This is a genomic window from Actinokineospora sp. PR83, assembly GCF_021056305.1.
In the GTDB taxonomy this organism is placed as follows: domain Bacteria; phylum Actinomycetota; class Actinomycetes; order Mycobacteriales; family Pseudonocardiaceae; genus Actinokineospora; species Actinokineospora spheciospongiae.
In genome coordinates, this window is sequence record NZ_JAJCXD010000093.1 from 57,672 (window position 1) to 115,342 (window position 57,671).

Here is a 57,671-nt window from a genome sequence, read left to right on the forward strand (position 1 = left end):
CGCGTGCTGGAGCGGTTGCGGCCGGACGGGCCCGCCTCGCCGCTGCGGGTGCTGACCGCGCCGGGCTCGGCGACCCGGCTCTGGGGGTGCAGGCGGGAGCGGGGCGAACTCGTCGAGTGGTGCGTCGGCGACGGCCCGGCGGTGCGGGTGCTCGGCGGTCCCGCCGGGGTCGGCAAGAGCCGGTTGGCGCTGGCGGTGGCGGAGGCGCTGCCGAGGGCGTGGTCCTCGGGCTGGCTGCGCCGGGTCGAGGGGTTGGCGGAGGTCGTGCGCGGCCCGACCCTGGTACTGGTGGACGACGCGGACCTGCGGTCGGACCTGCCCGCGCTGCTGGGGGCGGTGGAGCGGGGACCGGCGGCGCTGCGAGTGCTGCTGATCGCCCGGGACGCGACACGGCTGCGGGAGACGTTGCGCGCGCGGGGTTTCGCGCACCTGTTGGACGCGGACCCGTTGGTGTTGAAGCCCTTCGGCGGCACCACGGACCGGATCCGGTGGTACACCGACGCCGCGCGGGCGTACGCGGGGCTGCTGGGCCGGGCGCTGCCGCCGTTCGGCACGGCCGCGGTCGGCGCGGACGGCGACACGGTGTTCCTGGTGCACGCCAGGGCGCTGCTGGCCGTGGTGCACCGGTCCGACCCGCGCTCGGCCACCCCGCGCGACGTCGCCGCCGAACTGCTGACCCTGGAGACGGCGCGCTGGCGCGGCGCACCGGTCGGCGACCCGGACCTGCTGGCGGCGGTCGCGACCCTGGCCCTGGTGCCCGCGCCGGACCGGTACCGCGCCGTCATCGCGCTGCGGGCGCTGCCGCGGTTCGCCGTCCGCCCCACCGCAGAGCTGTACTCGCTCGTCGAGTGGGCGTGGCACCGCTACCCGCCCGGCCCGGACCACCGGTTGGACATCCGCCCCCGGCTCGTCGCGGCGTGGCTGCTGGCGAACCACCTGACCGAACCCGCGGTGACCGGCGTGCCCGCGGATTCAGCCACCCCGGTGTTCCTCGCCCTCACCCGGACCTACCAGGAGTTCCCGGAGTTCCTGCCGCTGCTGGCGCACGCGTTCACCGCGAACCAGGCCCTCCTCGGCCCCGGTCTGCGCGCGGTGTTCACCCTGCTGGCGGAGGACGCGGCGGTGGACTCCGCGCTGGCGGCCGTCGTCCAGGGGTCCGCGCACCCGGTCGACCTGACCGCCGAGGAGGCGCCGGTGGGGTTCCCCCGGGTGCGGCTCGCCCTCGCGGTGCGCCGGATCCACGGGCTGCTGGAGCGGGCGGACACCGACCGGGCGAGCGCGGCGCGGGCGTGGGACGTGGTCGGGACGCAGTGGCGGGTGCTCGGCAACGCCACCTCCGCGGTCGTGGCGCACCGCAAGGCGCTGGCGCTGTGGCGGGGCGCGCGGGAGCGGGCGGACACCGTGCTCGGCGTGGCGGGTTCGCTCAACTCCATCAGCAACTGCCTGGTCGACCTCGGCGACCCCGAGGCCGCGCTCACCGCCGCCCAGGACGCGGTCGGGGTCCTCGAACGCGGGGCGGACGTCCCCGGGTCGGCGACCCTGCTGTGGTGGGTCCGGGCGACCCTGGTCGACCGCCTGCGCTACCTCGGCCGCTACGACGAGGCGGTCGAGGTGGCCCGGCCGGAGATCACCGGCAGGCGGGCGGCGACCCCGGAGGACCGGCTGCGCCTGGCGGGCGACCTGGACAGCCTCAGCGTCAGCCTGGACTTCGCGGGCAAGCCGGACGAGGCCGTCGACACCGGCCGCGCCGCGGTGGCCCTCCTGCGCGGGCAGGACGACGCGGGCCACCTGGAAGCCCTGGCCACGGTCCTGACCGGCCTCAGCGACCGCCTGGACAAGCTGGGCCGCCCCGACGAGGCGCTGACCGCGGTCGAGGAAGCCCTCCAGCACCGCCGCCGCCTCCCCGACGGCATCCCCGACCTGGCCACCACCCTGCTCGCGGTCGCCGACCGGCTGTGCGCGGCGGGCCGCCCCGGCGAAGCGCTGCCGGTGGTCGACGAGGCACTCGGCCACTTCCGCGTCCTGGTCGCCCTGGACCGCCGGGCGCACCTGCGCGGCCTCGGCACCGCCCTCACCGTCCGCGCCGAGTGCCTCCGCCGCACCGACCGCCCCGGGGACGCGGTGGCCGCACTGCGCGCGGCGGTCGAGCACGGCCGGGAAATGGCCGAGGACAACCGATCCCGGGCACTGCCCCACCTCGGCGCGTGGCTGCACGCCCTCGCCGCCCACCTCCTGGCCACCGACGAGGACGTGGAGGCGTTCAAGGTGGTCGAGGAGTCCATCGCCGTGTACCGCGAGCTGATGGACACCAACCCCACCGCCACGATCGGCCTGCTCGCGGCGGCCCTGCGCACCTGCGCCCACTGCCTGGACCGCCTCGACCGCCCGGCCGAAGCCCTCACGGCCCTGCGCCGCTCGGTCGCCCTGTGGCGGGAAGCCGCCCAGGCCCACGGCGACGTGCACGGTGAGAACTACCAGGCCGCCCTGGCCGACCTGCGCCACCACCTCGACGCCGCCCACCGGGACCCGAAGCGGGCCTACCAGATCCGCGGGAGTTTGTGAGGCACCTGCACAGGACCGGTCCACCACCCGGGGAACCGCCGGGCGGATTCGCTCACCCGAGTGCCAAAGCAGGCATCTGACCTGGTCAAACCGAGGACGCTCCACCTTGGGCACAACCACGGTCAATCAAACCGGCAGGCTTGCCTGTTTGTGTGATCCAGGTCTACCGTCGAGCCATGGGCCACCACCACCGCCGGGCGTCGCTGGAGCGGGCGCGGGTGTCGCAGGCCGAACGGGCCGGGGCGATGCGCGCCCGGCTGCTCGACGCGACCATCGAGTGCGTCGCGGAGCTGGGCTACGGGCGGATGTCGACCAACGACATCGTGCGCAGCGCCCGGGTGTCGCGCGGGGCGCTGGCCCACCACTTCCCCACCAAGGCCGACCTGGTCAGCGCGGCGGCCCAGCGGCTGCTGGAGCGGCGGGTCGAGGACTTCCGGGACCGGTTCACCGCCATGGCCCCGGACCGCCGCACCCCGGCCGAGGCGCTGTCGGTGCTGTGGTCGTTCTACGACGACACCGGCGGCCAGGTGCTGCTGGAGCTGATGGTGGCCGCCCGGCACAACCGGGAACTGGCCGCGGTGATGGCCCCGGTGCCGGAGCGGATAGCCGAGGTCAGCGCGGACGTGTTCGCCGAGTTCTTCCCGGAGCTGGCCGGGCGGCCGTTCCTGGGTGAGGCGCTGCGCGCGGTGCACGCCCTGTTCAGCGGCCTGGCGCTGAACGCCCTGCCCGACGGCGACCGGTCGGGCCGAGGCGCGGAGGTGCGCGCCTTCCTCAAGATCATCGTCTCGGCGATGCCGCAGATCGTCGCCTTCGACCCCGCTTGACCCCCGAGGAGATCCCCATGCCCATCCTGCCCAAGCCACGCCGCATCCGGTTCGACTACGGCGACAAGACCGGCCTCAAGACCGGTGTGGACCGCCACTACGTCCAGGGCGACCTGGTCATGAGCCACATCGTGGCGGTGCTGTCGGCGATGTTCCCCGAGGGCGAGGACTTCTTCGTGCGGTCGGTGCGGCGCTTCTCCGACCAGGTCACCGACCCGGAGCTGAAGGCCCAGGTGGCCGGTTTCATCGGCCAGGAGGTCACCCACGGCCGCGAGCACCGCGCGCTCAACGACCGCCTCCAGGAGATGGGCTACCCGACGCGCCGGGTGGACCGGGTGGCGAAGCGGGCGCTGCGGCTCTACGAGAAGAGGCTCCCCGCACTGTCCTGCCTCGCCGTGACCGCCGCCCTGGAGCACTACACCGCGGCGCTCGCCGAGACGCTGCTGACCGACGAGCGCGCCCTCGCCCTGCTCGGCGAAAGCGAGGTCCGCTCGGTGCTGCTGTGGCACGCCTTCGAGGAGGCCGAGCACAAGTCGGTGGCGTTCGACGTCTACCGGGCCGCGGGTGGTTCGGAGCGGCGCCGGATCAAGACCATGCGGTTCATGACGTTCAGCTTCCTGTTCGGCGTCACCCTGCACACGGTGCTGTCCATGCTGGCCGACCGCGCCACCTACAACCCGAAGCGGCTGTTCAAGAGCATCGCCGCGCTGCGCCACTCCCCCTTCCTGAGCAAGGAGGTCGTGGACCGCATCAAGGACTACAACCGCATCGGTTTCCACCCCGAGGACAACGACAACACCGAGCTGCTGCAACGATGGTCCGCGGAGCTGTTCGGCGAGCAGGGCACGCTCGCGGCGAACATGAGGTAGTCGTCGAAGGGGACGCCATGGATCGGGTGGTACGCACGTCGGCGGGGTCGGTCCGCGGGGTCAGCGACGGCGGGGTGAGCAGGTTCCTGGGCATCCCGTACGCCGCCGCCCCGGAGGGCCCGCTGCGGTTCGCCGCACCCGCCCCGCCCGCGCCGTGGGAGGGCACCCGGGACGCGGTGGCGTTCTCCGCGTCCCCGCCGCAGCTACCGCCCGTCCCGGGGATGCCGTCGCCGTGGCTGCCGGAGCACGGGCTGGACCACCTGTCGGTCAACGTGTGGACGCCGGACGGCGGCGGCTCCGGGCTGCCGGTGCTGGTGTGGATCTACGGTGGCGCCTACCAGCAGGGTTCCTCGGCACTGCCGATCTACGACGGGTCGAAGCTGGCCGCGCACGGCGTGGTGGTCGTGACGATGAACTACCGCTTGGGCTTCGAGGGCTTCGGCGTGCTGCCCGGCGCCCCGGCCAACCGGGGCCACCTGGACCAGGTGGCGGCGCTGGAGTGGGTGCGCGCGGAGATCGCCGCGTTCGGCGGCGACCCGGACCTGGTGACGGTCTTCGGCGAGTCGGCCGGGGCCGGGTCGGTGGCCGTGCTGCTGGGATCGTCGCGGGCGAAGGGCCTGTTCCGCCGGGCGATCGCGCAGAGCATCCCGACGGGCTACCGCAGCCTGGAGCAGGCCGGGGAGATCACCGACGTGCTGGCGGCGGAGCTGGGCGTGCCCGCCACCCGCGAGGGCTTCGCGGCACTGGCCCCGGAGGCGCTGCTGGCCGTGCAGCACGTCCCGGTGCGCGGGCAGGTCGCGGGCATCACCGCCTTCGGCCCGGTCATCGACCACGAACTGATCACCGGCAGGCCGTGGAACGTGCTGGAGACCGGGGCTGGCCGCGAGGTCGACCTGGTCTGCGGCTTCACCCACGAGGAGTTCCGCCTGTTCACCGCCCTGACCGACATGTCCGGCGTGCGCCCGGAGGACGTGGCCGCCCCGCAGCGCCTGCCCGCCGAAGCCATCACCGACTACCGCGCCGCCTACCCGGACCTCCCCGACGCCACCCTGGTCGAGGTCATCCTGTCCGACGCGGTCTTCCGGATGCCGACCACGTGGAGCGCCGAGGCCCACGCCCGAGCGGGCGGGCGCACCTGGCTCTACGACTTCGCCTGGTCGGGCCCCACCCTGGGCGCCTGCCACAGCATCGACGTGCCGTTCACCTTCGGCACCAGCGACACCCCGTACAGCGCCCTGCTGCTGGGCGCCCCGGTCCCCCCGGACTTCGAGCCCCTGTCGGAGGCGCTGCGCGAGTCGTGGACCGCCTTCGCCGCCACCGGCGACCCCGGCTGGCCCGAGTTCACCCTGGACGAGCCGCACACCAGGGTCTGGAACACCCCGATCACCGACGGCCCGTACCCGATCCCGGCCTCCCGCGAGATCTGGCGCCGCGCCCGCCCCAACCCCTGACCCCCGGCGGGGCGGCTCCCGGCACCACGCCGGGAGCCGCGCCCCGTGGCGGGGTGGAGCGATGCGAGTGGACCACGCAGAGGGACTCACGGCATTCCTGGCAGCACTGGGCTCCTTCGACCGCCTGTGCGAGTCCCTGACCGACGAACGCGCCCTGGACCGCAGCCGCTGCCACGGCTGGGTGGTCGCCGACGTCCTCGCCCACGTCCACCTGGGACTCCAAGAGCTCCTCCTCGGAATGCACCACACCACCGACGCGGAACCCACGGTGCGCAAGGAAAGCCAGCCACCCGCGCAACCGCAGGCCCGGCTACGAAGATGCCCGAGCAGATCCACCCACCCGGGCACGCCCCCAAAACTCCCGGCGCTTTGAAACGCAGACACGGCCGAACAAGACACCGCCGAGGCCGCACCGCTCAACCGCGCTGAACCGGCCGCCGCCCAGTGGTCATCGCCTCAGCAGCGGTGATCACAGCAGTCACCAACGGCGAGGCGTCATCAGCCCGCCACACCAGGTGGAACCGGTGCTCAGGCCCCTGCTCCCGCAACGGCACCACCGCCACCCCCGGGTGCAACGCCTCATCCTCGTGCGGGTGCACCAAAGCAGAACCAACCCCGGCAGCCACCAGGGCCAACTGCTGGTCCTGCTCCTGCAACCGGTGGTGCCGCCACACCGGAGCCACCCCGTGCTCAGCCAGGAACCGCACCGTCGCGTCGTGCACGGCAGGCCCCACCTCCCGCTCGGTCAGCAGGAACCCCTGCCCCTCGAACTCCGCCAACCCGATCTGCTCCCGCCCCGCCAGCGGCCCGGGCGAGGCCACCGCCACCTGCCGATCCCGGTAGGCCCCCAACACCAACGACTCCACCCCCTCCTCCGGCAGCGGGTCCCGCACCACGGCGAACGAGACCTCCCCGCGCCCCAGCGACCCGAGCGCCCGCACCCCCCACATCGACTGCGGCTCCACCTCCAGCCCCACCCGGTCCCGCTCCACCCGGGCGACCAACCCCCGGACCAGGTGCGCCGACCCCGGCACGTAGGCCAGCGCCACCGACCCGGACCACCCGTGCCGCAACGACTCCACCAGGGTGGACACCCCGCGCACCGCCGCCAGCGCCGCCAGCGCGCCCGCTTCGAGCCGGGTGCCGGTCTCGGTCAGCCGCACCCGCCGCACGGTCCGCTCGAACAGCCCGAGCCCGGTTTCCCGCTCGACCTCGCGGGACCACCGGGTCATCTCCTCCAGCCCCACGCCCACCCGCTCGGCGGCGCGACCGAAGTGCTGGGTCTCCGCCACCGCCACCAAGAACTCCATGTCCCGAACGTCCACAACCGGTGACGGTAGCAACAGGCCGGGACCACGTGGCACCCGCGACGCTCACGCCGAGTAGGCGCGCGTGCCGATCCAGTCGGCCAGGCTGTCGGTGCGCATCCAGTAGGTCTCCTTGGCGGAGGCGGAGTCGGCGATCTTGACGTAGTCACCGCCGCGCGTGGCCCCGACGACGGCGATGTAGTGGCCGCCGCTGTAGGTGTGCGCGCTGTTCTTGTCGTCGGAGATGTCGTTGCCGGTGCCGACGATGTTGGCCACGATCGGGTGGTTGCGTTCGACGATGTCGTAGACGACGTCCGCGCGCAGCCGCGACTTCTCCACGTCGGTGGCCGTGCTGCCGGGGACCCACTTGGTCTCGTAGTAGCTGCTCCCCGTGACCTGGTTGAGCATCCTGGTGGTGTACTCGGCGGTGGGCGTCTGCTTGAGGTCGACGATGTCCATCATCGACGCCAGCGCGTTCTCGGTGTAGACGGTGTTGATGTCGTACCCGAGCGCGCTCAGGGCGTTGCGCACCGAGGCCGGGCCGCAGTAGTCCCCGCTGTCCTGGTCGTTGTAGTCGAACTCCAACTCCACCCTGTCCTGGTCGCACGGGGCGCCCGAGGCGTCGTGGCAGTCGAGGCCGGTCTTGTCCGTGTGGTTCACCGGGTCGTTCGCGGCGTAGGCGTAGCGGTTCAGGCCGATGGTGTCCTCGCCGTCGACGACCGGGTTGGGCGAGATGAAGCGGCCCAGCACCGGGTCGTAGTAGCGGGCGTTGAGGTACACCAGCCCGGAGGCGTCCTGGCGCTGGCCGGTGAAGCCGCGCGGCTCGGTGGCCAGCGACCCGCCGGAGGCGGTGATCTCGCCGAAGGCGGCGTACTCCTTGCGGTGCACCTCGGCGCCCGCCGCGTCGGTCTCGGCCTGGATCGAGCCCTGCTGGTCGGTGTGCACCCAGTACGTGCTCGCCCCGTCCTTGCGGGCCGCCAGGACGCCCGCGATCGAGACGTACTTGGTCGTGGTGCCCGCGGTGACGTCGACCTCGTACCCCTCGCCCAGGTGGCGGTGGGTGCTCGTGCCGTCCGCCTGCTGGATCCGGGTGCCCTCGGCGTCGTAGGTGTAGGTGGTGGTCACCCCGGACCGGGTGACCGAGGCCAGCAGGTTGTCCCCGTCCCAGGTCAGCGCGCGGCCCGCGCCCGAGGTCATCAGACCGGCCCGGTCGTAGGCGTAGGTGTTCGCGCCCGCGGTGGTCACCGCGTGCGGGTGCGCCGGGTCGTAGGAGTAGGCGCCGACGCGGGCGTTGGCGGTGATGTTGCCGATCCCGTCGTAGGCGAGGGTCTGGCCGCGCGCCGCGACGGTGTCGTTGGTGGCCGTGGTGAGCTGGTCTGCCTCGTCGTAGGCGTAGGTCCAGCGCTCGTTCGGGAACGGGCTGTCGACCCGGGTGATCTTCCCCTTGGCGTCGCGGGTGTAGGTGGTGTTCTGGATCTTCGTGTCGCCCGCGGTCGTGGAGATGCCGGTGAGCCAGCCGCGCCGCGGGTCGTGCGGCCGGGTGGTGACCGTGCCGTTGGCGTTGTCGAGCCGGATCAGCTCGCCCGCGGCGTCGTAGCGCGCCGCGGTGACGTAGCCGGGGATGACCACCAGCCGCCCGGCGGCGTCGTAGCGCAGCGGGTCGGCCGGGGTGCCCTGCGTGTCGCCGTCGGGGTAGGTGGTCCACAGCGGCCGGTCGGCGGTGTCGAAGCCGAACCGGAAGGTGTAGCCGGTGCCGTCGATCGTGCGCACGCCCTTGACCACGCGGCCGAGGGCGTCGTGGTCGGAGGTCTTGGTCCCGGCGCCGTCGGTCATGGTGGTGACCTCGCCGATGTTGGCGAAGCCCGCGCGGACCTCGTCGTGGGTCCAGGACACGGTCACGGCGCCCGGGGTGCCGGTCCTGGTGGTCTTGCCGGTCTTGCGCCCGAGGGCGTCGTAGCGCAGGGTCGTGCGCTGGCCCTTGGCGTCGGTCTGGGCGGTGAGCTGCCCGGCGGCGTCCCACTCGTAGGTGGTGGTGCCCGAATCGGGGTCGACCATCCTGGTCGTGCGGCCGAGGGAGTCGACGTCGTAGCCGATCACGTAGCCGGACGGGTCGGTCGAGCGGATCAGGTTGCCGCGCAGGTCGAAGGTGTAGTGCGCGGTCCTGGTGGCACCGCCGACCGACTGCTCACTGGCGACGCGCTTGCCGTAGGCGTCCACCCGTTCGGTGGTGGCGTGGCCGTTCTCGTCGGTGTCGGTCCTCGACCACGGGCCGTAGCCCGTGGTCTGGGTCGCACCGCCGGGCAGGGTCACCCTGGTCGGGCGGTCGAGCGCGTCGTAGTCGGTGGTCGTGGGGAAGGTGGTCGGCTGCGGCTGACCGGGGACCCAGTAGTAGGCGGCGGTCTTCGAGGCGACCTGCCCGCGCGCGTTGTAGGCGGTGTCCACGTGGATGTCGCCGGTGGCGGCGTCCGGGCCCTTCTCGACGGTGCGCCACGGCCGCTGCGCCCCGTCGACGTAGCGCCTGCTCCACTGCGGGGCGCCCGTGCCGTCCGCCGCGGGCCGCTCGACCTGCTCGTGCTGCGTCGCCGCGTTGCCGAGGTCGACCCACCGGCGGCGCTCGAACCGGCCGCCGGGCTCCAGCTTCTCGGTCGGCCTGCACAGCGCGTCGTAGGCCACCGTGGTCGCCTGGCCGTTGAGGTCGGTCACCCGCGTGGGCACGCCGCAGCCCGCGTCCCAGGTCGCGGTGACCTGCTGGGACAGCGCGTTGGTCTCCGACGTCTGGAACCGGTGGGCCGGGTCGTAGCCGAGGGTGGTGCGGGCGCCCAGCTCGGTGACCTCCGCGGTGAGGTTGCCCCGGGCGTCGTACTCCTTGCCGGTCTCGACGAACGAGTCGGAACTGGAGAGCCACCTTCCCGTCCTCGTCTCCAGCCCGGCCGACGGCGCCTGGTTCCAGGTGCCCGCGCCGTCGTAGGAGGTGCGGGTCTCGGTGAGCTTGGCCCCGCCGGTGCCGACCCCCTGGTACGTGATCACGTCGGCGGGCTTGTCGACGACGTAGGCGGCGGTGTTGGGCACGAACGCGGTCGTGGTGGTGCGCTCGTCCCCGGCCACCTCGTTGTCGCCGTGCTCGACCTGCCGGGTGACCTCGCCGTAGGCGTTGTACTGCCGGGTCGTGTACGTGCGCTTGCAGTCCGCGCCGGGGCAGGCCGCGCCCGCGTGGGCGGTCTGCCAGGTGCCGGTGGGCAGCGACGTCCTCGGGACCGCCGTCCCGTTGGTGGTGTACTCGTGCACCGTCGAGGCCAGCAGCGCGCCGCCGCCCGCGCGCCGGTCCACCCGCTCCACCGCGCCCGCCGCGCCCGGGTCCTGGCGGAAGGTCGTCTCGGTGGAGGGGCACGTCGTCTCCCCCGCGATGCAGGGTTGGGTCTCCCGTTGCAGGCGGAACCCCAGGAACTGGCGTTCGGCCCGGTCGTAGGCCCCGCCCGCGTGCGTGTAGCCGGTGGTCGCCACGCCGCCCCGGCCGTCGTCCACGGTCACCGCCGAGGCGGTCTGCACCAGGGTGGGGTTGTTGGTGTTCGGCCACGCCGACGACGGGGTGTAGGCCACCTTCGTCGTGCCGCCCCAGCCGTTGGTGCGGGAGGTGAGCAGGTCGGGCACCGCCCCGCCGATCCCCCAGACCCGGCGGCCCTTGCTCCCGCCGAAGTTGGCGTTGTACAGCTCGGTCATCTCCTCGAGACCGTCGCCGTTGACGTCCACCTCCAGGAACTCGCTGGTGCACTTGCCCTTGCTGCAACTGAACTGCCCGATCGAGGTGTCGGTCGGGCCCTCGGCGAAACCGCCGCCGGTGGACAGCCAGATGCGCCGCTTGGTGGACAGCCCGTAGGGCGCCAGCTCGACGAGGTCGTCGCGCCTGTCGCCGTTGACGTCGGCGACGAGCTGCCGGGTGGTCGCGGCCGAGGGCATGGCGCCGTCGGTGGCGGCCAGCACGAAGCTGTAGCCGGTGGAAACCCAGGTGCGGCGGGTGTACATGCCGAAGTACGGGTACAGCTCGACCATGTCGGACTTGCCGTCGGCGTTGACGTCGAGCACCAGGAACCGGCTGCCGGTGCCGTCGGCGTCGGGCGTGTTGAACTGCATGCCGGTGTCGATGGCGCCGGAGACGAAGCCCGTGCCGTTCGACAGCCAGATGTGCCTGCCGCCCGCGCCGAGGCCCGCCGGGTACAGCTCGACCAGGTCCTGCCTGCCGTCGCCGTTGACGTCGGCGGGGTGGACCACGTGGTCGGCGCCGGAGCCGATGCCGGTCTCGTTGGAGGAGGCGAGGGTGAAGCCGGTGCCGGTGGAGAGCGAGGTGGCGCGGCACAGGTGCACCGGGAAGAGCCCGCAGGTGAACAGCTCGACCACGTCGGACCTGCCGTCGCCGTTGACGTCCATGGCGAAGAAGCGGGAGTCCGCGCTGTAGCGGCCCGCGGAGTTGCCCACGCCGGGCTGCTGGACGAAGCCCGTCCCGTCGGAGAGGTACAGGCGCCTGCCCCAGCTGAACCCGTTGGGGAAGATCTCGATCAGGTCGGCCTTGCCGTCGCCGTTGACGTCACCGGTGAGGAAGCGCGTCTCGGTGCTGAGCCCGATGCCCGCGACACCGTTGGACGCCAGGGTGAACCCGGTCCCGTTCGAGAGCCAGGTGTGCCGCTCGTAGGACGACCAGGACGGGTACAGCTCCAGCATGTCGGTCCTGCCGTCACCGTTGACGTCCATCGGCAGGTACCGGGAGTCGGCCTTGTAGCCCATGCTGGTCTCGTTGCTGCCCGCGGCGAACGCGGTCGTCGCGGTGGAGTAGGCGCTCGTCACCGCGGGCAGGCTCGCGCCGCCGGTGACGGTTCCGGTGTCGTCCAGCACGGCGTCCTTGCCGAACTGCTGCACGCCGGTGAGCAGCGACCGCCCGGTGGTGCTCGCGGTGTAGCCCAACTGGTACGCCCGCAGCCGGTTGCCGTCCACGCTCACGTCGATGGTCTTGACCCGGCCGCGGAGGGTGGTCAGCGCGCCATTGCCGATGGCCGCCTGCTCGGTGTCGGGCCGGGCCTCGTAGCGGAAGGCGACGGTGGTGCCGTTGTAGGCGATCGAGTCGACGTACTCCCAGCCGCCGCCGAACAGGCTGCTGCCCCAGGTGTAGGTGACGGTGTTGCCCACGGTGTCGACGACCTGGCTCAGGCCCCAGCGGAACACCAGGTCGGTGCCCGCGGAGTAGACCGGCGCGTAGACCCGCCTGGTGCCGTCCTTCGCCGTCACGGTCCACCGGCTGGCCGCCCCGGTGCCGGTCAGGGCGAACCTGGCGTAGCTCTCGTTCTCGGTCGAGTGGGTGCCGCCCGTCGTGCAGCTCGGGCTCACGCTGCCCGCGGCACAGGGGACCAGCTCCTCACCACCGACGACGAACACGTCCGTCGCGTCGTAGCGCGGCGCCCCCCGCCCAGCCCCGGCCCGCTCGATCTCCCCGACCCCGTCCACCCGCCAGCCGACGCCCACCCAGCCGTTCCCGCCGGAGGACTCGTAGCTCAGCGACAGCTCGGGGGTGATCCCGTGGAAGGTCGGGACGGAGATCGGGATCGTGTCGCTGAACGCCCCACCGGGGGTCACCTCCCAGGTCTTGTCGGGGACCTCGGGGGTCTGGGTCTTGGCGACGTCGGCGAGCGGGGTCCGCTCCCGCGCCGCTTCCGGCTTGTCGGTGGGCGGGGGCAGGGCCACGGCCGCCGTCGCGGTCCCCGTGGCGATCACGATGGCCAACACCAAGCCGCGCACCGCGCGTCCGACACCCACCGACCTCATCGGCTGACACCTTCGTGTTCGGAGTGAGTGAACCTTCCGCCCCATGCGATGGTGCCGCCGGGATCCGACCGGAACTGATGCTACGAGGCGGGACAACCGCTCGGAAGAGGTCGACTCGGCACGGTGTGTGAACATGGTGTGACCACTCGGAGGGAGTAGTCCACCAGCGAATCCGTCACGCTGGGCGAGCCCAGGGGGCGCCGCGCACCGCCACCCCGGACCGGTGGGACCTCACTGGCGGGCTCTCATCCCCGGCACAGGTCCGCAGGCGCAGGCGTCGCGTCCAGGAACCAGCGGCCCTCGGACTCCCCGATCGGCCAGGCGGAGCACTCCGCTCCCGACGGGGTCCGAGCGGAGAGCCGGAGGTACCGGTGGTCGCGCTCCACGACCCGCGCGTCCACCCCGGGGACGCCCGCCCACCGGTCGACCAACGCCTCGGCGTAGTGCGGACCCGCTGTCCGCTCGTGGAAGAGCATCTGCACCCGCCCCGGGTCAGCCGAGGCGAGGGCGTCGACCACCGCCGCGCGCAACCGCTCCGGGGATTCCTCACCGCCCTGCGGCGCCGTCGCTATCTGGACCGTGATCACGGTCATCCACGCGAGGAAGGCCGCCGAGATCACCGCCATGCCCGTTCGGGCGTTCCTGGACATGATCTGCCCGTTGCCACGGCTCACGACCACCCCCGTTGCCGGTCTCACACCGCCGCGCGGTTCACGTACACCAGGACGACGGTCTCCTGCCCCTGGATGTCCCAGGTGCTGCCCGCCACGCGGTAGGGGACGCCGTCGACCCGGAGGTGCTGCCCGTCGGCCGGGGTGCGCGGGAGCCGGACGTCGTGGGCGATGGGCGTCTCGCTGCCCGCGCTGTCCACGTCGATGATCGTCGCTGTCACAGTCACGACCCCATTCTCGCAGGCCGCGGTCGTCGCAGCCGCGCACCGACACCGACCACCGGCCCCACCCGCGGTCGAGACCTGTTCACCGGGCAGCGGCGGGTCCCCGGAGTCCGCGCGGCGCGACACAGGGGGATCACTCGATCGACTGAGACGCACACGGGCGACCGGAGCGGAGAAGTACGTTCCCGTGATCGGGAGTGCGGCGCCATCCCTGGGTGGGCGCCGTATCAGGGTGGGGTGTCGAGAGGAAACAGCGTGTCGTTCGTGGAGCCCTCCGGGTGGGTCGCGCCACCCCGGAGCAGATCCGTTCCCCCACGAGCCCCGGCGGGCGGAACCGATCACCACGCCGGGCAACGGGCGACGGTGGCGATGGTGTGCGGGACGCGACCGGAGCTGATCAAGCTGGCGCCGCTGATCCGGCACTTCGGCGAGCGGGCGTCGGTGATCTACACCGGGCAGCACTACGACCGGTCCATGTACTCCATCATCCGCCGCGACGTCGCCGAACCGGGGAACTTCCACGAGCTGGCGCTCGGCGGGATGCGCCGGGGTGCCCAACTGGGGCAGGCGGTGGCCGCCGTCGACGGCGTGCTCGGGCGGCACCCCGGCGCGGTCGTGCTGGTGCAGGGGGACACGACCTCCGCCCTCGCCGGTGCGCTGGCCGCCAACGCGAACGACCTGCCGCTGGTGCACGTCGAGGCGGGGTTGCGCAGCTTCGACCGGGCGATGCCCGAGGAGCACAACCGGGTGCTGATCGACCACATCGCCGACCTGTGCTGCGCGCCGACCGCGCTCAACCGCGACAACCTGCTCGCCGAGCGGATCCCCCGGGGCCGGATCGCGGTGACCGGCAACACCGTCGTCGAGGCGCTCGCGGCCGCGCTGCCCGGGGCCGAGGAAGAGGGCGCCCTGCTGGCCGCGCACGGGTTGGCGGCGGACAGCTACGTCCTGGCGACGATCCACCGCCCGGAGAACGTGGACGACCCCGGGGCGCTGCGCACGATCCTGGCCGAACTGGGCACCCTGCCGCTGCCGGTGGTGCTGCCGCTGCACCCGCGCACGGCCAAGCGCGTCACGGCGTTCGGGCTGCGGGACTGCCTCGCCGCCCTGCGCACCATCGAACCGCAGTCCTACCCGGCGTTCCTGGCGCTGGCGCGCAACGCCGCGGTGGTGGTGTCGGATTCGGGCGGCCTGCAGGAGGAGGTCAGCGTCCTCAAGCGCCCGATCGTGGTGGTGCGGCGCAGCACGGAGCGGCCCGAGATCGAGGGCAGCTTCGGAACGCTGGTCCCGCCCGGGCCCCGCATCCGCACGGAGGTGCTGCGGTGGCTGGACGACGTCGAGCGGCACCGGGTGCGGCTGCGGGAGATCCCCTCCCCCTACGGGACGGGGTCGCCGTCGTCGCGGATCGCCTCGGCCGTCGACGAATTGGCCCGTGGGCACGACGTGGACGGGCGACCGCTGGTCGGGCACGCGATGGGTTGACAACGGCGCCGGGACCCGGGGGTTTGTGGTGGCGCCCGGGTGGATCCGCTCAGCCGTGCCGTTGGTTCACAAACCCGGTCGTTTGTTGTGCGTGCCCGGGTGGGTGGATCCGCTTGGGCGGGGCCCCTACGCCGATCATGCGCCCAGTGTGACCGAGTGGGGCGAAAAGATGCCCCACAGCCCAAGCAGGCTCGCACATGATCGGCACCCCCACCCAAGCACATCCACCCACCCGGGCAGTTGGTCACCGGGCCGGCGGTTGCGGGGGTGGTCACCGGTTGCGCAGGGTGGGGTTCGGCACGGCTGGTTGTTGCCGCGCCGATGGGGTTCAGGTGGCTGGGGAGCGGGCAGGCGGCGTATCACCCGCCTGCCCGCTCAGTGCACCTAAGCCGTGCGGGCCGGTCCCGATGGGCGGAGGGGTTCCGCCACGGGTGGGGCGGTGGGTGCCTCACCCATCAGGGCCACGACCCGCTTCGCCAGGCGGACGCTGGAGTTCCAACTGGTGACGTCCGGGTAGACGTGCGCGGTGGTGGCCAGGAACACCGGGGCCCCGGGAACGCGGACGGCGGGCTGGGACGCGAGGAAACCCAAGGGGTACACCGGTTCGACGAACGGCGCCTTGAACACGCGCACCTCCTCCACGTCCTCGGCGGTGAGGCCCGAGTCGGCGTACAGGGCCACCAGTTGGTCGCTCCAGCGGCGGGCGAGTGTGCGGTCGTCCTCCAGGTAGAGCGGTGAACCCCGGTCGGTGTAGCGCATGGCGTAGACGAGGTGGCGGCCGTCGTACGGGGTGGTTCCGGTGAGGGCGGACATCTCCACGACGCCGTCGAAGTCCGTGCCGGAGCGCAGGACCGGGGTCCAGTAGTGGCCGGACAGCGGGCGCTTGAGGAAGAACGCCGCGTTGACCACGCCCTGGTAGGGCACCGACGGGCACGGCAGGTGGTCGGCGAGGTCGGCGTCGGCGATGCCGCGCAGCAGCGGCAGCGGCAGCGTGGACACCACTCGGTCGGCGTCGAGGACCTCGCCGCCGGAGGTGGTGATCCGGGCCGAGGTGGTCGTGGTGGACATGCCCACCGCGGGTGCGCACGTGCGCACGTCGACCCCGGCGCCGCGCAGGGTGGCGGCCAGGGCGTCGATGATCCGCTTGTAGCCGCCGACGGGGTAGCCGCGGGTGGAGACGTTGCTCTCGCGCCCCAACCGCTGCCACACGTACAGCGCGGGCACGTCGCCGAAGGACGCGCCGAACTTCGAGCCGAACATCGGTGCCAGCAGGGTCGTCCACACCGAGTCGCCGTAGAGGCCGCGGAGCCAGTCCTCGGTGCGCGTGGTGTCGAGGTCCTTGCCCTTGCCGAGCCTGCGCAGCAGCAGCGAGACCACACCGAAGCGCAGCCGGTCCACCGGGCCGAGGGCGGTGAACCGCAGCAGGTCCCCGGCCGTGTTGAACGGGTGGTGGCGGCCGTCGACGACCATGCCCATCCTGGTGCGGCGCCACCGCACCTCGTCGCGCAAACCCAACTCCCCCAACAGGTCCAGGAGGTCGTCGTCGGTGGGCATGACGCAGTGGTAGAAGCGCTCCACCCACGCCTGGCGCCAGGGGAAGAACGTGCCCAGCCCGCCGAGCTGGTCGCTGCCCTCCAGCAGGGTCACCCGGTTGCCCGCGCGGACCAGGCCGTGGGCGGCGGCGAGGCCGCAGATCCCGCCGCCGAGGACGATGACGTGGTCCGGCGAGTCACGCACCGGGACCCCGCAGCGCCCAGTGCGGCGGCGGTGCGAGCCGGTCGCGGACCAGCAGCCGCAGGTACTGCGCCAGGGTGCGGCGCAGCCGCAGCTTGCTCGCCCCGAGCTTGCGGTCGTAGCGCAGCAGCAGCGGCACCTCCCTGATCACCGGTTCGCAGTGGCGCAGCTTGAGCAGCAGCTCCACCATGCAGGCGAAGCCCTTCTCCTCGACCAGCCGTTCGCCCCAGTGGCGCGCGGCGCGGTCGAGCAGGCTCACCCGGTAGGCGCGGAAGCCGCTGGTGAAGTCGACCACGCCCTCCACCGCCACGACCCGCCGGAACAGCGCGGCGGCGCAGCGCGACAGCAGCCTGCGCGCGGGCGGGGCGGTGGTGTCGTCGCCGCCGTCGGCGAAGCGCGAGCAGATGACGACGTCGGCCCCGGTGGCGATCTCCGCCCACAGCGGTTCGATCAGGGCGGGGTCGTGGGTGTCGTCGGCGTCCATCACCACCACGATGTCGTCCGGGTGGGCCACCCGCAGGACCGCCCGCAGCCCCGAGTGCACGGCCTGGCCGAGGCCGCGGTTCACCTCGTGGCGCACCAGCCTGAGGTCCACCCCGGTGGCGGCGGTCGCCACGGCCGCGGTGTCGTCGGACGAACCGTCGTCGACCACCCAGACGGTCACCCCGTCGGCGAACTCCAGTGCGGCGAACCGGTCGAGCAGCGCGGGCAGGTTCGCCGCCTCGTTGTAGGCGGGCAGCACGACGTGCGTCCGGCCGCCGTCACGCGCCTGCCCGGTCACCTCGACCGGGCGCGGGAGCGGGATCGACACGACGCGCGGCTGAGTTTCTTCCAGTGCCACAGGTCCTCTTGTCGTAGATCGTCGTCGAGTGGCGGGGAAAAGGTCCACCCCGGGGCCGGTGGAGGTCCGACCGACTCGGCGAAGCTTTCCCTGTGCTGCGAAAATGTGCCAGCGGACGACAATGAGATCCGAGTGTCCACGCGAAACTGTCACCGACCGGGGGATTTTCCTACCCCTAAAGAGTGACACAGCGAAACGGATGTGCTGAGTTCACTCGAATGGAGAACCATGGTCCCGTCGGTGCGGACCCCGAAGGGCCGGAAACACGACAATAATTCGATCACGGCACTTGCGACGACATCACCGGACCGGTGCGGGAGGAGAGGATCGCAGGATGCGGTGGGACGCGGCCGGGGGTGCACCGGCGGCAGCGAGGCGGGGCGGGTCGTGGTGGCAGAGGTGACCGCGACGGCCACGACCCCGGTGCCCGTCAAGCGGTGGTCGCCGCGGCTGTCCGGGCGACCGGCGCGCGAGACGCCGCTGCACGACGTGCTGCGCCGGGTCAACGCCGTGGCGGTGCTGCTGGTCGTGGTCGACGTGCTGGCCTTCGCGGGCGCGGCGGCGGTCGTGGAGCCGAACCCGGCGTGGGCGCTCGTCACCGCGGGCGCGCTGCTGGGGGTGCGCGCCAGTGGGCGCGTCTACCGCAGGCGCCTGTGGCTGTCGTGGTTCCACGACCTGCCGCGGTCGATGACCACGACCATGACCGCCTTCGCGCTGAGCACCTGCCTGGCGCTGCTGGTCGGGCACCAGACCGCCGCGGCGACCGCGGTGCAGGGGACCGTGCTGCTGTTCGCGGGAGCGAGCGAGGTCGCCCGGCTGGTGGTGTTCGCCTTCGGCCGCTGGTGCAGGCGCCGGTTCGACCGCTGCGACCGGTCGATCGTGGTCGGCGCGGGCAAGGTGGGCGTCGACCTGGTCCGGACCATGCTCCAGCACCCCGAGTACGGGCTGCGGCCGGTGGGGTTCATCGACCCGCACTGCGACACCGACCACGGTCGCCTGCCGGTCCCCCTCCTCGACGACGACCTGGCCACGGCGATCCGGCGGGAGCGGGCGGGCACGGTCGTCCTGGCCTTCTCCCACGCCCAGGAGTCCCCCGTCGTCGACTCCGCCATCACCGCGCACCGCCTGGGCTGCACCACCCTCGTGGTCCCCCGCATGTTCGAGCTGTGCTCCGACGGGCTCGACGTGGAGCGGCTGCGCAGCTACCCGCTGATGCGGCTGAGCACCGCGCCCACCAGCCGCCCGAGCTGGTGGGTCAAGCGCGGCGTCGATGTGGTGCTGGCCGCCACGGCGCTGGTCGTGCTGGCGCCGGTGATCGCCCTGTGCGCGCTGGCGGTGCTGCTGGAGAGCGGTCGGCCGATCATCTTCCGGCAGGTCCGGGTGGGCATGGACAACCGCACCTTCACCATCTTCAAGCTGCGCAGCGTCCGCCAGGGCCGCGTCGACGACTCGCAGAGCCGGTGGTCGGTGGTCGGCGACGACCGGGTGGGCCCGGTGGGCCGCTTCCTGCGCGGCACGTCGCTCGACGAACTGCCGCAGCTCTGGAACATCCTGCGCGGCGACATGTCCATCGTGGGACCGCGCCCGGAGCGGCCCGGGTTCGTGCGCGAGTTCTCCGCCATCCACGAGCTGTACTGGGCGCGGCACCGGGTGCCCACCGGGTTGACCGGCCTGGCCCAGGTGAACGGGCTGCGCGGCGACACCTCGATCGCCGACCGGTCCCGGTACGACAACTACTACATCGCCAACTGGTCGCTGTGGCTGGACCTGAAGATCGTGCTGTTGACCGTGGGGGAGCTGCTGTGGCGCAGAAATCGGTGAGCCGCCGGGCGGGGCACGTGCTGGTGTGCGCGCTCGTCCTGGTCCTGTGCGGCCCCGGCTCGGGGTGCTCGTCCGGGTGGGCGGAACAACCCGCCAAGCCCTCGCCGGTCCCGCTGGCGCCGTGCGCGTGGTGGTACGGCATCGGCAAACCGCCGACGGACGCCGAGCTGGCGCTGGCCGCCAAGCGCTACGACCTGGTGGTGTTCAACGCCACCGAGGCCGAGGCCATGCGCAAGCTGCGCAAGCTGAACCCCAAGGTCAAGATCCTGGTCTACAAGGACCTGTCGAGCACGCGCAACTACCCCGGCGCGGTCCACGGCGACGTCGACGCCGACCGGCTGCCCAGCGGCATCGGCTACAACGCCGCGCGGACGACGCACCCGGAGTGGTTCGCCGAGGACACCGCCGGGCGGCGCATCGAATGGCGGGGCTACCCCAAGCACTGGCAGATGACCGTGTGGGACGCGGCCTACCAGAGGGCGTGGGCGACCGCGGTCACCGAGGAGGTCGTCCGCGAGGGGTGGGACGGGGTGTTGGCGGACAACGACTTCAACTCCCTGCGCCACTACTCACCCGCGGTCCTCGCGGGCACCAAGGACACCACGGAGACCGATCGGGTGTTGCGCGAGGGCCTCGACGCGTTCCTCGGCGTGGCGGGCGGATCGCTGCGCGACGCCGGGAAGATCTTCGTGCCCAACGTCTCGGAGACGCACCTGATCCCGGGCCGCTGGACCGCGCACTCGCGGTTCAGCGGTGCCATGGAGGAGAACTTCGGTTTCCACGACGACGGCGGCACCGGGGAACTGCTGACCTTCCAGGGCAACGAGTGGAAGGAGCTGCGCGCCCAGGCCGCACTCGGCGAGTCCTGGCTGCTGCTGGTGACCCGCGTGAACGACGACCGGGGGGAACGCGCCGGGTACGCCAGCGCCGCCCTGCTGGCAGGCCCCTACACCTGCTGGCTCGGCGCCACCACGCCCACCTACATGGGCGCGGAGTGGTCGCGGTACCAGCAGATCGACCTCGGCGAAGCCGTTGACGCGGCGGGCCGCCAGGGCAACGGCCTGTGGACCCGGCGGTTCACCCGGGGCTGGGTCGCGGTGAACCCCACGGCCGCAAGTGTGCGCGTCACCCCGCCGCCCGGGTTGGTCGACCTGGACGGGAAAGCGGTGACCGAATTGGAGTTGGCCGCGGCGGACGGCGCCGTGCTGCTCAACGCCCCGCCCGCGCCCACCCCCACGTCCGTTCCCGGCCCCACGTCCGCCGTTCCCACGTCCATCCCCGCGCCCAGCGCCGTTCCGGCTCCCACACCCACCGCCATTCCCACGCCCAACTCCATTCTCACCCCCACCGCTCGCTGATTCCGTGCTCGACTCTCGTTCGCCTGTCAGTCGAAAGTGGACAAAACCCCGTTCTGGCCGCGTTTTTGTCACCCACACAGGTGCCAGAAGTCGGAAATCGACGCCCGAGACCAGACAGGGGGCACCGGGTTGTGCTGCACTCGGTGGGCAAGCACTCACGAGTGGTCACGACGGAAACGCCGTGGCACTGACGAAGGGAGGCTTCATGTCTGTTCACGCCCCAGTTCGGCCGGTCACGACACCGGCCGACCTCGCTCAGCTCAGCAAGCTGGTGGCGGCGCCGGAGTCCGTTCTGGCCGATCCACCGCTGGCCGTACCGAACGCCGGTGGCGGCGGTGTCGGCGCCCTGCTGCTGGGCTTGGGATTGCTGCTCTCGCCCGCGACGCCGAAGGAACGGCGCAGGTAGCCATCCGGCCGGTTCGAGCGCAGTGATCTCTGACGGGAGGATTTGTGGACGCGTCGTCCTGTGCACGTGACGCCGCGGCCCTGGCCGGTCGGGTGCTCGGCGCGCTGCGAGGAAGCGGTGGAGTCGGTTTGGTCGACTTCCTCGCCTCGCGCGCCGACCCGACGGCTGGGCTGGGCGCGGTCCGGTTGGTGGGTGCGGACATCTTCCTGCCGCACGTGGTCTTGAACCACCCGCTGACCGCCCAGGACGCGGAGGTGGTCGTCGCGTCCTTCGAGGCCTTCCCGCCGGTCGCCGCGCCGGTCGTGCCGGAGCAGCGGGTCATGGCCTGGCACGACTGGTCCACCGCCCGACTGCTGGCCACCCTCACCGGTGACGCGGCCGTCGCGGCGCCCGACGACCCGGCCGCCGTGCTGGGCCCGGTCGAACAGTGGGCGCGCTGGTCGGTCGCAGTGGCCCAGCTCTCCTGCCTGGCGCATCCCGGAGCGACCGGTCCCGTGGTGGACGCGGTCTCGGCACAGCCGCAGGCCCTGTGCCGAGGAGTGCTCCGAGCCGTGCTGCGCCGCGATTTCACCATCGCGTGCCGCCTGACCCGCTGGGTCGCCATGGTGCACGCGACAGGCGTCCGACTGCCGGTGGACCCGGTGGTGCTGATCGACCACGTCGCGCTGCGGGTCGGCTCGGAGTCCCGCCCGCTGCTCGACCTGGCCGTTGCCCGCCACCTGGTGGGTGCGGCATGACCGCCGTCGTCCACACGGCCCACGACGTCGCGACGCGCGCCCTCGGCTGGTTGCACACCCATCGCCTGCTGGGTGCGTTCGAGGACGACGCGGCCACCACGGACCTCAACGACCCCGAAGGCGCGTACAAGCCGATGTGCGAGCTGGCGCTGGCGTCGTCGCTGGTGCTGCGCGAGGGCGTGGCAGGCACCAACGAGCAGCAGGTCGCACGCGAACTGGTGGGCTTCACGTGGCAGCAACTGCGCGAGGGCGACCTGCTCTACGAGCGCCAACTGCGGCACGCCCTGCTCACCGACCCGCTGGAGACCTACGCCCACCACGCCCGCAGCGGACTGCGCCACGAAGCACTGGAGCAGACCCTGGTCCAGTGCTCGGTCGAGGACTCCATGACCGAACTGCTGCCCAACCGCAGGCTGGCCGTGGCCAACGCCCACCGCATCGTGGGCATCCACCGCAACGACGACTTCCCGGCGATGCTCCGGCAGACGTGGCTCGGCCGCATACCGCAGCCCTGGGCGCTGGACTGGTACACCGCCTACTACATGACGCACACCGTCTTCCACGTCACCGACTGGGGTGCGCTGCCCGGTGACCTGCTGCCCGAGGTGGTCGAGTACCTGGAGAACTGGCTGCCGGTGTGGATCGACGTGTGGGCGGAAGCGGGGCAGTGGGACCTGCTCGGCGAGCTGCTGATCGTGGGGGCTTGCCTGCCCGAACCGCGGTGCGACCCGGCCGAGTGGGAGCTGTTCGCGAACGCCCAGCACGCCGACGGGCTCGTGCCCCGGGACGACCGGCCCGTCGTCGACGACCCGGAGGAGCGCTACCACGACCACAAGCACACCGCCGTGGTGGCCACCATCGCGGGCACGCTGGCCATGTCCCGACTGCTCGGCGGCGGCACGTGAAAGACCTCGTGGAGCACCTCCCGGCCACCGCACCCGGAGCCACGGGGATCGCGATCGCCATCCGGCAGCGCGACCGGGAGCTGGTCCTGGTCGGGGGCACGACCGATCGGCGGGATCCACGGCCCGTGACCGGACGCACCCGCTTCGAGCTCGGCTCGCTGACCAAGACGTTCACCGGTCTGCTGCTGGCCGACATGGCCACCCGGGGCGAGGTGGACCCGGCCGATCCCGTACAACTCCACCTGCCACCGGGCGCAGCCCCCGACCTGGGCCGCGAGGTCACCCTGGAGCGCTTGGCCACCCACACCTCCGGCCTGCCACGCCTGCCACCGGGCCTGCGGCGAGCGGCACTGCCGCACTGGCGCACCAACCCCTACCGCGATTTCGACGCCGACGACTTCGCCGCGGCGCTGCGCCGCGTCCGGCCGGGACCACCAGGTCGTTACCGCTACTCGAACCTCGGTGGTGCGCTGCTCGGTCGAGCCCTCGCCAACGCGGGCGGCCTGCCCTACGAGGAACTGCTGGCCGAGCGCGTGCTGCGCCCGCTGAACCTGCATGACACCGACTTCTCCACGTCCGAGCAGGTCACCGGGCACCTGCGCGGCCGCCCCCGGCCCCCCTGGGAGATACCGGGCATGCTCGCGGCCGGAGGGCTGCGCTCGTCGGCGTCGGACATGCTGGGCTACCTGACCGCTCACCTGCCCCCGCTCACCTCACCGCTCGGCAGGGCCTGCGCCGAGGTCACCCGGTCGCCGGTGCCGGTCGGTGACCACGAGGTGTGCCTGGTGTGGAACCTGCGCAGGCGCGCGGACCGGGAACTGCTGTTCCATTCCGGCGGCACCCGCGGCTGCACAACGTTCGCCGCGTTCAGCCCCAGCACCGCGACCGCGTTCGTGGCCCTGGTCAACGCAGGCCCGACGGTGGGCAACTCATTCGTGCAACGCGCCTACGAGGCCGCATGGGCCTTGGCGGAGCGCGCCGCCGAAACCCGACCGGCCGAGGGATCGGCTGCCGCCACGACCCGCTGACAGCCTCGTACGTGGTCGCGGTTGTTGCCCGAGGCGGACTTCGTGTGGGGGCGTGCCGTTGCGGGGCGAGCCACCGCGGCTGAACGCGCTGTCACGGTCGGGGCGCTCGTTCGAGGCCGGAGAACACGGCGGCGATCAGGCGCCGTCCCTGGGCCACGCCATCGTCGTTGTTCGCGACGCGCCACAGGAAGCTCATCAACATGATGATGTCCGCCGGATCGTGCCCCGCGGCGATGGTGCCCTCGGCCACACAGGCGTCGACCAGCTTCCCCACCGCCGCGGTGGTCGGCGCCCAGGAAGCGCTGATCACGTCCTGCGCCGCTGCGCTGTGCAGCGCGTCACCGAGGCCGTGCTTGATGCGGATGTAGGCCGACAGCGTCTCGAACCACTCGACGAAGGCGGCCTTCGCGGAGGGATGGCGCGCCAGCACCTCGTCGGCGGTGGTGGTCAGGCGTTCGATGTCGTGCTGGTAGGCGGCGAGGATCAGGTCTTCGCGAGTGGGGAAGTGGCGGTAGAGCGTTCCAGCGCCGACTCCGGCGCGCTTGGCCACCTCGCTCAGCGGCACGAGTGGGTTCCGCGCGAAGAGGTCGTGGGCGGCCTCGATGATCGCGACGCGGTTGCGCGCGGCGGCCTTGCGCTGCGTGCCGTAGGTGCTCGGCGTCTGGTCGGTCATCACCCCATGATGCCCAGTCGTTGACTCGCGGACAATTCTCCGCTAGTTTCGGCGGAACTTGCGGAGGATTGTCCGCGAGTTTCGCCCGCAGGAGGCCCCCATGCGCTACGTGAAGCTCGGCACCACCGGTCTCGACGTCTCCCCCATCGCGATCGGCGCGATGACCTACGGCCGGCCCGACCGCGGCCACCCCGTCTGGTCCCTCGGCGAGGACGACGCGCGTCCCCTGATCAAGCACGCCCTGGACGCGGGCATCAACTTCTTCGACACCGCGAACATGTACTCCAACGGGTCCAGCGAAGAGATCCTCGGCCGCGCGCTCGGGGACTTCGCCGACCGCGACGACGTGGTGATCGCCACCAAGCTGCGCCACCCCATGCGCCCCGGCCCCAACGGAAAGGGCCTGTCCCGCAAGGCGGTCATGACCGAGGTCGACCACTCGCTGCGGCGCCTGGGCACCGACTACATCGACCTCTACCAGGTGCACCGCAACGACCACGCCACCCCACTGGAGGAGACCCTCGAAGCGCTCAGTGATGTGGTGAAGGCGGGCAAGGTGCGCTACCTGGGCGCGTCGTCGATGTTCGCCTGGGAGTTCGCCAAGGCGCTGCACCTGCAGAAGCAGCACGGCTGGGCCCGGTTCGTCTCGATGCAGGACCACTACAACCTGCTCGCCCGTGAGGAAGAACGCGAAATGATCCCGCTGTGCCTCGACGAGGGCGTCGGTGCGATCGTCTGGAGCCCCCTGGCCCGCGGCCGCTTGGCCCGCGCCTGGGACGACGCGAAGTCGACGGCCCGGTCGGAGACGGATGGCGGCTACGCCGACATGCTCTACTCGCCCGCGGAGGAGGCGTCGAACCACGCCATCATCGACGCGGTCGGGGAGGTCGCGGCCGATCACGGCGTGAGCCGCGCGGCCATCGCCCTGGCGTGGCTGCACCGCCAGCCGGTCGTCACCGCTGCGCTGGTCGGCGCCGGTTCGACCAAGCAGATCGACGAGGCGATCGCGTCGCTGGACGTCGAGCTCACCGACGGAGACGTCCGCGCCCTCACCGCCCCCTACACGCCGCGGTACGACTGGCAGGGCGTCTCGGACGAGGCGACCATGGACGCGATCCGCGCCCGCGTCCCGGGAATGGCGCTGAAGTGACACCGATCGAGCGCTCCGGCGCGGCTGCCCGCGTCGGAGTGGTCCTGCTGTTCACCGGTCCACCGGTGTCGTGGTGGCCGAACCGGTCGTGTTCGGATCCGGCGACGACACCAGGCGTGGGTGACGTAGTCGGCGCCGTCAGGAGAAGTGAGGGGACGGCACCGATCGCTGCGCCTTCCCCCGGGTCGCGTTTCGCACCCGCGCGCTCGACGCGACCCGCCCCGCTCAGCCCCCAGCCGACACCGGTCCAGCCGTTGCCCGCCGAGGGTGTCGTAGCTCAACGCCAGTTCCGGGGCGATCGCGCCTCCGGGGAATGGGCGACCGCGGCGGTGGTGACGACCGAACCGGATTCGCCTGCTTCGAGGCCGCGTACACGCGGGCCCCGCCTCAGGCGTCGACCTCCTCGCGGTCCGGGGTGCGCTTGGCGCGGCGGACCAGGGGCCAGAGCAGGACGGCGGCGATGATGAGGTAGACGACCACCGAGAAGGTGGTGTTGACCAGACCGGTCAGAGCACCGTCGGACAGTTGCAGGGCACGCCGCATCTGCTGTTCGGCGGCGGGCCCGAGGATGACCCCCAGGACGGCGGGCAGCACCGGCAGGCCGAAGCGGCGCATGGCCAGGCCGATGAGGCCGATGGCGAACAGCACCAGCAGGTCGGCGACCTGCCCGCTGACGGCGTAGGCGCCCACGGCGGCGAAGAACAGGATGCCCGCGTACAGGTACGGCCGGGGGATGCGCAGCAGCTTGGCCCAGACCGGTGCCAGCGGGAGGTTCAGCACCAGCAGCAGCACCGTGCCGACGAACAGGCTCGCGATCAGCCCCCACACCAGGGTCGACTCGCGCTCGAAGAGCAGCGGGCCCGGCTGGATGCCGTACTGCTGGAACGCCGCGAGCATGACCGCCGCGACCGCGGTGGTGGGCAGGCCGAGGGTGAGCATCGAGACCAGGGTGCCCGCGGCCGACGCGCTGGCCGTCGCCTCCGGCCCCGCGACGCCCTCGATGGCGCCGTGGCCGAACTCGGCCCTGTTCTTCGACAGCCGCTTCTCCATCGCGTACGACAGGAAGGTGGGGATCTCCGCGCCGCCCGCGGGCAGGGCGCCGAACGGGAAGCCGATCAGCGGTCCGCGCAGCCACGGCCGCCACGCGCGGCGCAGGTCGTCGCGGCCGAGCCAGGCGCGGCCGACGGGAATGGGTTCGGCGGGGCGGCGGCGCAGGTGCAGGGCGACCCACAGCGACTCCCCCACGGCGAACAGGCCGACCGCGACGATCACGACGTCGATGCCGTCGGCCAGTTGCAGCGAGCCGAAGGTCAGGCGCTGCTGACCGGTCATCTCGTCCAGCCCGACCAGGCCGATGGCCAAGCCGATGAGCAGGGAGGCGAAGCCGCGCACCCGGGAGGAGCCGAGCACGGAGGTGACCGCGACGAACGCCAGGACCATGATCGCGAAGTAGTCGGGCGCACCGATGTCGACGGCGAGCGCGGCGACCGTCGGGGCCAGCAGGACCAGCAGCGTCGTGCCGATCAGGCCGCCGACGAAGTGCCCGATGGCCGCGGCGGCCAGCGCCTGCGAGCCCCGGCCCTTGCGGGCCATCGGGTTGCCGTCGATCGCGGCCACCACCGCCGCGCTCTCACCGGGGGTGTTGAGCAGGATGGAGGTGGTGGAGCCACCGAACATGCCGCCGTAGTAGATGCCCGCGAACATGATGAACGCGCCGGTCGGCTCCAGGCCGTAGGTGACCGGGAGCAGCAGGGCGACGGCCATGGCCGGGCCGATGCCGGGCAGCACGCCGATGAACGTGCCGAGCAGCACCCCGAGGGCGGCCAAGCCGAGGTGCGTCGGGGTCAGCGCGGTGCCGAACCCGTCGAGGAGCTGGCTGAACGAGTCCACCTAGAGCACTCCCATCAGCGGTCCGCCGGGCAGCGGGACCCCGAGCAGGTTGTTGAAGGCCAGGTACGTCGCGACCGACAGCCCGGCCGCGATCAGCGGGTCGCGGACGAACGCGCGGCTGCCCAGCGCGTAGGCGGCACCCCAGAACAGGACCGCGCCGGAGATCGGGAAGCCCACGACGCCGATGAGCGCGGCGTTGGCGAGGAACGCCGCGGACAGCAGCAGCACCGTCCGCCAGTCGCCCGGCGCGGACAGGTCGACGTCTTCGCCGCCCTCCGCCTCGCCCTTGCCGCCGCGCAGCACGTCGCGGGCCAGCAGCGCCGCCACGACCAGCAGGAGGCCGCCGACCAGGATCGGGACGGCCTTCGGGCCCACCGGTCCGCGCTGGGCGAAGTCGGTGGGGATCCGGATCGCGTCGACGAGCACGAGCCCGCCGAGCACGACCAGGACCACGCACACGCCCAGTTCGGAGCGGTCCCTGAGCCAGTGCCTGTCGATGGTGGTCATGCCAGCCCCAGTTCCGTCAGCACGTCGGCCACGCGGGTGTTCTCCGAGTCGAGGAAGTCCCCGAAGTCGCGGCCCGTCTGGAACGCGTCGGTCCACCCGTTGCGCGCCAGCGCGTCGCGCCACCGGTCCGAGTCGTGCAGGGCGGTGAACAGCGCGACCAGCCGATCCCGGTCGCCTTCACCGATGCCCGGCGGGGCGACGACGCCGCGCCAGTTGGTGAACTCGACGTCCACCCCGGCCTCCCGCAGGGTCGGCGCGTCCACCCCGGGGATGCGCTCGGCGCCGGTCACCGCCAGCACGCGCAGATCCCCAGCCTGGATCTGGTCGCGGTACTCGCCGATGCCGGAGACCCCGAAGGCCACCTTGCCGCCGAGCACCGAGGCCAGCAGCTCGCCGCCGCCGTCGAAGGGCACGTAGTTGACGGCCCTGGGCGGGAGGCCGACGGCCTTGGCCATCAGCATGGGCGCCAGGTGGTCCGGCCCGCCCGGGGACGACCCGCCACCGACCGGCACCCCGCCCGGGTTCGCCTTCCAGGCGGCCACCAGCGCGGCGATGTCGCGGTGCGGCGAGTCCTTGCCGACCACCACGATGTCGGACTCCTCGATGAGCTTGGCGATCGGCGTGGTGTCGGCCAGCGAGGACGGCGACCGGTTGGTGTAGACGCTGCCCACGACCCCCAGCCCCATCGACATGACCAGCTTGTCGTTGCCGCGCTCGTTGACCAGCCGCCCGAGCCCCACGGTGCCGCCCGCACCCGGCAGGTTGAACACCTCCACCGACCGCGACAGCCCGGCGTCCTCCATCGCCTTGACGGCCGTGCGGGCGGTGATGTCGTAGCCGCCGCCCGGGGAGTTGGGCACCAGCACGCGCAGGCCCCGGAGCTGGGCGCCGGGACCTGCCGCGTCCGGGTCGGAGCTGAGCAGCGGCGGCACCAGCAGCACGGCGGCCAGCGCCGCCGCTGCCGCCACCAGCGGGGTCACACGCACTGTGAACCACCTCTCATCGGTCGTGGTCAGCCATGTTGCACCGGTGTTAACCCGCTGTCGCGGTTGCGGCCACAGTGGTACTTGTGGTCGTTGTGGTCACGGGACCCGCGCTCGCCTGGTGGGCCGCGCGGGGGCGGGCCGGTGCACACTGTGGCCATGGCTGGACGGGGCTCGCTGGCGCAGCAACTGCTGGGCTGGCAGGTGGTGATCGTGGCCGCCCTGCTCGCAGCGGTGGCGGTGTTTTCGGCGATCCAGTCGAACGCGGCGTTCCTGGCCACCGAGGGGCGGCGGATGCTGTCGGTGGCCGAGGACGTGGCCGCGACCGCCGGGGTGCGGGCGGCGCTGGCCGACCCGCTGCGCCACCACCAGCTACCGCCGTTCGCCGAGAGCGCGCGGAGCCTGTCGGGCGCCACGGCCGTGGTGATCGCGCTGCCCGACCTGCGGGTGCTCACCTCCCCCGACCCGTCGCAGGTGGGCGGGCGGCTGCCGGTGGGGGCGAGCACCGTCGGGTCGGGGCGGTCGTGGGTCGGCGAGGTCGGCGACGACCTGGTGGCCCACGTCCCGGTGATCGGCGACGACGGCGCGGTGATCGGGGTGGTCGCCGCCGAGCAGGGCGTGCCGACGTTCCTGGCCGGCATCGCGAACTCCCCCGGTGAGGCGCTGCTCATCCTGGGGGTGGCCACGGTGCTGGGCGTGGGCGGGTCGCTGCTGGTGGCCCGGCGGGTGAAGCGGCAGACGCTGGGGTTGGAGCCGACGGAGATCGCCGGGCTGGTCGAGCACCGGGAGGCGATGCTGCACGGCATCAAGGAGGGTGTGCTGGGACTGGACCAGCAGCAGCGGTTCACCCTGGTCAACGACCACGCCAGGGAGCTGCTGTCGCTGCCGGGGGACGCCGTGGGCCGGGCGGTGACCGACTTCGAGTTCAACGAGCGGGTGCTCGACGTGCTCACCGGGCGCTCGGAGGGCACCGACCAGATCGTCCTGCGCCGGGGCCGGGTACTGATCATGAACCGGATGCCCATCGCGCTGCGCGGCGGCGCGGTCGGGTCGGTGGTGACCCTGCGCGACCGCACCGAGATCGTGGCACTGCACCACGAACTCGACGTGAACCGCAACGTCACCGACACGCTGCGGGCGCAGGCCCACGAGTTCTCCAACCGGCTGCACACCATCGCGGGCCTCATCGAGCTCGGCGAGTACGACGAGGTGCGCCGCTACGTCGACCGGATCAGCCACACCCGCGAGACCTGGCACGCCGAGGTCAGCTCCCGCATCGCCGACCCGGCGGTGGCGGCCCTGCTCATCGCGAAGGCCAGCCTCGCCGCCGAGCAGGGCGTCGGGCTGCGCCTGGCGGCGGCGAGCAGGCTCGGCGAAGTGGACGAGCGGCTGTCGGTGGACCTGGTGACGGTGCTGGGGAACCTGGTCGACAACGCCCTGGAGGCCCTGCGGGGCAAGCAGGGCTGGATCGAGGTCGCGGTGTCGCACCGCGACGGTGAGGTCCTGGTCGTGGTGCGCGACTCGGGTCCGGGGGTGGCGCCGGAGATCGCCGAGGAGGTGTTCCGCCACGGCTTCACCACCAAGGCGGCCCGGGAGGGCGGCCAGCGCGGGCTGGGGTTGGCGCTGACCCGGCAGACCTGCGTCCGCCGCCGGGGCTCGGTGCAGGTCCACAACGACCAGGGCGCGGTGTTCACCGCCCGGCTGCCGGAGGTGCTCGGGTGACGATCTCGGTCCTGGTGGTGGACGACGACTTCATGGTCGCCAAGGTCCACAGCGGGTACGTCGCGCGCACGCCGGGGTTCACCGTCGCGGGCGTGGCCCACACCGGCGCCGACGCCCTGCGCCTGGCCGGGGAGCTGCGCCTGGACCTGGTCCTGCTCGACATCTACCTGCCCGACATCGGTGGCCTGGAGGTGCTGCGGCAACTGCGCAACGGGCCCGCCGACCCGGACGTGATCGTCATCAGCGCCGCCACCGACGTCGACACCGTGCGCCGTGCCATGCGCGGCGGGGTCCTGCACTACCTGATCAAGCCGTTCTCCTACTCCGCCCTGCACGACCAGCTACGGCACTTCGCCGCCCTGCACACCAGGCTCGGCGGCCTCGCCACGGCGGGCCAAGCCGACGTGGACCAGGTCTTCGGCGCCCGCCCGCCCGGTGCCGCCGCCCTGCCCAAGGGCCTCACCGCGCACACCGCCGCCGTGGTCGCCGAGGCGCTGCGCACCACCGCCGAGGACATGTCCGCCGCCGAGTGCGCCGCCGCGACCCGGCTGTCGCGGGTCAGCGCCCGCCGCTACCTGGAGCACTTCGTCGAGATCGGCCACGCCGAGGTCCGCCTCCGCTACGGCGGCGCGGGCAGGCCCGAGCGCCGCTACCGGCCCACCTCGCCACGCACCGACTGACGACCTCGTGCGTGGTCGGTGTTCGGGTGCGGTGAACTGGGGAAGCGGCTGTCACCGCCCGGTCCGGCGAGCGGGGCCGTCCGCGCTGCGAGGCACGATGGGCGCCAGGCCGATGAAGCTCAGCACGGCGACGACCCCGTTCTTGACCTGGGTATCCGTGGACGGCCAGTAACCCGGGCCGACGCAGAGCCCGTCTCGGCACGTCGTGGCAGGCGCACTACCGGGCACCCCCGCATACGCACACCCGGCGACGATCAGGGCAACGACGGGCATGGCGAGGAATCGCAATCGGCGCATGGAACCTCCCGTGTGTTCGCGTGACAGCGCGTGTGCGACGGTGCTCACCCAGCGAGGGGTGGGCGGAAGAAGACGGCCGCCTCGTACTTGCGGATCAGGACGATCACGACGACAGCCAGGGCGAACGCGACCACCGCTTGGTAGTAGCCGGTGACCACGCTGATCACCGCACCGCCACACCCCACGAGTTCCACGACCACGCCCGCCGAACGCGCGGACGGGCGGCTGAGCAGAAACTTCGCCGCCACCGCGACAACGACGGCGATCACCGGGTTGAGGACCACCACAGCCCACACCTCGAAGGGAACGTTCTGGTTGTGGTCAAGCCTGCTGATGACCTTCAGCAGTTGCACGACCCAGATCCCCGACGTGGCGACGGCCTGCACGCACATGATCGTTCGAGCAGCGCGCAGACCGCGTTCGGCGCTGCGCAACCGGCTGCTCTCCCCGTCATCGGCACCCGTCGCCCGGTAGTGGCTGTGCTGTCCACCTGCCTCGCTCATGACAACCCCTCGGTTCGGCCAGGGGTGGCGATCACACCGCAGCCTCCCCGGGCGGTGGGGCATCTCCTCAACCCCACCTGGCACGCAGGATCACCCGACCGCCCTGGGACCCCACCCGAACACCTCGACCAGTCGGCACCACCGACACAAACGGACCCACCCCGGCGTCACCTAGGGCCTGTCCTCAAAGCCGACCGCCTGAAAACCGCAGGCCCGGTGACCGAATGCCCGGGTGGGTGGATGTGTTTGGCCGGGGGTGGCGATCATGTGCAAGCCTGCCCGGGCTGTGGGGCATCCCTTCAGCCCCACTCGGTCACACTGGGCACATGATCGCCATAGGGGCCCCGGCCAAGCACATCCACCCAGCCGGGCACACCAGCAAAATCCCGGGCTTCGAGGACACGACCTAGCCCCGCTCCCGGACCCCCACCGGCCGTCCGAGATGGCCCCGAGCCCGCAGCAGTTCCCCGTACAGCACCAGGTGCCGGTCCGCGCAGACCTCGGGCGCGAACCGCTCCCGGGCGCGGGCGGCGAGCAGCCTGCCGGTACGGCCGGGGTCGGGGTCGGCGAACAACGCGCGCAGCCCACGGGCCAGGTCGGCGACGTTCCCCGGCTCGGCCAGGTAGGACACCGCACCCGCAACGGCGAGCATGTCGGCAACACCGCCGGTGTCGGTGGCCAGCACCGGTTTGCCCGCCGCCATCGCCGCGGCGACCACCAGCGGTTGCTGCTCCATCCGCGACGGCTGCACCAGCGCGTCGTGCTCGCGCAGCAACCGCGGCACGTCGGCGCGGAAGCCCAGGAACTGCACCCGTCCGGCCAGGTCGCGGCGGCGGGCCCGCCGCTGGGCGGTCTGCCGCTGGGGGCCGTCGCCGACCACGGTCAGGGTGGCGCCCGCGGGCATCGTGCCGGGGGTGGCCAGTGCTTCCAGTAGGTCCAGCAGCCCCTTGCGCTCGACGAGCAGGCCTGCGAACACCAGGCGCCGCACGGGATCGGTGGGTGGGGTGCTCTCCGGCAGCCGCACGCAGTTGTCGATGTGGGTGATCCGCTCGGCGGGCACGCGCAGGCGCTCGCGGAGGAAGCGGGCCATCGTGGGCGAGGGGACGACCGTGCGGTCGAGGGCGCGGGTGAGCGCGGAGTCCGCGGTGAGCACGACGCGGGTGTAGGCCGAGGGCCCCTGGGCGCCGGGCAGGCGGCGGAACCACGGCTCGCCGACGTCGTCCGGCACGCCGTGGTAGGTGTGGGCGACCGGGAGCCGCCGCCGCAGGCTCGCCGCGACGAGCCCGGCGCGGCGGTCCTGGGCGTGGACCACGTCCGGCTGCCAGGCCAGCAGCGCATCGCGCACCCGCAGCCCGGCGGTGAGGTCGCCCTTGCGGGGCAGGTCCACCGGTTCGTGGTGGCCCGCGATCACGTCGGTGCCGCGGGCGGGCGGTGGGCCGAAGACGCGGACGTCGGCCTCGCCGGTGGCGAGGAGCGCCGCGGCCAGGTCCAGCGTGACGTCCACGGGGCCGCCGCGGTCTTGGGTGAGCAGGTGGGCCACGCGCAGGCGCCGGGTCACGGTGTTCCTCCCGAGGGGACGAGTTTGTCGACGAGGGTGGCGATCTGGTCGGTCATCCGGTCGAGGCTGAACAGGTGCTCGACCCGCTGCCTGCCCAGGCGCCCCTCCGCTGCCGCCAGGGCGGGGTCGGCCAGCCGCCGGGCCACCGCGGCGGCCAGTGCCCCGGTGTCCCCGGCGGGGACCACCGCGCCGGTGGCGGCCACGCTCTGGCGTATCCCGCCGACGTCGAAGGCCACCACCGGGCGCCCGCAGGCCATGGCCTCCAGGGGGACCAGGGCCATGCCCTCGGCCCGGGAGGGCACCACGACCACGTCGGCGGCGGTGTAGAAGTCGGCCGGGGCGGGGCTGTGGCCGCACCACCGCACCGATCCGTGCCCGCCCACCGGGTGCCCGGCCCGCCATTCGGCGCCCATCGGCCCGTCGCCCACCAGCAGGAGGCGGGCGTCGGGCACCTCGGTCAGGACCGCAGGCCAGGCCGAGAGCAACTGGTCCTGTCCCTTGAGGTGGGCCAGGCGACCCACGCACACCGCGGTGGGGGCGTCGGCGGGAAGGCCGAGGCGCCGTCGTGCGGTCGCCCGGTCCCCCGGCCGCAGGCGGGTGGTGTCGACCCCGTTGCACACCACTTCCGCGTCGGTGGTGACGCCCGCGGCGCGGCCCGCGGCGAGTTCGTCGTCGCTGACGCAGACCAGGTGGTGGGTCCAGCGGGAGGCCAGCCGCTCCCACCGCGAGCAGGCCAGGCCCAGCGGGCCGTCAGCGGTCTGGAACGACCACAGGTGCGGTTGGAAGATCGTCGGCCTGCCGCCGCGCAGGGCGAGCCTGCCCGCCAGCCCCGCCTTGGAGCTGTGCAGGTGCACCAGGTCGGGCGCGGCGGCGGTGAGGAGGCGGCGCAGCGCGGCCGTCTCGGCCAGCGAGTTCGGCCCCGGTCCGCGGGTCGCAGGCCAGGGGTGGACCGGGATCCCCGCGGCGCGGGCCTGCTCGGGCAGCCAGCCCGACGGCGGGCAGGCGATGCCGACCGACCAGTCGAGGTCCCGCTGGGCGACGGCCAGGTGCAGCACCACCGCGGCCACGCCCGCCTCGACCGGTTGGGTCACGTGCACGACCTTCACCGGCTGTCCCCCGTGCGCGCGGGGGTGTCCCGGGAGGGCCGCGGGCTGACCGCGCGCAGCTCGCTCAGGGTGCCGCGCTGGGTCAGCAGGGTGGCACCGGTGTAGACCAGCACCAGCACCGCGCCCTCGACGAGCGTTCCCCCGAGGGTCTGCGGCACGCCGACCACGGTCATGACCAGCGCCGCCGCCGCGCACAGCAACCCGGAGCAGGCCACGCCCGCCCCCATGCGGGTCAGTTCGGCGAGCGGGAAGGCCACCGCCGACCGCACCATCACCCACCAGGTGAGGGCGACCAGCGCCCAGGCGACGACCACCTGGGTGAGCGCGACGGCGGCCATGCCGTGCCGGGTGGCGAACACCAGGCCCGCGGTGAACGCGACCAGGTGGGTGGTCTCCAGCGCGAGGTAGCGCCGGGGGTGCCCGACGGCCTTGATCGCCTGGTACCAGACCTGGAGGACGCTGATGGCCACCCCGTAGGCGCAGAGCAGCACCAGCACCCCGGCTGCGGGTGCCCAGCGCTCGCCGAGCAGGGTCACCCGGTCCGCCAGCAGGGCGGTGATCAGGTACAGCCCGCCGGTGAGGACCAGGACCGCCCTGGTGAACCGGCTGACGGCGGTGGGCAGCTCGTGCCTGCGGCGGGTGCGCAGCAGCGTGGTGAACACCGGGAAGGCGACCGCGCCGAGCACGACGGCCACGGCGATGTAGGGCATCCAGGCGATCCGGTAGGCCAGCGAGTACAGCCCGACCGCGTCGGGGCCGAGGACGCGGCCGATGGCCAGGTAGTCGAGGTTCACCAGCAGGATGGCCACGACCGCGGCCGGGCCCACGACGGCGATCCAGCGCAGGGACTCCCGCGCGGCGGCGGTGTCCCAGCCGGGGACCGACCGCACGCCCATCGCGGCGCCGAGCAGCGGTTGGGCCACCGCCGTGGCCACCATGCCGATCACCACCGACTGCGGTCCCCACCCGTTGAGCGCCAGCAGCACCGTGACCAGCGCGCCGAGGACGGCGCTCCCGGCGTCGGGCAGCAGGCGGCGGCGGAAGTCCAGGTCGCGGTGCATCAGGGCCATCTGCACGCCGCCGATCGCCGAGAACGGCAGGCTCACCGCCGCCAACCGCACCAGGGGCGCCGCCTCCGGCCCGCCCACCGCGGCCGCGATCGGCTGTGCGGCGAGCACGAGCGCCAAGGCGAGGACGGCGCTGACCCCCACGCTGAGGGTCAGCACGGTTCCCGCGACCTTCCGCGGCTCGCCCTCGGTGCGGCTGATGACGTCGTAGACGCCCATGGACTGCACCACCTGGCCGATGTTCACCAGCGCGACCGTCAGGGCCACCGAGCCGAGTTCGCCCTCGGTGAGCAGGGCCGCCAGCGCCAGGGTCACCACGGCCTGGCTGCCCTTGCTGAGCACGTTGGTCAGCCCCAGCCACAGCGAGCCGCGCATCGCGCGGGCACCCAGCACCCCGGTCACGCGATCGTCCCCGCGGACAGGTCCGCCGCGGCGGGTCGGGGGGTTCTCGTGGCCCGGGCGGCGAAGGCGACCAGCAGCGCCCAGGCCGCGATCACCGCGACGCCGTCGACGGTCACCGACGCCCGGCCCCCGAGCACGGCGCTGATCGCGGTGTCCACCACGTGCAGGTGCAGGAAGGGCACGGCCAGCGCGACCAGCGCCAACCCGACCGCCCGCCACCGCCTGCGCCGCCACGCCACCGCCGCGGCGGCCATCGCGGGCACCGCCAGCAGCACGTCACCGGGCTGGTGGACCACGGCGACCACCGCGGCCACGCAGGTCAGCAGGTCGGCCACCGCGCTCGTGTCGAATCCGGAGTCCTTGTCCGCCATGGCGTCCAGCCGCCGCACGAGCACCGCGCTCACCCCGAGGACGCCGATCAGCACGGCGGGTTCGATGCCCGGTGGCAGCCACCCGGTGAGGCGGAAGAACACCGCGGCGACGTCGATCCGCTGCGCGGTCGGGGAATCCACCGCGCCGTAGTCGGTTCCGGTGGCGTTGGCGAGGTTGGCCGTGATGGCGTCGAGGAACGGGCCGACCCCGCCGCCGCGCACGACGAGCAGCGCGACCACCGGCAGGCTCGCGACCGCGGCGAGCGCGGTCCCGGTCAGCGCCACCCGCCGCGACCCGCGGGCCAGCAGCAGCACGGTGAGCGGGAGCCCGAACTGCGGTTTGAGCCAGGCCACAGCCAGGGCGAGCGACGCCCAGCGCGGGGAGCTCGACCGCAGCGCCAGCGCCCCGGCCGCACCGAGGGCCACCAGCGGGTTGACCTGCCCGAGGTAGATCTGCGCCTTGCCGACCTGGCTGAACACCAGCAGCGCCGCGATCACCGCCGTGCCCAGGGCGAGCGGGAGCGGGACCCGCAGGCGGACCCGGCTGGCCGCGAGCGCCGCCAGCAGCACCAGCAGCAGCACCGACGTGAGGCCGTAGGCCACGGCGCCGACGTGGTAGTCGCCCAGCGCGAACGGCAGGTGCAGCACCAGGTGGTAGGGCTGGTAGAGGTTGAAGCCCTGGCGCACCGGCCAGGTCCCGAACATCACCGCCGGGTCGTAGGGGTTGCCGCCCGCGAGGAATTCGCGGATCGGGAAGTAGAGCGCGTCGCGGAAGTCCTGCATCCGCACCTCGGCAAGGTTGGCCTCGGTCGGCAGCGGCACCTGCCACGCCGGGCGCAGCGCCCACCAGGCACCGGCCGCGCCCAGCGCGGACACCAGGACGGTGAGCAGCGCGGAGCGGGACCGCAGCCGGGTCATCAGGGTGTTCACGCCAGCACCACCGCCACCAGGGTCGAAGAAGTAGGCAACACCGAGAGCACGGTCGCCAGGTCGTCCTGGCGCCTGCGACCGCCGTGGGTCATCGCGACCACCGCGGCGCCCTCTGCGGTCCCCTGGCCCGCCTCGGCCAGCCGCCGGGTCATGCTCCGGGCGCGTTTGCCGAGGTCCGGGGCGACAGCCACCACCTGGGCCGGGCGGGCCGCCGCGGTGCACAGGGCCATGAGCCGTTCGTGCAGCGCCGGGTCGGCCTCGCGCAGGGTGGCCACCCGGTGGTGCACGCCCGCGCTGGCCAGCGCCGCCCGCACGGCCCGCGTGTCGGCGCCGGTGCCGCGCAGGGAGCGCAGCGCGGCGGTCGCCACCCCCGCCACCACGGCCGCGACCAGGGCCATGCCCCAGATCAGCGCCCAGTCCGGCGCCACCCGGGTGACGTCGGGCCGCTCGTCGAGCAGCCGCAGCGTGCCCGCGGGGGCCAGCAGGTCCGCCCGCATCATCTCCCCGGCGACGGCCAGGACCGCGGCGGCGGCCTGCTCGGCCGAGGGGCCGCGCAGCGACAGCCTGGTCAGGCCCGAGGCGGGGACCAGTTCCACCGCCACGTGCGCGGCCAGGTCCTCGGTGGAGGTCCCGGTCGCCGTGGCGGCGGCCTGCAACACCGACGGGGTCCGGGCCAGTTCGACCAGGGCGGGCAGCGCCAGGGCGACGACCTCGCCGTAGGCGACCTCCCCGGTCCCGTCGGCCTTCGCGGGCGCGGGGACCACGAGCAGGCCGACGCGGCCCTCGTACTGGTCGTCCTGCATGGCACCGGCCACCAGCACGAGCGCGCCGACCAGCACCCCGACGCCCACACCCTCGACGGTGGGTCGCCCGATCCGGCCGAACACCCGGCGCACCGCGGCGAGCGCGCTCATCGGCGCACCCCCGCCAGGGCGCCGCGCAGGAGCCGGTCGTAGGAGGCCATGAGCGCCCGCGGGTCGTGCCCGCGGTGCGCGGCCTCGCGCCCGGCGGCCGCGACGGCGGCCCGCTCGTCCGCGTCGAACAGCAGCGCCCGCAGGGCGTCCGCGGTCGCGGCCGGGTCGCGGCGGGGGACCAGGAGGCCGCCGCCGGGTTCGAGGACCTCGCGGACCCCGTCCACGTCGGTCGCCACCACCGCCCGGCCCGCCGCCAGCGACTCCAGCACGGCGATCGGCATCCCCTCCCAGTCGCTGGTGAGGACCGTGAGGTCGGCGGCGGTCAGCAGGTCGGGGACGTCGTCGCGGTCGCCGAGGAACCGCACGCCGCCGCCGAGGCCGAGTTCGTCGCGCAGCCGCTCCAGCTCGCCGCGCAGGCTGCCGTCGCCCGCCAGCAGCAGCACCGCGTCGCCGTCGAGGGCGGCCCACGCGCGCAGCAGCACGTCGTGGCGCTTCTGCGGTTCCAGGCGGGCCACGCACAGCGCCACCGGGATGCGCGGCGCGATCCCGAGGCAGGCGCGGACCGCGGCACCGTTGCGGGTGGGCGCCTGCGGGAAGACCGCGTTGGGGATCACCACCGGGTCCGGGCTGCGCAGGCCCGCCACCCGCAGCCGGTCGGCGGTCGCGGTGGCCACGGTGACGACCGCGGCGGAGGTGTGCCGCAGGATGCGGGTGGTGGCGCCGTAGTCGGCGTCGGCGACCCCGTGGAAGACCGTCAGCAGCGGCGGTGTGCGCCCGGGGAGCATGGCGAGCCTGGTCACCACGCTGGCGGACACGTTGTGCGCGAGCACCACGTCGGGGGCGAAGCCGCGCAGGGCCGCCTTGGTCGCCGTGGCCGCCCGCAGCAGGCCGCCCGCGCGGCGGCGGGGCACCGGGACCGGGAAGGTGGACACCCCGCGCCCGCGCAGCGCCTCGGCCCGGTAGCCGCCACCGCTGGCCACGGCCGATTCCCAGCCGAACTCACCGCCCGCGGTGACCATGCCCGCGACCAGCGCCTCGGCGCCCCCGCTGCCCATCTCACTGATCACGTGAAGAACCCGCACCGAGAACCTTTCTTCGACGAACACGCAGATCGGCCGCCGCGGCGAGCGCCACCAGCAGCCACAACGGCAGGTAGTACTGCTCGGACAGGAAGCACGAGGCGACCGTCGTGGCGATCAGGCCCGCCTGCACGGCGAGCATCGGCGCGCGGTCCGCGCTGACGCGCAGGACGCGTTCGGCGGCGACCATCGCCACCGCGGCCATCCCGGCGAAGAGTGCGAAGGCGGGCAGGCCGAGTTCGGCGGCCACCTCGATGAACATGTTGTGCGCGACCGGGGTCTGCTCGGCGATCTCGGCGTTGTGCGAGAACGCGGCGTACTCGCCGCGGAAGCCGCCCGGCCCCACCCCGAGCACCGGGTGTTCGGCGAGCATCCGCAGGGCCGCGCGCCACCGGATCTCTCGGGTGTCCACATTGGACGCCGCGATGAAGCTCTTCTCCTGCAGCGCCCGCGCCAGCACCTGCCCCCCGCAGGCCACGGCGGCGGCGACGAGCACGGCGAGCCCGGTGAAGACGACGGCCACCGCCCGCGGCGGCAGCGCCCGCCGCGCCAGCAGCCAGGTCCCGGCGGCCAGCAGCGCCAGCCCCCCGCCGCGGGAGAAGGTCGCGGCCATCCCGGCGAGCAGGACGACCGCGGCACCCACGAGCAGGGCCACCGGGACACCGCGCCCCGCGCGCCGCGGGCGCAGGGCGATCAGCAGGGGCAGGGCCACCGACAGGACGAAGGCCAGGTCGTTCGGGTCCTGCAACGGACCGGTCGCCCGCGGGGAGCCCTCGACGACCAGGCTGTAGAGCGCGCCCGCCCCGGCCACCACGGCCCCGCACACGTACGCCCCCATCAGCGCGCGCACGGTCACCTCGCGCGCGGCCAGGTCGACCAGGAGCGCGGTGAGCACGAGGAAGGGCAGCCACCGCTGGGTGTACTCCCAGGCGAACGGCGCCTGGGTGTGCGCCGCGGCCGAGACCAGCAGCAGCGCGGTGAGCGCCGCCAGGACGAGGTGCAGCGGGTGCCACAGGGGGACCCGCCGCTGCCGCACCCGGACCACCACCCAGGACACGACCAGCAGGGCGGGCGCCAGCTTCGCCAACTGCCCGTGCACGGCGGTGAGGTAGCCCTCCACCGGGGCCAGCGCCACCGCGGCGCAGGCCGACGCGCGCAGCCACCACGTCGAGGCGGGGGGCGCCGGGCGGGTTCCGCGCACCACCAGCGGGGGCGCGCTCACCAGCCGCGCTCCGCGAGGCGGGCGTCGCGCACGCGCCGGGGGGTACCACCGCGGCGCAGGTGCTCACCGGTGCCGACCACCTCGAAGTGCCTGCCCAGCTCGGCTAGCACCCACCCGAGCAGCGCGACCTTCTCCCCGGTGGGCACCGCCATGCCGGGGAAGAACTCCATGCCCGGGGCGTCGGCGCCACCGAGCACGTCGGTGGGGTGCAGCAGCAGCGAGGGGGCGACCCCGAGGGCGCGGCACAGCCGCAGCGCCGAGGCGAAGTAGGCCCGGGCCAGCCGGGGTGATGCCTGGTGCAGGTGCAGGAGGTAGGCGCCGTGGACGGGGACGCGCGCCAGCGGCATCGTCGTCACCGGCAACTCGGCCAGCCCGGTGTGCGAGCCGACCCGCCACCGGTAGGCGGTGTTCGGCGCCCACACGCGGCCGACGCCGCCGAACAGCTCGTCGCGGCTCTCGGACGCCCCGGCCCGGGTGCCGCGGTTGTGGTGGCGGCGGGCCAGCGGGCCGATCCAGGTGGGCAGCGTGCTCGCGTCGTAGGTGTAGCCCCGGTCGACGAGCGCGGCCAGGAGTGCGCTGGAGACGCTGTAGCCCGGTCCGCGGAAGCCGCGGGGCCGGGGGGCGCCCGCCGCGACGATCGCCTCCTCGGTCCTGGCCAGTTCCTCGTCGAGCCGGGCGCGGCTGTAGCGGTGCAGCCGGGGTTCGTGGCCGTGGGAGTGGTTGGCGACCTCGCACCCCGCGGCGGTGATCGCGGCCACCGCTTTCGCGCCGTCCTCGCGCTCGGCGTCGGCGCCGACGACGAACACCGTGGGCCGCACCCGGTGCTCGCCGAAGACCTCCAGCAGCCTGGGCACCGCGGTGGGCAGGAAGCTGGGCATCCGCGCCCAGTCGGGGTCCCCGTGGGTCCTGCGGTAGGCCCACAGGTTGTCCAGGTCCAGCGACAGGCTGGCGACGGGCCGGTCGCTCACACCGCCTCCGAGGGCGCGGGCGCCGCGGGCGACGCCACGCGGGAGACCAGCCCCAGCACGACCACGCCGAGCAGCACGGACAGCAGGCCCGCGGCCACCCACCACTGCCGCCCCGGCACGACCCGGTCCCCCAGCACGGCCAGGCCCACCGCGGAGGTCAGCACCACGGTGACGGCGTCCATCGGCGCCACCGCGGCCGTGGACGAGGAGCGGGACAGCCCCACGGACAGGCACGCCTGCCCGACGAGCGCGGCGGCCACCATCACCCACGCCAGGGGGCGCAGCGGCAACTGGGCGAGCGGCCCGGCGGCCAGCGACCGGCCGCTGACCGCGACCACCGCGAACGCCGCCCCGGCGAGCACGACCAGCGAGGTCACCGCGGCGGACCGGCAGGCGAGCACGGCGAGGACCGCGATCGCGACGACCGCCCCGAGCAGGAGCAGGTCGGCCCCGGGTGGCAGCGGGCGGGCGGGCGACGGTGTCGCCGAGGCGGCGAGCAGCACCAGCCCGGAGGCCATGACCAGCAGCACGACCACCTCCACCGCCCGCACCCGCCACCCCAGCGCCAGGAACCCGACGACGACGGCCAACCCGACCGCGCACGACGCCCCGGCCTGCACCAGGTAGAGCGGCAGCGAGGCACGGGCGAGGAAGGCGAGCAGGAAGCCGCCCACCTGGGCGGCGAACCCGATCAGGTAGAGCCGGTCGCGGACCAGCCGGGCGAACAACCCGGAGCCGGCAGAGCCGGCAGCGCCCGTGGGCGCGGAGTCCACCGCGCGCCGGGCCGCGGCGCGCTGGGCGACGATCCCCACGCCGTACATCGCCGTGGACGCGACGAGTTCGACGTGGCCGAGCACTGTGACGACTCCTCAAAAACGCTCACCCGGATTTTGCCTGTCGGTACACAACGAGACCGCGATCCCATCACCGACGACGGGCAATGCGTTGCTCGACCGAAGAACACCGAGAAACGTACTTCACCCTGGTCGCGAACGCCCGGCACCAGCGGGTGAAAGAGTTCAACCGTTCGATACCTTGACGATCGATTTCCCGAAATGGCGATTATTCGGGCCCGGTGACGGAGGGCAGGGGTGGGCACCACCGGTTCCGCATCCACCCGCGGAGTCCGAACCAGCACCGCGGAGGAGGGCGAGCGGACGCTCCCGACTTCGGGAGCCAGGGCGGGGATCACTCCTCCGGGGGGCTCAGGGCGCGGGGTCGCGGCCCGGGGCGTTCAGCAGGGACAGCAGGACGTCCATGACGTCGGCCCGCACGGCGTCGCCCGCCACCTCCTGGCGCTCGGCCGCGATGAGCACCCGCTCGTTGATCGCCGCGAGCGCCGCCTGCCACATGTCCTCGCCCAGCATCGCGGCGCGCTCGCTGACCTGACCCAGGACCGCCGCCCAGCGCCGGTAGGCCCGCCGCCGGGCGGCCAGGGCGCGCGGTCCGGCGCGCACGATCTCGACCACGAACACGGTGATCACAGACGGGTCGGCGGCGACCGCGGCGAGGTAGACCCCGACCCCGGTCTCCAGGCGCGTGACCCAGTCGTCGCGCGGGTCCACCGCCTCGTCGATGTGGCGCAGCACGGCCTCGGACGCCCCCTCGTAGGCGGCGACGAAGCACTCCTCCTTGTCGGCGAAGCACTCGTAGAACGTCCGCCGCGACACCATCGCCCGCGCCACGACGTCACCGATCGTGGTGTCGGCGTAGCCCTTGGTCGCGACCACCTGGAGCACGGCCCCGAGCAGCCTGCGCCGGTGCGCCTCCGCCGAGGGCCCAGGCGTGGTCGAATCCGATCTTGGCATCTCATCCTCGCTGTTGATACGCCGAAGTACCAAACCGCTGCGTACGGCGTTCTTTGTCGTTCCAGGACAGAGTGGAGGGCCAGGAACGCGCTACCACCACCCACCCGGAGCAGCCTGGGGCCACATCTTCGACCTGCGCTCTCGTTGAGGTACGCGCAAATTCCAGTAGCACTTGAAGTGTGGTTTCAGCGGTCGGTAACTTCCGGTACGAACCATTTCCTCTAGCCCTGAACCGCTTTTCGAGGAGCCATCGCATGTCCGGACGACGACGTCGCAATTCCCTGCTACGCAAAGGACTGGCCCTCACGGCGACCGCTGCCGCCGTGGTGGCCCTGTCCTCTGCGGGACCCGCGCAGGCGCTGAACATCCCGGACGTCCCCGCCATCGGTGTGGACACCGGCCGCTTCAACCTCCCCATCAGCTGCGCCATCACCCTGCCCGACCTGGCCGGGATCAAGATCCTGGACCTGGGCACGAGCGTCGACGTCCAAGGCGTGGTCACCACCAGCCTCGGCCCCGGCCAACAGTTCTACCTGACCCAGGGCTCGGGCTTCATCGAATTCCCCACCTGGCTGAGCGAGCTGGCGGCCGCCGTCGGCATCAACCGGGTGGACGCCACCATCACCGAGCTGGACATCAGCGCGTCCAACTCGACCCCGCCGAGCATCAACGTCGCGGAGAAGCCGCAGACGATCATCGACATCCCGATCGAGTCGGGCAAGCCGCTCGTCGTCGGCCTGCCGCTGGAGGGCACCTTCGACGTCGGCCCGTACACGGCGCCGAACAGCGGCACCACGACGCTGGCGTTCGAGCAGGCGGTCGCCCACGTCACCCTCAAGGCGTCGTGGGGCCTCCAGATCAAGGTCGACGCCAAGTGCACGCCCACCGCGGGCAACGCGCTGCTGACCCTCGGCATCGGCGGGGCCCCCGGCCAGCCGCCGTCGAAGATCACCGGTGCGCCGCTGAACTTCCCGCCGGTCGCCCCCGAGTACCTCGACGGCATCATCAACGCCCCCTACAAGTGCTCCTTCGGCGGGGAGAGCATCGACGCGGGCATCGCGGTCGGTGGCACCATCCCGCTGTCGGTCACGCGGAACGGGTCGATGTCGTTCACCAAGGCGTCGGGTGCGCTCACCATCCCGAAGGCGACCGTGAACAAGCTGCTCGACATGGGCTTCAAGGGCAGCTTCTCCGGTGTGGTGAACGAGCTGAACCTCAACGTGCGCGGTGGCACGCCCGCGGTCCAGAACGTCGCCGAGGGCATCACCATCCCCAGCACGCCGCTGGTCCGGGACAAGGACATCATCCTGTCCCTGCCCACGACCGGCACCATCACCGCCGGTCCGTTCCGCCCGACGGCGACTTCGGAGAGCGTCGCCATCTCCCTGGGCACCGCGAAGGCCACCTTCCGGTTCGACGGCAACGCGGGTGAGATCGCGATCAACTGCGCCAAGCCGTTCCCCGAGGTCTTCCTGGTCGAGAACCCGGTGACCTGATCCACCCCGGCCCGTGAACCCGGCCTGTGACCCCGTCTCCGGGGTCACAGGCCGGGTTTTCTTCAGATCGGCGGTCAGGTCGCCGCGTCCCGCGCCCGCTGCCCGGGCAGGCGGGCGGCGGCCGAGGCTGCCAGGACGGTCAGGGCGAGCACCCACCAGAAGGTGTCGCCGAAGGCCGCGGCGGAGTCCGGCCCGCGGCTGGTGAGGCGGGTTTGCAGGACGACGGCGAGGGCCGCGGTACCCACCGAGCCGCCGAGGGTGTTGAGCAGGTTCAGCGCACCCGCCGCCCGCGGCAGGTGCGCCGGTTCGACGCCGCGGTAGGCCAGGGCCAGGACCGGGGCGCCGATCATGGCCGCGCCGAGGCCCCGGACCAGCAGGGACACCGCGATCGCGGCGTCCGGGACGTCGTGGCCGAGCTGGGTGAACACGGCGGTCCCCAGCGCCACCAGGGTGATCCCGCCCAGGACCAGCGCGCGGGCGGCGAGGCGGTGCACGACCCGGCTCACCCACAGCGAGCCCACGGCGGCGCCGACGCCCTGCGGGGCGAGCAGGAGCCCCGTCTCCCACGCAGTGAGGCCGCCCGCGCCTTGCAGGTAGAGCGGCAGCAGGAACGTGGTGCCGAACACGGAGGCACCCAGGACCACCAGCGCCACCGCCGCGACCCCCAGCGGGGGGCGGGTGAACAGGCGCGGGTCGATCAGCGGCACCCGGGTCGTCCGCATCCCGTGCACGACGAAGGCCACCAGCATCACCGCCCCCACCGCGACCGCGGCGACCGCCGCGCCCAGCGGAACGGCCCGGCCCCGGCCGACCTCGGTCAGCCCGAAGACCAGCACGGCCAACCCGGGTGCGAGCAGGGCGGCGCCGCGCAGGTCGAACGGGGCGCGCGGCTCGACCGGTGCCGAGGCGGGGACGCAGCGGCGCACCAGCAGCAGCGCGACCGCGCCGACGGGCACGTTCACCAGGAACAGCCACGGCCAGGACGCCGCACCCAGGATGGCGCCGCCCGCCAGCGGCCCCAGGACCGGGGACAGCAGCGGCACCACGCCCACCACGCTGATCACCCGGCCGATGCGGTCGCGGCCCGCGGCACGGGCCAGCAGCGCCTGCCCCACCGGCGGCAGCAACCCGCCCGCGAGGCCCTGGAGCACGCGGAAGGCGATCAGGCTGGGCAGCGACCAGGCCAGCGCGCACAGCGCCGACGCCACGAGGAATACCGCGATCGCCGCGGCCCAGGTGCGCCGCCCGCCGAACCGGTCGGCCAGCCAACCCGAGGCGGGCACGGCGGCGACCACGGCCAGCAGGTAGGCCGTGCTGACCCACTGGATGTCGGTGACCGACGCGTCGAACCGGTCGACCAGCACGTCCAGGGCGACCGAGACGATGGTGGTGTCCAGGGTGGCCATGAAGGTGCCGAGCACCAACACGAACGCGGTCCGCCACAGCGCCGCCTCCACCACCGGCGCGGCCGGTGCCGTGCGCTCGCTCACCACAACTCCCCCAGCAGTCGGTCGACGTCCTCATCGAGCGAGGCGGGCAGCGCACGCGGGGCGACCAAGACGATGGCCGTGTCGAGGGTGGCCGTGGAAGGGCCGGGCACCCGCGTGAAGGCGGTCCGCCGCAGTGCGGTGTCGACCACCGGTGCGGCCGGTGCCGTGCGGTCGCTCACGAGACCTCCCCCAGCAGTCGATCGACGTCTGCGTCGAGCAGGGCGGGCAGTGCGCGCAGGGCGCGGAGCAGGGCGGCGGCGAGGGCGTCGACCTCGCCGGGGTCGAAGATCCCGGCCTGCGGGGCGAGGACCCCGGTCCACCCGGTGTCGGTGGGGACGACGGTGAGGGTGAGCGGGTGGTGGGTGCGCTCGCGGAACCGGGTGCCGGTGACGAGCAACCCGGGGGCCGGTTCGCGCAGCCGCGCCGGGTCGACCGGGTAGTTCTCGAAGACCACCAGGCTGTCGAAGAGGCGTTCGCGGCCGGTGAGGGCGGTCAGTTCGGCGAGGCCGATGTGCTGGTGCTCCACCAGTGCCTGCTGCCGGGCCTGGAGGTCGGCCAGCGCCGCCGCGGTGGTGCCGGTGAGGCGGGCGCGCGCCAGGACGGTGTTGGCGAGCAGGCCGATGATGTCCTCCACCCCGTCCACCTCGGCCGGTCGGCAGGCGACCATGGTGCCGAAGGTGACGTCGCGGCGGCCCGAGCGAGCGGCCAGGACCGCCGCCCAGGCCCCTTGCAGCAGGGTGTTGGCGGTGAGCCCGTGGCCGGTGGCGGCGGTGGACAGCGCGCCGACGACCGGTGCGGGGACGTCGAACAGGACCGGGTCGGCCGGGGCGACGGTGGCGGGCCTGCCGCGCAGCAGGTGGTCACCCTCGGGAAGGTCGGCGAGTTCGACCTGCCAGGCACGCAGGTCCGCCGCGTGGTCGCGGGCGGCCAGCCACCGGGTGTGCCGGGAGAACGGGACCGGCTCCGGGAGGGTGGTGCCGCTGTAGAGGGCGAACAGCTCGGTGAGGATGCGCGGGGCGGACCAGCCGTCGGAGAGGACGTGGTGGCTGGTCAGCACCAGGTCGGCGCGGTCGGGGGCGCGGCGCAGCACGGTGAGCCGCAGGGGCGGCCCGGCGGCCAGGTCGAACGGTTCGGCCAGGTCCTCGGCCAGCGCCGCTTCCACCTCCGCATCGTCGACGTCGCGGACACGGAACCCGGGTTCGGGGCGGGTGGGCACGACCTGCACCGCGTGGGCGGGTGGGAACACCGCGCCCAGGTTGGGGTGCCGGGCCAGCAGTTCCGCGCCCGCGGCGCGCAGGGCGGTCAGGTCGAGGTCGCCGTGCAGGGTGAACGCGGCCTGCACGGTGTAGGGGTCGCCGTGCGGTGAGCGGGCCTGGTCGAGCATGAGTTCCTGCATCGGCGTCAGCGGCAGGACTTCGCCGTCAGGGACCTCGGCGGTGAGGTGGGCCAGTTCGCGGGTGAAGTGCTCGCCCAGGTCCGTGATTTCGGCCGGGGTGAACAGGGCAGCGGGCCAGGTGAAGCGGACGCCGAGCGCCTCGCCGTCGCCGTCGTCGCGGATCAGGGCGTTGACCATGAGCGAGTACGGCAGTGGCAACTCGTCGCCGCCGGAGCCGAGCGGGTCGACGCCCGGCGGGGGTTGCCAGGCGGTTTCCCCGGCGGGTGCGGCGGGGAAGCGGCCCAGGTGGTTCCAGCTCACGTCGGGGTGGCGGACCAGGTCGCCGCCGAGGATGCCGTACCCGAGGCCGTCGCCCGCGGCGCGGAGGTGGTCGCGCACCGCGCGCAGGGCGGGCGCGGTGCCCGGGGGCGGGGTGATGCGGGCGGGGTGCACGGCGGTGAACCAGCCGACGGTCTGCGCCAGGTCGACCGGGCCGGAGAAGTCGGGGCGGTGCGCGGGGCGGCCGTGGCCCTCCAGGGCGACCAGCAGGTCCGGGTTGGTGCCGCGCCAGGCGGCGACGGCCCTGGCCAGGGCGGTGAGCAGCACCGCGTCCGGGGTGGTGCGGTAGGCGGCGGGCAGGGTGGCGATCGCGGCGCGGGTGGTGTCGGGGTCGACGCGGACCTGGTGGTGCACGGCGGTGGCGGCGGTGTCGCGGGCCGGGTCGAGCGCGGTCCCCGACAGCGGGGCGTGCGGGGCGGCGGCGACGCGGCGCCAGTGCGCCCGCTCGACCTCCCGGGCCGGTGCGGCGGCGCGCAGGGCGTCCGCCCAGGCCAGCAGGGGCAGGCCGTGGCGGGGCAGGTCGGCGCCGGAGTGGGCGTGGGCCAGGTCGTCGAGCAGCACCCGCCAGGACACGGCGTCGACCACCAGGTGGTGCGCCACCAGGACGAGCCTGCCCAGGGCGGGACCGGCGTCGATCCACACCGCGCGCAGCAGCGGCCCGGTGCGCGGGTCCATGGCGGCGCGGATGCGGGTGATGTGCTCCTCCGCCTGCGCGCCCGGGTCCGCGGCGGCGGGGACGGCGGTGAGGACGTCGGCGGCGGTCACCGCGCCCACCTCGGGGATGCGCAGCACCGGGCCGTCGTCGGTGTCGGCGAGGTGGCCGCGCAGCGCGTCGTGGCGGGCCAGGACCGCGTCGAGCACCGCGCGCCAGGTGGTTTCGTCGCCCGGTGGGACGCACACCTGCACCCACTGGCAGAAGGAGTCCGCCCGGCCTCGGCTCAGCAGGTCCCGCATGACGGGGGTCAGCGGCGCGTCGCCCACCGCCGGGTCGTCCTCTGTGGACTCTTCGGTCCCGCAGCGGGCGGCGATCCCGGCGATGGTGCCGCCCTCGAACACGTCGCGGGCGGTCAGGGTGAGCCCGGCGCGGCGGGCCCGGGACACCACCCGCAGCGAGACGATGCTGTCGCCGCCGACGTCGAGGAACGAGTCGTCCAGGCGCACGTCGCCGAGCACCTCGCGGAACACCGCCAGCAGCGCGGCCTCGGCCTCGGTGGCGGGCGCCCGGTCCTCGGCGGCGGTGTGCGCGGCGGGGGCGGGCAGGGCGTCGCGGTCGAGCTTGCCGGTGGGGCCCAGCGGCAGCCGGTCCAGGGGGACAAAAGCGGTGGGCACCATGTGGTCGGGCAGGTCGGCGCCCAGGTGCGCGCGCAGCGACGCCGGGTCCGGGTCGGCGCCGTCGGTGGGCACGACGTACCCGACGAGCCGGTCCCCGCGCACCAGCACGGCGCAGGCGCGCACCCCGGGGTGGCGGCTCAGGACGGTCTCGACCTCGGACAGCTCGATGCGGAACCCGCGCAGCTTGACCTGGTGGTCGGCGCGGCCGAGGAACACCAACTGCCCGTCGGGGCGCCAGCGCACCAGGTCGCCGGTGCGGTACATCCGCTCCCCCGGCGGGCCGTACGGGTCGGCGACGAACCGCTCGGCGGTGAGCGCGGCCCGGTTGACGTAGCCCTGGGCGAGCTTCGGCCCGGCCAGGTACAGCTCACCGGTCACCCCCACGCCGACCGGGAGCAGGCCCGCGTCCAGGACGTAGGCGCGCACGTGCGGGTCGGGGCGGCCGATGGGCAGCGGGCCGGGGTCGTCGGGCCGGTGGGTCCAGGTGACGGAGTTGATGGTCACCTCGGTGGGGCCGTAGGCGTTGAACAGCGCCCGGCGGTCGCCCCAGCGGCGGGCCAGCTCGGGGTCGAGGCGTTCGGCGCCGACGACGAAGAACAGGTCGCGGTCCACCTCGCGGTCGTCCGGCATGGCGGCGAGGAACGACGGCAGCAGGTTCACCCCGGTCACCCGGTGCTCGGTGATGTAGTCCAGCAGCTCGTCGCCGGGCACGCGCACCTCCTCCGGGGCGATGACCGAGGCGCCGCCGGACAGCAGCGGCAGCGTGAACTGCCAGAACGCCACGTCGAAGCCGATCGAGGCGAAGTGCAGGTAGCGCTCGCGCTCGCCGATGCCGACCACGTCCTCCTGGAGGGTGACCAGGCTGGGCAGGCCCCGGTGTGCGACGGCGACGCCCTTGGGCCTGCCGGTGGTGCCGGAGGTGTAGATGACGTAGGCGATCGAGTCGCCGGTGATCCCCTGCCGCGCCTCGACCGGGTCCTCATCCCATGTGGACGGACCGGCGAGCGCGGTGGGGTCGAGCACCGGGACCCGCACCGCGACGGCGAGGGAGTCCGGGGTGGCCAGGACCGCGGCGGGCGCGATGTCGTCGAGCATGTAGGCCAGCCGGTCGACCGGGTAGGTCGGGTCCATCGGGACGTGCACCGCCCCGGCCTTGAACACGCCGAACAGGGCCACGACCAGTTCCACGTCCCGGTCGAGCAGGACGGCCACCGGGTCCTGCGGTCGCACCCCGCGTTCGCGCAGGGCGTGGGCGAGGCGGTTGGCCCGGCGGTCGAGTTCGGCGTAGGTCAGGGTGCGGTCGCGGCAGACCACGGCGTCGGCGTCCGGGGTCTTGCGCACCCACCGGCCGAACTCCTCCAGGCAACTGCCCACGGGCCTGCTCGGCTCGGCACCCTCGCCCAGCGCCAGCAGCGCGTCGTGCTCGGCCGGGTCGAGGGCGCGCAGCCGGGCCACCGGGCGGTCCGGGTCGGTGACGATCTCCTCCAGCAGGGTGCGCAGCCAGCGGCCGTAGCCGCGCACGGTGTCCTCGTCGAAGGACTGCGGCTGGTAGCCCAGGCCCACCACGATTTCCTCGCCGGGGATGACGATGACGGTCAGCGGGTAGTGCGTGGCGTCGGTGATGTCCACGCCGACCAGGTCCAGGCCGGGGGCGAGGGTGGTGCGGTCGCGGCTGGAGAGCGGGAAGTTCTCCATCACCAGCATGGTGTCGAACAGGTCGCCGAGACCGGCGGCGCGCTGCACGTCCGGCAGCCCGACGTGGTGGTGCTCGGCGAGGGCCACGCTGTCGGTGTGCACCCGGTCGAGCAGGGCGGCGGCGGTGTCGGCCGGGTCGGTGCGGACCCGCACCGGGATGGTGTTGCCGAGTTGGCCGATGACCCGTTCCACGCCGTCGAGTTCGGCGGGCCTGCCGGAGACCGGGCAGCCGAACACCACGTCGCGGCGGCCGGTGAGCCTGCCGAGCAGCACGCCCCAGGCGACCTGGAAGACCGTGGTGGCGGTGACGCCGCGGGCGCGGGCGAAGCCGCGGAGCCGATCGCTGAAGTCGCGACCCAGGTTGACCGTCACGCGTTCCGGACGGGCCACTGTGGACGCCGCGGCGGCGGGGGCCAAGTGGGTTCCGCCGTCCAGCCCGGTCAGGGCGGCACACCAGGCGTCGAGCCCGGCGGCGTGGTCGCGGCCCGCCAGCAGGCGGTGGTGGTCGGTCGGGGCGGGGGCGGTCGGCGCGGGCGGGCCGCCGCCGAGTTCGGCGTAGGTGGCCAGCAGGGTGCGCCCGACCAGGGGCATGGACCAGCCGTCGAGCAGCGCGTGGTGGTTGGTGATGACCAGGCGGTGCTCGTCGGGGCCGAGGGTGCACAGCAGGAAGCGCACCAGCGGCGGGGTCGCGGGGTCGAAGGGGCGGTCGAGGTCGGTGCGGCAGTGCTCGGCCAGCAGGCGGTCGCGGTCGTCTGCGGTGTGCCCGGACAGGTCGGCGTGGCGCCAGTCGAGGGTGGTCTCGGCCGGGATGACCTGGACGACCTCGCCGGTGGCGGTGGTGTGCAGGTACACGCGCAGCGCCGGGTGCCTGCGCAGCAGTTCTCCGGTCGCCGCGCGCATCCGGTCGGGGTCGAGGGCACCGCGCAGCAGGGTCACCGCCTGCACGACGTAGACGTCGGTGTCCTGGTCCGCGCGCAGCAGGGTGTGGAAGGACAGGCCGACCTGCAACGGGGTGGCGGGCAGCACGTCGAGCACCCGGCCGCGCCGCTCCATGGCGTCGATGGTGTCCTGGTCGAGGTCGACCAGCGGCAGGTCGGACGGGGTGAGGCCGCCGCCGTCGGGGCCGATGCGGTCGGCGTGCGCGGCGAGGGCGGCCAGCGCGGTCTCCCACGCCCGCTGCAACCCCGCCAGTTCCGCCGGGGCGAGCACGAGCCCGGCGGCGGTCCACTCCACGGCGATGCGGGGGGTGGTGTCCTCGCGGACGAAGCAGTTCAGCGCGAGGACCTGTTCCAGCGCCTTGGCCGGGGGTTCGACGACGGCGAACGGGTCGTCGTCGGGCAGCCGCCACCCGGGGAGCGGGGCGAAGCGGCCCAGGTAGTTGAGCAGGACGTCCGGTGTTGGGGTGGCGGCGAACTCGGCGCGGGTGCCGGGGTCGAGGTGGCGCAGCACGCCGTGGCCGGTGCCGCCGTCGGGGACCGCGCGCTTGGCCTCCTTGACCGCGCGCACCAACCGGCCGGTGGCGTCGCCGCCCGCGAGCGCGTCGGCCAGGTCGACGGCGGTGCGGACGGCGTCGGCGGGGAGCCGCAGGGGGTGTTCGGCGGTGAACCAGCCGACGGTGCGGGACAGGTCGAGCCCGGCCTGGTCGCGGCCGTGGCCCTCCACGGTGACGGTGATCGCGTCGCGCTGCTCGTCGCGCCAGAGCCGCAGGGCCAGGACCAGCGCGGCCAGCAGCACCTCGTCGGCGCCCGCGCGGTAGGCCGCGGTGAGGGCGGTGAGAACGGCGGTGCTGGCCTCGGGGGTGGCGACCGTGGTGCCGCGGTGGGCGGTGGCGGTGGTGTCGAGGGCCTGGTCGAGCGGGCGGGCGCCCAGGCGGAAGTCGTCGCGGGCGGTGCGCCAGTGCTCGACCTCGGTGCGGCGGGCACCGCCTGCGCCCTGCTCGGCGAGCAGGCGGGCGTGGCGGCGCCACGAGGTGCCGACCGGGGCCGGGGAACCGCCGGTGCAGGCGGCGCGCAGGTCGGGCAGCAGCACCCGCCAGGACACGCCGTCCACGGCGAGGTGGTGGACGACGACCACCAGCCGGTCCGGGTCGCGCAGCAGGACGACCCGCACCAGGTCACCGGAGACCGGGTCGAGGGACGCGGCTGCCCCGCTCGCCACCTCGACCGCACTGTCCGCTGTGGACTCGCTGACGACGCGATCGGCGAGCACCGACCTGCGCGGGGCCACGACCAGCTCACCCGCGGGCGACACCCGCAGGCGCAGGGCGTCGTGGTGGTCGAGGAGCACGCCGACACCGTGGACGAGGCGATCCAGGGACAGGGGGGTGTCGAGGTCCACCACCGTCCACTGGGCGTACCCGGCGATCGCGGTCGGGTCGGGGTTCGCGTCGAGCAGTGCGCGCACGATGGGCGGCGCGGGTACCGGCCCGATCGGGTCGTCGGCCTCGGCGGGGTGCGCCGGGTCGGGGCCGCGCAGGTCGCGCCCGGCGGCGGCCAGGGCGGCGAAGCTGCCGCGGGCGAGCAGGTCGCGGGGGCGCAGGTCCAGGCCGTGGGCGCGCAACCGGCTGCTGACGCTGATGGCGGTGATGCTGTCGCCGCCGAGGGCGAAGAAGTCGTCGTCCGGGCCGACCCGTCCGGCGCCCAGCACCTCGGCGACGGTCGCGCACAGCAGCCGCTCCCGCTCGGTGCCCGGGGCGCGGCCCGCGCCCGAGGTCCGGGGGGCGGGCAGGGCGGCGCGGTCGAGCTTGCCGTTGGTGGTCACCGGAAGCGCGGCCAGCACCACGACCGCCGAGGGCACCAGGTGGTCGGGGACGCGGTCGGCCAGCGCCGCGCGCACGCCGTCCGGGCTGGGGGTGGCGCCCGCGGCGGGCACGACGTAGCCGACGAGCCTGCCGGTGCCGGTGTCGGTGCGGACGGTGGCAGCCGTGGCGCCGACCCCGGGCAGCGCGCCCAGGGCGGCCTCGACCTCGCCGAGTTCCACCCGGTGGCCGCGGACCTTGACCTGCCCGTCGCGGCGGCCCAGGTACTCCAGTCCCCGCCCCCGCACCCAGCGGGCCAGGTCGCCGGTGCGGTACATCCGGTCGCCGGGGTCGCCGAACGGGTCGGCGAGGAACCGCTCCGCGGTGGCCCCCGGTCGGCCGAGGTAACCGCGGGCCAGGTGCGGCCCCGCCAGGTACAGCTCACCGGGGCTGCCGGGCTGAACCGGGCGCAGCCCGTTGTCCAGCAGGTAGACGCGCGTTCCGGGGACCGGGAAGCCGATCGTGGGGGCGCCGCCGTCGATCCGGGCGCCCACGCTGTCCACAGTGGCCTCGGTGGGGCCGTAGAGGTTGCGTGCGGCGACACCGGATTCGGCCACCCGGCGCCAGAGCGCGGGCGGGGCGGCCTCGCCGCCGAGGATGAGCAGGGTCGGGCGGTGGGCGCCGTCGAGCAGGCCCGCCTCGACCAGGGGCACGGCCATCGACGGGGTGGTGTCGACGACATCGATGCGGTCGCGGGTGAACGCCGCGAGCAGGGCTTCGGCGTCGCGGGCGAGGTCGGCCGGGTAGAGGTGCAGTTCGTGCCCGCACAGCAGCCACAGCAGTTGGTCGAGCGCGGAGTCGAAGGCGAAGGAGTAGGTGTGCGCGGACCGCAGCCGCCTGCCCGCGGTGCGCTCGGCCTCCGCGACGGTGGTCGCGCGGTGGTGGTGGACCAGCGACGCGAGGCCGCCGACGCGCCCCAGCACGCCCTTGGGGGTTCCGGTGGACCCGGAGGTGAAGATGACGTACGCGAGGTGGTCGGGGTGGCGGGGCGCCGACAGTTCCTCAGTGGACAGTGGAGAGTCTTGCAAGCAGGCCAGTTCCGCGCGGACCTCTGGCGCGTCCAGCAGCAGGTGCGGCACCCCGGTGGGCACGGCGTCGGCGGTGGCCGCCTCGGCGAGCGCGAGCACCGCCCCGGCCTCGGCGGTCGTGGCGCGCAGCCGCCCGGCCGGGTGCTCGACGTCCAGCGGCAGGAAGGCGGCGCCCGCGTCGAGGACCGCCAGCAGCGCCACCACCAGGTCGACCGAGCGGGTCAGCGGCAGCGCCACCACGTCGTCGGCACCGACGCCGCGCGCCCGCAGCGCCCGGGCCAGGCGGTGCACCCGGGCGGCGAGTTCGGCCGTGGTCAGCCGCTCCGGCCCGCACACCAGCGCCGTCTCTTTGCCGTGGTCGGCCAGACCCGCCACCAGGGCGGGCACGTCGAGCGGAGTGCCGGGCGCGGGCGCGGTGCGCCACTCCTCCAGCAGGCGTGCGCGGTCCTCGGGGGCGACCAGGTCCACCTGACCGACGGCGGGGGCGGCCGGGTCGGTCAGCGCGGTGATCAGCGCGCGCAGGGCGTCGAGCCTGCGGTCGACCCCGGCCTGGTCGTGGGTGCGGGCGTCGACCTCGAAGCCGAGCAGCAGCCCGCCCTCCCCGGTCGGCAGCACGCTCAGGCCCATGTCCTCCGGCGGGCCGCCCGCCACGTTGCGCATGACCCCGGTGGACCCGGCGAAGTCCAGGGCGAGGTCGAACGCCTTCAGGTTCACCCCGCGCCCGTGCAGCAGCGCACCCGCCCCGGCGACGGCCAAGTCCCCGGGCAGGTCCTCGCCGCGGTAGCGCTGGTGCGCGCGCATCTCCCGCATCGCCGCCGCCACCCGCGCGGTCAGCTCGGGCAGCCCGTCGCCGCCGGACACCGCGACCCGCAGCGGCAGCACGTTGACCGCCATGGCCGGGGTGCGCAGCGCGGGCCCGACCCGGCACATCAGCGGCAGCGCGAACACCACGTCGGCCTGCCCCAGCACCCGGTGCAGGAACGCCGCGTAGCAGGCGATCAGCGCCTCACCCCAGGTCGCGCCGACCCCCTCGGCGACGGCCCTCAACCGGGCGAGGTCGGCCGCGTCCAGCACCGCGCGGGCGGTGACGGTGCGCTCGGGCAGGCCGGTGGCCCCGGTGCCCTCGTCGAGGTCGGGCAGCGGGGTGAACCGCTCCCGCCAGTAGGCCCGGTCCTGCTCGGCGCGGGCACTGCCCCGGTAGGCCAGGTCGGCGGTGACCAGGTCGGCGAACCGGCCGAAGGTCGGGGGCGGGGGCTGCTCGCCGCGCACCAGGGCGGTGTAGTGCGCGGCGGTGCGCCGGGCCAGCATCGCCGCGGTGTAGCCGTCGAACACCAGGTGGTGCCCGAGCTGGGTGAACCACACCTCCCGGTCGGTCAGGCGCAGCACGGTGTGGGAGAACAGCGGGCGGTCCACCATCCCCCGGCACGCCTCGGCGACCCGGCCGCGCTCGGCGGCGACCAGGGCGTGCGCGGCGGCCACCGGGTCCGCCTCGGCGCGCAGGTCGACCACCTCCGGCAGCGGCACCGGGTCGGCGGAGACCACCTGGCGCGGGCCGTCCGGGGTGTCGGACACGCGCAGCCGCAGGCTGTCGGCCTCCTCGGTGGTGGCGCGGATCGCCGCGCGCAGCGCCGCCACGTCCACCGGGGCGGCACCGCTGACCTCCAGCACGTCGCCGACGACGTAGTACGGGGAGTCCGGCTCCAGCCGCTGCGCGTCCCAGATGCCCCGCTGGGCGCCGGTCAGCTCCAGCAGCTCACCGTCCACGGTGGACTCGGCGCCGGGGTGGGCGTGGGCTGTGCTCAACGCGTGCTCCTGGAGGTCGGGCGGTCAGGTCGGGGTGGTCAGAAGGAGGGGACGACCATCGGGGTGCCGGTCACCGGGTCGGGAACGACGACGCAGGGCAGGTCGAACACCTCGTCGATCAGCGCGGCGTCGACCACCCGCGACGGCGGCCCCTCGGCGACCACCCGGCCGTCGCGCAGGGCGACGAGGTGGTCGGCGTAGCGGCAGGCCTGGTTGATGTCGTGCAGCACCGCGATCACGGTTCGACCCGCGTCGCGCAGCCGGGCCAGCAGCTCCAGCAGTTGGTACTGGTGGGTGATGTCGAGGAACGACGTCGGTTCGTCGAGCAGCAGGTACGGGGTGCGCTGCGCCAGCACCAGCGCCACCCACACCCGTTGCCGCTGGCCGCCCGACAGCTCGTGCACCGGCCGATCGGCCAGGTCGGTGACCCCGGCGGCGTCCATCGCCTCGGCGACGGC

Annotated in this window: 41 protein-coding genes (2 of these 41 cut by a window edge); 16 read left to right on the forward strand and 25 right to left on the reverse strand. The window is 73.7% G+C overall.

Going from position 1 to position 57,671, the window contains the following annotated elements:
* The 5 genes from L6E12_RS35560 to L6E12_RS35815 all read left to right on the forward strand — a co-directional run.
* A protein-coding gene (locus L6E12_RS35560; protein WP_236231049.1) for a tetratricopeptide repeat protein crosses the window boundary here: on the forward strand, positions 1–2,562 show its 3' portion. The gene continues 117 nt to the left of window position 1, outside the view; only the last 2,562 of its 2,679 coding nucleotides appear in the window; its start codon lies off the left edge, out of view; its stop codon occupies positions 2,560–2,562.
* Between the two features lie 176 nt (positions 2,563–2,738).
* A complete protein-coding gene (locus L6E12_RS28710; protein ID WP_236231050.1) occupies positions 2,739–3,386 on the forward strand; it encodes a TetR/AcrR family transcriptional regulator in 648 nt (215 codons plus the stop codon).
* Between the two features lie 17 nt (positions 3,387–3,403).
* Entirely contained in the window at positions 3,404–4,255 is an 852-nt protein-coding gene (locus L6E12_RS28715; protein WP_236231051.1) for a metal-dependent hydrolase, read from the forward strand.
* A 17-nt stretch (positions 4,256–4,272) separates the two neighbouring features.
* Entirely contained in the window at positions 4,273–5,706 is a 1,434-nt protein-coding gene (locus L6E12_RS28720; protein WP_236231052.1) for a carboxylesterase/lipase family protein, read from the forward strand.
* A 61-nt stretch (positions 5,707–5,767) separates the two neighbouring features.
* Positions 5,768–6,079 carry a maleylpyruvate isomerase N-terminal domain-containing protein gene (locus tag L6E12_RS35815; protein WP_374201959.1) on the forward strand — a complete coding sequence of 104 codons (312 nt, stop codon included), beginning with the start codon at positions 5,768–5,770 and terminating at the stop codon, positions 6,077–6,079.
* 43 nt (positions 6,080–6,122) lie between these two features.
* Here L6E12_RS35815 and L6E12_RS28725 read toward each other — a convergent pair whose 3' ends face one another.
* The 4 genes from L6E12_RS28725 to L6E12_RS28740 form a co-directional block, all read right to left on the reverse strand.
* Positions 6,123–7,016 carry a LysR family transcriptional regulator gene (locus L6E12_RS28725; RefSeq protein ID WP_236231053.1) on the reverse strand — a complete coding sequence of 298 codons (894 nt, stop codon included), beginning with the start codon at positions 7,014–7,016 and terminating at the stop codon, positions 6,123–6,125.
* Between the two features lie 63 nt (positions 7,017–7,079).
* Positions 7,080–12,821: an RHS repeat-associated core domain-containing protein gene (locus tag L6E12_RS28730; protein ID WP_236231054.1), complete on the reverse strand. Its 5,742-nt coding sequence runs from the start codon at positions 12,819–12,821 to the stop codon at positions 7,080–7,082.
* Positions 12,822–13,066: 245 nt separating this feature from the next.
* Positions 13,067–13,495 (reverse strand): hypothetical protein, encoded by a 429-nt coding sequence (locus L6E12_RS28735; protein ID WP_236231055.1) that lies wholly within the window; start codon positions 13,493–13,495, stop codon positions 13,067–13,069.
* Between the two features lie 20 nt (positions 13,496–13,515).
* Complete coding sequence (locus L6E12_RS28740) at positions 13,516–13,719, reverse strand: hypothetical protein (protein ID WP_236231056.1); 204 nt, start codon at positions 13,717–13,719, stop codon at positions 13,516–13,518.
* A 366-nt stretch (positions 13,720–14,085) separates the two neighbouring features.
* Here L6E12_RS28740 and wecB point away from each other — a divergent pair, with 366 nt between their 5' ends.
* The gene (gene wecB / locus L6E12_RS28745; protein ID WP_236231113.1) at positions 14,086–15,198 is read left to right on the forward strand and encodes a non-hydrolyzing UDP-N-acetylglucosamine 2-epimerase; all 1,113 of its coding nucleotides are present in this window, start codon (positions 14,086–14,088) and stop codon (positions 15,196–15,198) included.
* Between the two features lie 384 nt (positions 15,199–15,582).
* On the opposite strand, the gene L6E12_RS28750 is transcribed toward wecB, so the two are convergent.
* Positions 15,583–16,935, reverse strand: a complete 1,353-nt coding sequence (locus tag L6E12_RS28750; protein ID WP_236231057.1) for an FAD-dependent oxidoreductase — start codon at positions 16,933–16,935, stop codon at positions 15,583–15,585.
* The gene (locus L6E12_RS28755; protein ID WP_236231058.1) at positions 16,928–17,743 is read right to left on the reverse strand and encodes a glycosyltransferase; all 816 of its coding nucleotides are present in this window, start codon (positions 17,741–17,743) and stop codon (positions 16,928–16,930) included. The genes L6E12_RS28750 and L6E12_RS28755 overlap by 8 nt, the downstream gene beginning before the upstream one ends.
* 429 nt (positions 17,744–18,172) lie before the next feature.
* On the opposite strand from L6E12_RS28755, the gene L6E12_RS28760 reads away from it, so the two are divergent.
* The 6 genes from L6E12_RS28760 to L6E12_RS28785 all read left to right on the forward strand — a co-directional run bounded on the left by L6E12_RS28760 (position 18,173) and on the right by L6E12_RS28785 (position 24,028).
* Positions 18,173–19,594 carry a sugar transferase gene (locus tag L6E12_RS28760; RefSeq protein WP_236231059.1) on the forward strand — a complete coding sequence of 474 codons (1,422 nt, stop codon included), beginning with the start codon at positions 18,173–18,175 and terminating at the stop codon, positions 19,592–19,594.
* The gene (locus tag L6E12_RS28765; protein ID WP_236231060.1) at positions 19,576–20,952 is read left to right on the forward strand and encodes a putative glycoside hydrolase family 15 protein; all 1,377 of its coding nucleotides are present in this window, start codon (positions 19,576–19,578) and stop codon (positions 20,950–20,952) included. The genes L6E12_RS28760 and L6E12_RS28765 overlap by 19 nt, the downstream gene beginning before the upstream one ends.
* Before the next feature lie 181 nt (positions 20,953–21,133).
* On the forward strand, positions 21,134–21,358 hold the full coding sequence (locus L6E12_RS28770; RefSeq protein ID WP_236231061.1) for a hypothetical protein: 225 nt from the start codon (positions 21,134–21,136) through the stop codon (positions 21,356–21,358).
* Between the two features lie 128 nt (positions 21,359–21,486).
* Complete coding sequence (locus L6E12_RS28775) at positions 21,487–22,095, forward strand: hypothetical protein (protein ID WP_236231062.1); 609 nt, start codon at positions 21,487–21,489, stop codon at positions 22,093–22,095.
* Positions 22,092–23,000, forward strand: a complete 909-nt coding sequence (locus L6E12_RS28780) for a hypothetical protein (protein ID WP_236231063.1) — start codon at positions 22,092–22,094, stop codon at positions 22,998–23,000. Before L6E12_RS28775 ends, L6E12_RS28780 begins: the two co-directional genes overlap by 4 nt.
* 8 nt (positions 23,001–23,008) lie before the next feature.
* Positions 23,009–24,028, forward strand: coding sequence for a serine hydrolase (locus tag L6E12_RS28785; RefSeq protein ID WP_236231114.1), 1,020 nt, complete (start codon positions 23,009–23,011; stop codon positions 24,026–24,028).
* A 91-nt stretch (positions 24,029–24,119) separates the two neighbouring features.
* On the opposite strand, the gene L6E12_RS28790 is transcribed toward L6E12_RS28785, so the two are convergent.
* Entirely contained in the window at positions 24,120–24,701 is a 582-nt protein-coding gene (locus L6E12_RS28790) for a TetR/AcrR family transcriptional regulator (RefSeq protein ID WP_236231064.1), read from the reverse strand.
* A gap of 100 nt (positions 24,702–24,801) precedes the next feature.
* Between L6E12_RS28790 and L6E12_RS28795 the strand changes: the two genes are divergently transcribed.
* Positions 24,802–25,851, forward strand: coding sequence for an aldo/keto reductase (locus L6E12_RS28795; protein WP_236231065.1), 1,050 nt, complete (start codon positions 24,802–24,804; stop codon positions 25,849–25,851).
* A 387-nt stretch (positions 25,852–26,238) separates the two neighbouring features.
* On the opposite strand, the gene L6E12_RS28800 is transcribed toward L6E12_RS28795, so the two are convergent.
* From L6E12_RS28800 to L6E12_RS28810, 3 genes are read right to left on the reverse strand one after another with little or no spacing between them, the layout of a single operon-like run.
* The gene (locus L6E12_RS28800; protein WP_236231066.1) at positions 26,239–27,741 is read right to left on the reverse strand and encodes a tripartite tricarboxylate transporter permease; all 1,503 of its coding nucleotides are present in this window, start codon (positions 27,739–27,741) and stop codon (positions 26,239–26,241) included.
* Complete coding sequence (locus tag L6E12_RS28805) at positions 27,742–28,248, reverse strand: tripartite tricarboxylate transporter TctB family protein (RefSeq protein WP_236231067.1); 507 nt, start codon at positions 28,246–28,248, stop codon at positions 27,742–27,744.
* Complete coding sequence (locus L6E12_RS28810; protein ID WP_374201961.1) at positions 28,245–29,216, reverse strand: Bug family tripartite tricarboxylate transporter substrate binding protein; 972 nt, start codon at positions 29,214–29,216, stop codon at positions 28,245–28,247. The genes L6E12_RS28805 and L6E12_RS28810 overlap by 4 nt, the downstream gene beginning before the upstream one ends.
* Positions 29,217–29,390: 174 nt before the next feature.
* Between L6E12_RS28810 and L6E12_RS28815 the strand changes: the two genes are divergently transcribed.
* Positions 29,391–30,953, forward strand: coding sequence for a sensor histidine kinase (locus L6E12_RS28815; protein ID WP_236231069.1), 1,563 nt, complete (start codon positions 29,391–29,393; stop codon positions 30,951–30,953).
* A 2-nt stretch (positions 30,954–30,955) separates the two neighbouring features.
* Positions 30,956–31,633 (forward strand): response regulator, encoded by a 678-nt coding sequence (locus L6E12_RS28820; protein WP_308075339.1) that lies wholly within the window; start codon positions 30,956–30,958, stop codon positions 31,631–31,633.
* 341 nt (positions 31,634–31,974) lie between these two features.
* Here L6E12_RS28820 and L6E12_RS28825 read toward each other — a convergent pair whose 3' ends face one another.
* From L6E12_RS28825 to L6E12_RS28875, 11 genes are all read right to left on the reverse strand, one after another.
* Complete coding sequence (locus L6E12_RS28825) at positions 31,975–32,433, reverse strand: hypothetical protein (RefSeq protein WP_236231070.1); 459 nt, start codon at positions 32,431–32,433, stop codon at positions 31,975–31,977.
* 406 nt (positions 32,434–32,839) lie between these two features.
* On the reverse strand, positions 32,840–33,991 hold the full coding sequence (locus L6E12_RS28830) for a glycosyltransferase family 4 protein (RefSeq protein ID WP_236231071.1): 1,152 nt from the start codon (positions 33,989–33,991) through the stop codon (positions 32,840–32,842).
* The gene (locus L6E12_RS35565; protein WP_236231072.1) at positions 33,988–35,082 is read right to left on the reverse strand and encodes a glycosyltransferase; all 1,095 of its coding nucleotides are present in this window, start codon (positions 35,080–35,082) and stop codon (positions 33,988–33,990) included. Before L6E12_RS35565 ends, L6E12_RS28830 begins: the two co-directional genes overlap by 4 nt.
* An 11-nt stretch (positions 35,083–35,093) precedes the next feature.
* Entirely contained in the window at positions 35,094–36,566 is a 1,473-nt protein-coding gene (locus L6E12_RS28840; protein WP_236231073.1) for an oligosaccharide flippase family protein, read from the reverse strand.
* A complete protein-coding gene (locus L6E12_RS28845; protein ID WP_236231074.1) occupies positions 36,563–37,867 on the reverse strand; it encodes a glycosyltransferase family 87 protein in 1,305 nt (434 codons plus the stop codon). The genes L6E12_RS28840 and L6E12_RS28845 overlap by 4 nt, the downstream gene beginning before the upstream one ends.
* Complete coding sequence (locus L6E12_RS28850; RefSeq protein ID WP_236231075.1) at positions 37,864–38,781, reverse strand: hypothetical protein; 918 nt, start codon at positions 38,779–38,781, stop codon at positions 37,864–37,866. Before L6E12_RS28850 ends, L6E12_RS28845 begins: the two co-directional genes overlap by 4 nt.
* Entirely contained in the window at positions 38,778–39,848 is a 1,071-nt protein-coding gene (locus L6E12_RS28855) for a glycosyltransferase (RefSeq protein WP_236231076.1), read from the reverse strand. The genes L6E12_RS28850 and L6E12_RS28855 overlap by 4 nt, the downstream gene beginning before the upstream one ends.
* The gene (locus tag L6E12_RS28860) at positions 39,838–41,082 is read right to left on the reverse strand and encodes an O-antigen ligase (RefSeq protein ID WP_236231077.1); all 1,245 of its coding nucleotides are present in this window, start codon (positions 41,080–41,082) and stop codon (positions 39,838–39,840) included. Before L6E12_RS28860 ends, L6E12_RS28855 begins: the two co-directional genes overlap by 11 nt.
* The gene (locus L6E12_RS28865; protein ID WP_236231078.1) at positions 41,079–42,050 is read right to left on the reverse strand and encodes a polysaccharide deacetylase family protein; all 972 of its coding nucleotides are present in this window, start codon (positions 42,048–42,050) and stop codon (positions 41,079–41,081) included. Before L6E12_RS28865 ends, L6E12_RS28860 begins: the two co-directional genes overlap by 4 nt.
* A complete protein-coding gene (locus L6E12_RS28870) occupies positions 42,047–42,907 on the reverse strand; it encodes a hypothetical protein (RefSeq protein ID WP_236231079.1) in 861 nt (286 codons plus the stop codon). Before L6E12_RS28870 ends, L6E12_RS28865 begins: the two co-directional genes overlap by 4 nt.
* 348 nt (positions 42,908–43,255) lie before the next feature.
* A complete protein-coding gene (locus L6E12_RS28875; RefSeq protein ID WP_236231080.1) occupies positions 43,256–43,858 on the reverse strand; it encodes a TetR/AcrR family transcriptional regulator in 603 nt (200 codons plus the stop codon).
* Between the two features lie 254 nt (positions 43,859–44,112).
* Between L6E12_RS28875 and L6E12_RS28880 the strand changes: the two genes are divergently transcribed.
* Entirely contained in the window at positions 44,113–45,354 is a 1,242-nt protein-coding gene (locus L6E12_RS28880) for a hypothetical protein (protein ID WP_236231081.1), read from the forward strand.
* Between the two features lie 74 nt (positions 45,355–45,428).
* On the opposite strand, the gene L6E12_RS28885 is transcribed toward L6E12_RS28880, so the two are convergent.
* The 4 genes in view from L6E12_RS28885 to L6E12_RS28900 are tightly spaced (at most 38 nt apart) and all read right to left on the reverse strand, a layout consistent with a single transcriptional unit that may run on beyond the window.
* Positions 45,429–46,844 carry an MDR family MFS transporter gene (locus L6E12_RS28885; RefSeq protein WP_236231082.1) on the reverse strand — a complete coding sequence of 472 codons (1,416 nt, stop codon included), beginning with the start codon at positions 46,842–46,844 and terminating at the stop codon, positions 45,429–45,431.
* Positions 46,841–47,023, reverse strand: a complete 183-nt coding sequence (locus tag L6E12_RS28890; RefSeq protein WP_236231083.1) for a hypothetical protein — start codon at positions 47,021–47,023, stop codon at positions 46,841–46,843. Before L6E12_RS28890 ends, L6E12_RS28885 begins: the two co-directional genes overlap by 4 nt.
* Entirely contained in the window at positions 47,020–57,213 is a 10,194-nt protein-coding gene (locus L6E12_RS28895; RefSeq protein WP_236231084.1) for a non-ribosomal peptide synthetase, read from the reverse strand. Before L6E12_RS28895 ends, L6E12_RS28890 begins: the two co-directional genes overlap by 4 nt.
* Positions 57,214–57,251: 38 nt before the next feature.
* Positions 57,252–57,671, reverse strand: partial view of an ABC transporter ATP-binding protein gene (locus L6E12_RS28900; protein ID WP_236231085.1) — the 3' portion only. 357 nt of this gene lie beyond the right edge of the window; only the last 420 of its 777 coding nucleotides appear in the window; its start codon lies beyond the right edge, outside the window — the gene reads right to left on this strand; its stop codon occupies positions 57,252–57,254.

Coding starts and splice junctions, on each gene's coding strand:
- wecB (WP_236231113.1), top strand. CDS start 14,086: ATGGTGTGCGGGACGCGACCGGAGCTGATCAAGCTGGCGCCGCTGATC.
- L6E12_RS28815 (WP_236231069.1), top strand. CDS start 29,391: ATGGCTGGACGGGGCTCGCTGGCGCAGCAACTGCTGGGCTGGCAGGTG.
- L6E12_RS28805 (WP_236231067.1), bottom strand. CDS start 28,248: ATGACCACCATCGACAGGCACTGGCTCAGGGACCGCTCCGAACTGGGC.
- L6E12_RS28850 (WP_236231075.1), bottom strand. CDS start 38,781: ATGAGCGCGCTCGCCGCGGTGCGCCGGGTGTTCGGCCGGATCGGGCGA.
- L6E12_RS35815 (WP_374201959.1), top strand. CDS start 5,768: ATGCGAGTGGACCACGCAGAGGGACTCACGGCATTCCTGGCAGCACTG.
- L6E12_RS28710 (WP_236231050.1), top strand. CDS start 2,739: ATGGGCCACCACCACCGCCGGGCGTCGCTGGAGCGGGCGCGGGTGTCG.
- L6E12_RS28715 (WP_236231051.1), top strand. CDS start 3,404: ATGCCCATCCTGCCCAAGCCACGCCGCATCCGGTTCGACTACGGCGAC.
- L6E12_RS28880 (WP_236231081.1), top strand. CDS start 44,113: ATGTCCGGACGACGACGTCGCAATTCCCTGCTACGCAAAGGACTGGCC.
- L6E12_RS28825 (WP_236231070.1), bottom strand. CDS start 32,433: ATGAGCGAGGCAGGTGGACAGCACAGCCACTACCGGGCGACGGGTGCC.
- L6E12_RS28780 (WP_236231063.1), top strand. CDS start 22,092: ATGACCGCCGTCGTCCACACGGCCCACGACGTCGCGACGCGCGCCCTC.
- L6E12_RS28725 (WP_236231053.1), bottom strand. CDS start 7,016: ATGGAGTTCTTGGTGGCGGTGGCGGAGACCCAGCACTTCGGTCGCGCC.
- L6E12_RS28875 (WP_236231080.1), bottom strand. CDS start 43,858: ATGCCAAGATCGGATTCGACCACGCCTGGGCCCTCGGCGGAGGCGCAC.
- L6E12_RS28790 (WP_236231064.1), bottom strand. CDS start 24,701: ATGACCGACCAGACGCCGAGCACCTACGGCACGCAGCGCAAGGCCGCC.
- L6E12_RS28795 (WP_236231065.1), top strand. CDS start 24,802: ATGCGCTACGTGAAGCTCGGCACCACCGGTCTCGACGTCTCCCCCATC.
- L6E12_RS28730 (WP_236231054.1), bottom strand. CDS start 12,821: ATGAGGTCGGTGGGTGTCGGACGCGCGGTGCGCGGCTTGGTGTTGGCC.
- L6E12_RS28720 (WP_236231052.1), top strand. CDS start 4,273: ATGGATCGGGTGGTACGCACGTCGGCGGGGTCGGTCCGCGGGGTCAGC.